Origin of the sequence: Sporolactobacillus sp. KGMB 08714, assembly GCF_036598985.1 — a bacterium.
Classification (GTDB): Bacteria; Bacillota; Bacilli; order Bacillales; family Sporolactobacillaceae; genus Sporolactobacillus.
Map to the genome: position 1 here is coordinate 1 of NZ_JAUUBW010000032.1, position 40,691 is coordinate 40,691.

A 40,691-nucleotide genomic window follows, 5' to 3' on the forward strand; every position below is an offset into this window, starting at 1 on the left:
AACCAAGCGAAGCGCGGTAAGCTTTTAGATAAACTCAGTTTCAATTTTTTGTGTCCACTTTCTTGACAGAACTCCAGACGCCCGGGCTTTCGGTCAATGCCGTGAGTTTATCGGTCTGCGTGTCCGATTTATCGGTCAATACCGCGATTTTATCGGTCGCCGAATCCGGTTTATCGGTCAATACCGCGATTTTATCGGTCGTCGAATCCGGTTTATCGGTCGGCACAGTGGATTTAACGATCGGCACCGGGCTTTCGGTCATTGCACCGGTTTTATCAGTCGCCGCGGAATTTTATGGATTGCGGAAACGTTTTTCGTCTTTCGAGAGATTGACGGTCTCAGGAAAAATCGATCATTATTGGACGGCTCAGCAGGAAAATGAGTTAAGGTGGTACTCATATTATTTTATAATACCAAAAAAGAGCGGATGAACCCGCTTTTTTTAATACGCATTCGGTTTCGTTCGATATAAGAACAATAAGCATTGGAACAAGCGTGAATCGCCGCAACGGGATCGCTTCCGCACGGAACCTTTTGACGGCCGCACATGCTTTAATCCGGCAGAACGGAAAACAGGCAGGGACGGCATCCGCGTTTCCTGCCTGTTTTCCGTTTATTTAAGTCCCGTATAAATGAGAACCGCGTCGCGCAGCATTTTTGCCCCGCCCTTGCCGAGCCGGCTGTCATAGTGTTCTGTAAAGCGCGGATCATCGACGTACATCCGGACAAGTCCCGCGTGAGCTTCTTTGGTATAGGAAGTCCAGAAGTAGCCGAGCCATTGCTTGTGCAGAGCCGCTGCGCGCTGGGCCGCTGCGCCGTGCGGATCAGCGGCTTTCATGGCTGCCTCCAGTTCGGTAAACATCTCCTCCTGAATCCTGACGGTCCGATCATAGTCCTCTTTGCTCAGACTGCCGAACTTTTTGTAGGATTCCTCGACCGTCTCAGCCCCATATTTTTCCCGGATTTCTCTTCCAAATTGTTCTTCGTTCCGATCGATCAGATCTTTCTTAAATCCTTCAAATTTCTCCCGGTCGGTCATTGTGATCTCTCCTTTTTTAGCGGACAACGTTTTTTCGACTGTCGCGATCAGCCTATTCAAACGTTCTCTTTCTTTCAATAATTTGTGATACTGTTCCGCCAGAGCAGAATCGATATCAAAATCGGGTGCGGAAAGAATATGACGGATATCTTTCAGGCTGAAACCAAGCTCACGATAGAAAAGTATCTGCTGGAGAAGGTCGACCTGTTCGCGGCTGTAGATACGGTATCCCGAATCGTTGATTTTTCCCGGTTTCAACAGATCGATCTGATCATAGAAACGCAGTGTCCGTGCACTGACACCGGCCAGATCGCCAAGCTGTTTGACAGTGTAGTTCATGCAATCGCCCCCGACGTTTTTTATGCTACACCATGACGTTGCGTCAAGCTCAAGACTTTTTCATTAAATAAATTTCTGCCGTTTAAGCCGGCAATGCGGATCGTGCATTTTCCCGCTGCGAGTGCATGTCCAAACGTGCGGCAATCCTTTTGTCTTCCGATTTTTTCCGGCACGGACAAAAGCTGTCTGCGCCACGTCCGGTTTAAGGCGGGATGTTTGCTATTTTTCGGCTCGTTCCATAAAATAAAGATGGAGTCAGAAAGGCAAATTCGCTTCATTGGGCGGGAGGACCTGCCTGCGGGAGCCGGCGGAACATATTGGCCGGCAACGGGCGAGTCCGCATTCCAGCTACAATTAAGGAGGATTTCTCTATGGCAAAAAAAGTTGCTGCAGTACTTGCAAATGACTTTGAAGATGTGGAATTCACCGCTCCGGCCGATGCTTATAAGAAAGCCGGACATACTGTCACGGTCATCGGAACGGAAAAAGGTGCGACGATCATCGGAAAACATGGGACGAAGGTGACGGCGGATGCGTCGATCGACGACGTCAGGCCGGAAGATTTCGACGCATTGCTGATCGCCGGCGGCTACTCGCCGGACAATCTGAGAGGCGACAGCCGTTTTGTTGCTTTTGCGAAGGCGTTTATGGATGCCGACAAGAGCGTCTTTGCAATCTGCCACGGGCCGCAGCTGCTGATCACCGCGGAAACGCTGAAGGACCGCAATGTGACCGGCTACAAATCGATTGCCGTGGATCTGAAAAACGCCGGTGCCAAGTATCATGACGAAGAAGTTGTTGTTTGTCACAATCTGGTGACAAGCCGTACACCTGATGATATTCCGGCCTTTAATCGTGAAAGTCTGAAAGCTCTCGCCTGAAGATCCGGATCGATAGCAGGCCGAAGCCGCTGTTCGCGAAGAACGGCGGTTTTTTTTAGAAAAAATCCGGTCTGAAACTTTTGCAGCTGTATCGATATCGAAACTGTGCCCGTCCGCCGAAGAGACGTCCTTTCCGCAGGCTGTCGTTTCCCAGCTTCAGCCATCGGAATGGGTGCGCAATGCCTCTGTCCGATTTTGCGGATGGCTGTTCAATGACTGAAGAAAAATCCGGGCTATGTCCAGATTGCATTGTTCGTTTATCTGCAGCCGCCGCAGGGTTGTCCGATTGAGATGCTCATGCGGTTTTATCGGCCATTCACCGCAGACGTCGATCTCTTCGACTTCTTTTATTGATAAGAGCTCTTTAATAGATTGACAAAGTTGGCCAATGGAAAGCTTTCCCTGGTCCCAGTTTGTTTTTACAAAGCGGGGAGAAAGAATATCTTTGTCGATGCTGATCTGAACGGCTTTCGTCGGAATAACGGAAGCGATCCGCTCTCCCGGCGGAATCCGATTTTCGGGGAAAACAATCACTTTCCGCCTGATCATTGAAGAAGCGGATCGGACGGAAAGCGGATCGGGGCCGATTATAATGACTTTTTTCAGGCGGGGAACAGCGGCCAGAGCATGATAAACCCATGAACCGCAGGAAAGAAGCGGCCCGATCTGTCCCTTGCTGAGATCGGTATGGTGATCAAAGAGCACCAGAGTAAACGGATGGACGATTTCCCGCATCAGAGCCAGTGCGGCATAATGATAGTTGCCGCTGCCGAGAAACGCGAGCCCCTTATCAGGGATGAGTGCGAGCCTGTCGCAGATGATCCGGAAGGCGCGCGGGGAACAATAAAGGCTTGTTTCGCGCAGATTGCTGAAATCGATCCACTGATGATGAATAGATGCTGTCAGTTCTTTCTGATGCTCGTAAGATCCGTCAAAGTTGAGAAATACGACTTGATCGTGCAGCATGACCATCCTGTTCACCTCCTGCCCGGTTCAGTCCCGCAGGTTTCTGTCATGGGGAATGAATTCGTTTACACTGAATATTTTAACGCTTTTCAAAATAAAGAAAAAGCGGATTCAGCAATCTCTCCTGCCGGCGCTCTGCACAGACAGGCCAGGGAAAGAATCCACGGCAAAAAAATAGATCATTTTATCAGCATAGATTATGATGAAAACGTTAACAAAAAAAGGAGGGGTAAGATGTATCCTTACGGCAAACAATTTCCGAAAATTGCTCCCGATGTCTTTATAGCGCCCGGAGCGCAGGTTATCGGGCAGGTTGAGCTGGCGGCCGGTTCATCGGTCTGGTTCAATGCGGTCCTGCGGGGCGACGTGGCGGGGATCTTCATCGGCGAAGGATCAAACATCCAGGACGGTACGATTGTCCATACTGACACACACCACCCGGTGAAAGTAGGCCGGAATGTGACAATCGGCCACAATGTCACGCTGCACGGCTGCACGGTTGAGGACGGGGCGCTGATCGGCATGGGCTCGACCATCCTTAACGGCGCTGTCATCAAAAAAGGGGCCCTGGTCGCCGCCGGATCTCTTGTTCTGCAAAACCAGGTTGTCGAAGCCGGCGTGCTGGTCACCGGAGTTCCCGCTCAAAAGCGGCGCAAACTGACGGATGCCAATGTCGCCTATCTGAAGTATGATGCGGCCCATTATATAGAGCAGGCGAAACGTTATATGGACCTGGGGATCAATCAGAACCGCACCGGCGAATAAAAAAGATTTCCCGGCGTCCCATAGAGGTCGGCACGTGATCCGGCCTCCGCTCACTGCGGATGACGGTTACTTTGCATCCGGCACTTGATTTCTTTCACAATGGCGTCAATATAATCCTTGATCGGCACGTCCGCAGTACACGGGATGCTGATGTTCGGATGATGCAGAGGGAGCAGAAATTTTTTGCACGTAAGATTTGAAAAAGAACGCACCATATTTCCTGTAATTTCCCCCTGGATAGAGCCCGGCTGAATGATTCCGATCGGAGCGATGATGCAATCAATCGATTCGCGCCTGCAAAAGGAGCAGAAGCCTCTTTCGCCGCTGATGCCGATATCGGAACCGGCCCGGACCATTTTCGTTGTGGCGAAAGTATTTGTTCCCAATGCGACAATGTACAGACCATGGGGGAAGGCCTGACGCAATTTTTTTACGACGGTTTGTCCGAGTCCTGCGCCCTGACCGTCGAATACAGCTATTTTCATGTCTCGATGCTCGCCTACCTGTGCAAAAAAGCGTCATAATTTTTTAAGCTGCCGACAGCTAATTATTATATAATTAGATTATATAATAGGAAACAATTTATTTCCTGAAGGAAGTATTCTTAATAAAAAATCCATTAAGGAGTACCGGGGGTATGGAAAAATGAACACGATCAAAGTGGTTAAGCAATTGTTGGAATGGAATGAAGACTGCAGCAATGAGGTCAAAGATATCCTGAGCGGGAAAAAGATATTTGCGATTAATATCATGTCGGCTCCCGGTGCCGGAAAAACGAGCCTGATCATTAAGCTGATTGAAAAATTGCATCCCAATTACCATGTGGCCGTGATCGAAGGCGATATTGCCGGTCAGATCGATGCCGAGAAACTGGATAGTCTGGGTGTTCCCGTTGTTCAGCTGAATACCAACGGCGCTTGCCACATCGAGGCGATGTCGATGAAGAAAATGCTCGGCTATTTTGATCTTGACGACATCGATGTGCTTTTTATTGAAAACGTCGGCAATCTGGTGTGCCCGGCTGAGTTTGAGGTCGGCGAGGACGCCAAACTGGCAATGGTCAGTATTCCTGAAGGGGATGATAAAGTCGTAAAATATCCCCTGCTTTTCTCTAAAGCCGATATCGTCGTCTTGAACAAGTTCGATATGAAGCGCTTTTTCGATTTTAATGATCGGCAGCTGGAAGGGGATGTCCGCGCTCTGAACGGCGAAGCGAAAGTTTACCGGACGTCCTGCGAAGCAAATGAAGGTATCGATGCCCTCTACAAGGACATTGAAAAAAGAATTGTCGGAAAACTGGGTGAAAAAAACGCTCAGGCACGATAATCTGCTCCTAATAACAAAGCCGCGAAGACGGTTTTTATCTTTGATAAAAATCGGTTTTCGCGGCTTTGTACGTTTCCACGGCAGCCTCATTCATAATGAAATCATTTTGCCGATCGGCAGGCAGCGTGCATCTTCACCGTGGCCAAGCTGTTCCGTTTTGGCTACCGGCAGCCCGTATTTTTCCGTGATGCCGAGAACAAGCCGTTCGATAGCCGGCGCTTGTTTCCCGGCTTCCATAGCGGTGAATGTTCCGAGCAGAACTCCGGCGCATGAACGAAAGACGGAAAGCTGATCTAACTGAGCGAGCAGCGAAGCAATGCGCGCGGGTCCGCCGCCCAGCGCCTCGAGAAAAATGATCTTGCCCGCGGGATCGGGGAAATAGTCCGTACCGGCCAGTTTCAGAAAGCAGCGGATATTGCCGCCAATTGTTACGCCGGCCATTCCACTGCCGCGCAACCAGTGATAATCAAAAGCGGGTGAAGGAGCGGATGCTAAGAATGTTTCGCGGAAAATCCGTTTTTGCTGCTCGGCAAAAGGCCCGGCCAGATTCTTGATCCGGTAATGCCAGGCGGCCGCTCCGCTGCATGCGAAAACAGCGTTATTAATAACGGACAGGTCGCTGATGCCGACAAACGGCGTATCCGCCCGGCGGATTCTGGCAAAATCGAGATAGGGCAGAATCTGATTGGCACTGTCGCCGCCGGAGACGTCGAAGATCGCTCGAATTGCATTATCGGAAAAAAGACGCATAAGTTCCGAAGCACGTTCTTCGGGTGTGCCGCTGAAGGGCGTTCCTGTCCTTCGGAAAAGGGTATGCGCTCTTCTTGTCTGCAGCCCGGCAGCGCCGAGCACCCGTTCAATCTTTTCAATCTTCGCCCTCTCTTCAGGAAAAAGCCCGTCCGAGCAGGAGATCAGACCGACCGAATCTCCTTTCTGCAACAACGTCATCAATGGTCGCTCCTTATCTGTTTTCATGATTCAGCGCTCTCTGCCGCAATCCTTTCGGATAATAATTTTTTAGCAGCCCGCCTGCGGCTTTGACCCAGCCCAACGGAAAGCCGTCGATCAGTACGGCCGCCCAGCCTTTGAACCCGGCCGGGGCAGGCAATGTTTCTCCGCGCAGGTAGGCTTCCCAATCTCCGTTTTTCGAAGTCATGGCAATTGTCGATCGAAAAGCCTGAGCCGGCAGAGCCAGCGCGAGCGCGTGGTTCGGTTCAAACCGCTTCTTCTTCTGCTCGCCGAGATGCAATCCCGCGCGGATTACGTTCAGCCCGTCCAAATCCGGGCAGCCGCCGGGCAGCAGGAAAAGCTGTTTTCCCGCAAAGAAAAAAATGCCATTCAGCTTTTCGGCAAGCGCTTCGCTCTCGAACAGCCGGTAATCTTTCAGCAACGTTTCTTTGGCGGATTTCGCCGTCCGGCCTTTCTGTACCGTTTGTACGGTTTCATATTTCTGCAGTTTGGCCGCAAAATGGCCTTCTCCGGCCAGGCGATGCGGCCAAAGGCGGGCAGTCCGGCCGATCAGCGAATTCTGAGATTCCGTCCATTCCGGCCTTCCGTTCTCAATCCCGTTCTTTTTCTCGACAGGCAGGAGTTCCAGATCGGGATATTTGGCCAGCAGGCCGTCGATCATTTGTTCATTTTCTTCAGGCGAAAAAGTACAGGTTGAATAAACGAGTATACCGCCTGCTGCCAGCATCCGATACGCATAATCAAGAATCTTTGACTGCAGCGCCGCGCATTTCCGAACATGGGCGGTACTCCAGTAGTGCACAGCCTGCGGGTCTTTCCGGAACATGCCTTCCCCCGAGCAGGGCGCATCAACAAGAATTCTATTGAAATAGCCCGGGAAATAATCGGCCAGCCGTTCAGGTGTTTCGTTTGTGACGAGTGTATTCGTTATCCCCATGCGCTCGATATTTTCCGATAATGCCCGGGCCCTTTTCGGATAAACCTCATTGGCTACAAGCAATCCTTCATTATTCATGGCTGCCGCAATCTGCGCCGACTTGCCCCCCGGAGCAGCGCACAGATCGAGCACCTTTTCTCCGGGTCGCGCGCCGATCTGTTCCGCAACAAACATCGCGCTCGGTTCCTGAATGTAATAGAGACCAGCCTGATGGTACGGATGTTTTCCCGGCTTGTCTGTTTCTTCGTAGTAAAAGCCGGACGGGCAGAAGGGGATGGATTTCAAATGAAAACCGGATTGCTTCGCCAAAGTTTCCGGAGTGATTTTCAGAGAATTGACCCGCAGGCCGAATGCCCGCTGCTGCCTGTAACTCAGGAAAAAGTCGGCGGATTCGCTGCTCCCCATCAGATCGGTCATTTTTTGAATAAAAGCTTCGGGCAATGACAAAAAAGCCCACCTCCTTATCCGTTGCGCCGGTTAATCAGCCGATACGGAAATATGTCTGAACGCACGCACATCAAACAGCCCTGTGTCGGTCAGTTTCAAATCCGGAATGACAGGGAGGCTGAGAAACGATAGGGTCAGAAAAGGATTGAACGAATCCGCTGCGCCCAGCGCCGCCGCTGCCTCGCGCAGTTCTTTCTGCTTCTCTGCGACCTCTGCAGCCGGAGCGTCGGTCATCAGCCCGGCAATCGGCAGGGCCAGCTCTGCGCTCACTTTTCCGCCGTTCACGACGACCATGCCGCCCTGAATGTCCTTGAGCCGCTGCACGGCGGCGATCATGTCCTCGTCGCTGCAGCCGGCAACGACGAGATTATGTGAATCGTGCGCAATCGTCGTGGCGATGGCCCCTGTTTTTAATCCGAATCCGCTGACGATTGCAAGACCGACCGTTCCGAGCCCCTTATGACGCTCAATGACCGCGAGTTTAAGAAAATCCTTCTTTTCCGAGAAGCTGAATGCACCGTTTCGGACCGGAACCTCCTCGACACGGTCTTCAGTGACGAGACTGTTCGGGATGATGCCGATCACATGTGCCTTGCGGGACGGACCGATTTTCAAAGCGAGCCGTTCAGGCGTCAGCTCCGGTAAAATCAGCGGATGCGGCTCAGGCTGCGTCCGGGTGCCACTTTCTTCGGAGAAAATTCGTCCGCCCTCGGCAACGAGTTCTCCGCGAATATAAACCTGATTGATTGAGAACTGTTCGAGGTCGTCAAGCAGCAGAAAATCGGCTTCATAACCCGGTGCAATCGCGCCTTTCGTCGTCATTCCGTAACATTCCGCCGGATTGAGCGACGCCATTTTGATACAGGTGACCGGATCCAGACCGCTGCGGATCGCCATGCGGACATTGTGATCGACGCTGCCTTCCTTGATCAGATCGTCGCAGTATTTATCATCGGTGCAGAACAGGAAGCGCCGGCTGTTGGTCTCATTGACCAGACCGATCAGCTGAGGAAGATCCTTGGCCACGGTGCCTTGACGGATCATGATGTACATGCCGCGCGACAGGCGTTCCTTTGCTTCATCGATCGTGACACATTCATGATCGGTGCGGATTCCTGCCGCCCTGTATACATTGATTCCTCTTGCGTCGAGGCCGGCGCCGTGTCCGTCAATTCGCCATGTATGCTTCCGGGTCATCAGCAGTTTGTCGATCATGACCGGATCGGCATTGAGCACAGCCGGGAAGTCCATTACTTCCGCGAGCCCGAATACACGTTCATTTTTAAAAAGCGGCTCGAGGTCCGATGCATGAAGCGTCGCACCATTATGTTCAAACGAGGCGGCCGGTACGGACGAAGGCAGCATGACATAGATGTCGATTTGGCTGTCCGCTGCCCGCTGAAGCATGAAGCGGACGCCGTTCGTGCCGAGAACATTGGCGATTTCATGCGGATCGATAATTGCCGAAGTGACTCCGTGCGCCGCCAGTACAGCGGCAAACGCGCCCGGCGTTAAAAGCGACGATTCGATGTGCACGTGCGCATCGATCAGCGACGGGCTGATGATTTTTCCCGCCGCATCCAGTGTCTTTTTCCCCTCATATGTCCCGAGGCCGACGATCATGCCTCCGCTGACGGCGACATCCGCTTCGATCAGTCCGCCGCTGAAGACGTCAACGATTTTTCCGTTTTTGATCACGAGATCCGCCGGCTCTTTTCCGGAAGCCGTGCGGATACGTCCGATCAGATTCTTTCTTTCTGTTTCCATAACTATACCCCTCTCGGAATCCGATAACATCTATTTTTCCATTATAGATCATTATGATTATTATAGCTGAAAATCGACAATCGGGAAAAAGGGCGTCCGCTGCGGGGGACAGAGAGTTTTCCTCACAACAGACGCCTGTCTGATTCATTCAGATTTATGCCCGATTCATTATGCCGGCCGTCCGGTAAAATATTCAATGTGAGTATCTCTCTAGCTCATTTTCCTGCCGGACCGGCAGATGATAATCGACTTTCCCTGGGACCGTCAATCTCTCGATAAACGGAGAACGTGTCCGCAATTGCTAAACTTTCACAACGGTCGCTAAACTGGGTGCGATGACCGAAAACTTCCCCGTAGCGACCGAAAAGCAACGTATGCCGACCGAAAACCTGTCTACGTCGACCGATAAAACCCGTGCTGACCGATAAATTGCCTGTGCTGACCGAAAAGCAGCGTGCGCCGACCGAAAACTTCCCCGTAGCGACCGAAAACCAGCGTATGCCGACCGAAAACCTGTCTACGTCGACCGATAAAACCCGTGCCGACCGATAAACTGCACCTGCCGGTCGATAAACTAGGCGTGCCGACCGAAAACAGCTGCTAACTGGCCGAAAATCTTCTTATTCATCGATTCATACGGCGGGTCGCGTGTTTGTTGAAAATTAAAATTCCGGAAAAAAAACGCGGTTTCCGTGGGGAAACCGCGCGTGACTTTCAATTGATTCCGATTTACGCATGAAAGAACTGGCCGACCGTGTAAGTAACCACCATCGTCAGTGCGCCGACGAGGACATTCCGGGCGATCGCCGGCCAGCGCGGAGCGCCGCCCAGCTTTGCGCTGATCAATCCGGTCAGCGCCAGTGCGATCAATACGGCGATTACCGTGAACGGCACACGGAACGAGCCGGGGATCAATGCGATACAGAGAAAAGGCAGGATGGCTCCGATGGTGAATGAGATCATCGAAGAGAAGGCCGCGTGCCACGGATTGACATAATCGGCCGGATTGACGCCCAGTTCTGCATCGGCATGGGCTTTAAGGGCGTCCTTGCTCATCAGTTCGACGGCGACTTTTTTAGCCAGCTCTTCAGACAGGCCGTTATTTTCGTATATTTTCGCAAGTTCGCTGATTTCGCCTTCATAATCATCCTTGAGCTCGGCCTGCTCCCTGGCGATTACCGCCTTTTCTGAATCTTTCTGCGTGCTGACAGAAACATATTCGCCGCCGCCCATCGACAGGGCCCCGGAAACGAGACCAGCCAGGCCGGAAATAACCAGTGTCAGCGTGTTTGTCGTCGCCCCTGCGACGCCGATCACGATCCCGGCGGTCGAGACGATCCCGTCGTTCGCTCCCAGAACGCCCGCCCGAAGCACATTCAGTTTCTGATTCATTCCGCTCGTTACTTGTTCTTCCAAAATTGACAACCTCTTTTCATTTAAGTGAACAGTCTGAGAAAACGAAAATAATAAGCGCTAATTGAAAATAGTAATCATCGTCATGACCCCTAATACGCGACATGCTGCCATCCGTTGGGATGACAGCATGTTGGATAAGTTAAAATTATTATTGACTACTACTTCATTATTCTATAATCAATCGTGGCTTTTGTCCATTAACTTTGTTCAGAGCAGCATTTATTCGGTCAGTTCCAGAAATTCCCGAACATCGCGGACGCAGTAATCGAGGGCGGACCGCCAGAAATCCGGAGCAGTCAGATCGACGTTCAGATGTTTCTCCGCAAGCTGTTCGGTGGTCATCCTTCCGGTGTCACGAAGCAGAGCATCATATTTCTCGGCAAATGCCGTTCCTTCCTTCAGTGCCCGGACATAGATACCGGTGCTGAACAGGAATCCGAACGTATAAGGAAAATTGTAAAAAGGCCAGTCTGTGATATAAAAGTGAAGTTTGGATGCCCAGAATGTCGGGTGATACACATCCAGCGAATCCAGATAGGCTTCTTTCTGGGCTTCGACCATCAGCTGATTCAGCCGGCCGACACTGACGGTACCCGCTTTTCGTTCTTGATAAAAGCGTGTTTCGAACAGGAAACGGGCATGGATATTCATCAGCAGAGCCACGCAGCGTTCCAGTTTGCCGGAAAGGCGCTCAATTTTTTCCTGCCGGGTTCCGGCGGCGGATTCGGCGGCGTCGCTGACGATCATTTCTGAAAAAGTCGAGGCGGTCTCCGCGACGTTCATGGCATATTGCTGTGACAGAAAAGGCAGGCCGTTCATGACCGATTGATGGTAGGCATGTCCGAGTTCATGAGCGATCGTCGATGTATTGGTTGCTGTTCCGCTGAATGTCATGAAGATGCGGGATTGTCCGCTGATCGGAAAACTGGTACAGAATCCGCCGGGCCGCTTGCCCGGACGATCTTCTGCTTCGATCCAGCGGTTCTTCAGCGCCTGATCCGCGAAATCAGCCATTCTTGGATTGAAGGCTCTGAAATGGCTGACGACGAAATCGCCGGCTTCTTCATAGGAGACTCTTCTGCTTTCTTTTGAGAGCGGGGCGTCCACATCGAACCAGGCCAGTTTTTTCAATCCGAGCATCTCCGCCTTGCGATTCAAAAATTTCACAAGAGCCGGTTTGTATTCATCGATCGTTTTCCACATGGTGTCCAGTGTTTTCCGGGACATCCGGTTATAGTCGAGCGGTTCTTCGAGAAAATCAAACCAGCCGCGCGCTTCATAGGCGGAGAGACGGAAACCTGCGATCCGGTTCAGTGTTTCCGCAAACAGTCCGGCGTTTTCAGACCATGCTGCCTCCAGAGCCGTAAATGCGGTTTTTCGCACGGCGCGGTTCGGATCATCGAGAAGATTATTGGCCTGCCCGACCGATAACCGTTCCGATCCCTTTTCAGGATGGCTGAACGGAATGTTTATTTTTCCGACAAGGGTGTAATAAAAGCTGCCCCAGGCGTGGTAACCGTCAACCGCCAGGCTGCTGATCAGCTGTTCCTGTTCGGGCGCGAGTTTTTTCCTGGAAAGATCTCTTTTTTCCTGAAGGGCGAAACGCACCCCGTCCATCGCCTTTCCGGCCGTCAAAACCGTCCAGTCTTTATCCGTGATCCGGCGCAGCTGTGCCTCAAACAGGGCATCGCAGGCTGCAAATTTTGCGGCAATGGCCTTCAGCCGATTGCTCCGTATCAGCGCCGTTTCATCCTTTATGTTCTGCGCTGTGATGCATTCTACGAAAGCGGAGGCCTCGTCAAGCCGCTTTAGCAGTTCCTCATATGTATGCACGATTTTTTGAAAAAGTATCGTATCGGCCGAGGCAAATGTCCCGGATCCAACATTGATAGCGGTTTCAAAAAAGGAAATATCACTTTCAAGCTGCTCGAGAAAAGCCGTGAATTCGGGCGATCCGCTTCCGCCTGGGAAAATCGGATCCAGATCCCACTTCTGATTCAGTTTTTGCATTATGTTTCCCCCTTTTCTTATTCTTTCACCAATTGTAGCATAATCCGTTTCGTTTGCCGCTTTTCAGGTTTGTCCGCTTTCTTCTTTAAAGAAATAGCGGTTATTGTTATCATAATAGAGGATATTCGTATGTACCGGAAAGAGGCCGAGCGGCGGCCCGTTTTCATCGGGCCCGTGACGGCTGTAATGGTTCATCCGGAGAAGAGGGGTTATCGTGATTCGTATACTGTTCGTCTGTCTCGGCAATATCTGCCGTTCGCCGATGGCGGAGGCCGTGCTGCGCGACAAAATAATAAAGGCAGGTGCCGGCGATCGGATTGTGGTCGATTCGGCGGGAACGGGAAACTGGCACATGGGCAGCATTCCGCATCCCGGAACAAGAAAAATTTTATCGAGGAAGGGCATATCTTTTGCGAAAATTAGAGCCAGGCAAGTCATCCCGGAGGATTTTCAGCGCTTTGACCGGATCATTGCCATGGACAGATCCAATGAGCGGGATCTTTACAGGCTGGCGGCGCCGAGTGAGCGGGACGGGCAAAAGATATTCCGCTTTATGCGGCTTTTGGATGACCGCCCGTCCGCCGATGTTCCGGATCCTTATTATACCGGCCGGTTTGATGAAGTCTTCCGCCTGGTCGATCGGGGGACGGATGTACTGCTAAGGCGGCTGCTCCGTTGATTTTTTTGAAGCACGTTTCTCATTTTTCACCACTATTTAGCAGACGTCCGCCGGCTTTTCCCCTCATATTAATCAGAGACGCTGTACAGACTAATAAAGTAATCCTCAAGGATTATACACACCGCAAGGAGGCCGAGTCCGATGAGTGTTTATGGCAGAAGCAAAATGGGGAGGTTCATGCTGATCGGGGGCATGGTCGGCTGCGCTCTGTCGCTGCTTAGCCGCGAGACACGTACAGTCTGGGGACATAATCTGTCAACAGCAGCCTCCGGCAGCGGCAAGCTGATTCAAACGATTTACAGGCATCCGGATCAGGTGGGGCGTTATTTTCAGACGACGGGGACCCGTCTGAAGTCGACCGCCCGGGAATTATCGGAAGATTTTCAGCAAATGATCGACCATGCTGAAAAGGCGAGAACGAGTACGACCGACACGTATCAGTATGTCATGGAGGCCGGAGCCGAGATCACGGAAATGGCGGGGAAAATAAGACGCGCCGGACAAAGCATCACTCGTTTTCAGGAACCCGTGCTGGTGGATACGGAGCAAGATGCTTTGCAGCGGCTTGAAAATGAAACATCCGTCCCGAATCCAGGAACCATGCCACGGCGATCGTTTGAAAAGAGCAAGAAACCTGCGCAGTCGAAGCCAAAGAATGACTTTAATTTAAAAAGCGACAGTCATTCGAAATAAAAGTGCTCTACGAGAGAAATTTGCGGAGATGGGGAAAGTGGGGAAAAAAAAGAAGTTTAGAGAAATGGTCCTGTTCATTAAACTTCTCGGTAAAAGATTCGTGGAAGACAATACAGCGGATTTAGCGGCAACACTGGCCTATTACTTTCTGTTGTCGCTATTTCCGCTTGTTATTTTTTTATTTGCGGTTCTTCCCTATATGGGACTGACCCAGCAGGAATTGCTGCCCTTTCTCAGCCGTTATCTTCCGGGTGAAGTCATGTCCCTTATCCGGGAAAATCTCGGTGATGTGTTTACAAGAAGCGGCGGCCTGCTTTCGATCGGCATTATCGCGACATTCTGGGCAGCGTCAAACGCCATCAATGCACTGATACGGACGCTGAACCACGCCTACCACGTAAAAGAAACCCGTTCTTTTATCGTTATCCGGATGCTGGCAATGATCCTGACGCTGGCGATGGTTTTTGCCATTGTCCTGACGCTGGCGGTTAACGTGTTTTCTGTAGCTTTCGCCCAGAAATTTTTTCAGAAAGTCGGGATAGCGGATAATTTTGCCGATATGTGGTCGGCCGTCAGTCCGCTCTTAACCTTTGTTGTTGTTGTATTTATTCTGGCTTATCTTTACGCCCTTGGTCCCAATATGAGATTGAAACTGAAAGAAGTGAGGGTCGGTGCGCTTCTTGCCGGAAGCGGATGGCAGGCGGCGTCCTACGGATTCTCATTTTATGTCCGCTATTTCGGCCACTATTCGGCGACTTACGGTACGCTCGGCGGAATTATTATTCTGATGCTCTGGTTCTATATTACGGCCATGACGATTATTGTCGGCGGGCAGATCAATGCCATCCTTCATCATCTTCAGATCGGCAGGGGAATGTAAAAAGCGGTTTCTTCTTGTTTTGAACGAGCGAACGGATGTATGAAAGAAAACCGGCCTGTTCACAAAAGGGACTGCCGATTCTTGGGCGAAGCCGCGGTGCCGGGACGGTCCGATGATGCCGCGCTCCGCGGCGCTTATGCGGCAATCCGCTGAATTTTATATCTTCTCTGTAAATATAAATAAAAGAGGGGGGCTGGTACATGGCTGACGGGAAGCGCAGAAGAAAATTGCTTGTTATGCTGCTGTTCATCGGTTATCTGTCCCTGCTGCTGTCTGTCACTTTGTTCACGCATAATTACTATACTTACGGGCAGTCGAGCAATCTGCTGATTTTCAGCAGTGTCCGTTTAATGCTGATGAGCGGGAACAGCGGCCTGATCCTGAAGAATGTGATTGGAAATATCGTTCTTTTTATGCCGCTCGGCATTCTGCTTCCGCTGCTGATCGAGAAAAAGCAGGCCTTCCGCTGGCAGCTGCTGTTCGCCGTCCTGATCAGTCTAGTGATTGAGATTTGTCAGTTTTGGTTTGCCGCCCGTATTTTCGATATAGACGATATCATGCTGAATGTGGCCGGTGCCCTGGCCGGACGTCTTATCCTCAGTGTTTTCCGCCTCTTCGTGCGCAGGATTGTCATTTTTTACTCGGGATTCCGCTGAAACAGATAATCGATCGTTCGACTCATTCTGAGTGCGCCGAATTCGCCGAAGCGGGCCTTCAGAAGCCGCCCTTCTTTATCAAACAGATAGTATGCAGGAACGTAGCGGTTATCGAATGAGTCGGCCAGACGATGGGTATTGTCGATCAGCACGGGATGGGATATCCGATAAAGCGTACAGGTTTCGGCAACCTCCGCAACGTTCAGTTCCTCTTCAGAAAGAGGCATATGGACGGCGACGACATGAAGCAGGCCGACATATCGATCGCGGATCGTGTTGAGCAGCGGCATCGACTGTTTGCAGTAATGGCAGCCGATCGACCAGAAATGGATCAGCGATGGTTTCCCGAGCAGATCATTCCTTACAGCTTTTTGATTAATCCAATGCGTCGCCGTGTCCAGTTCCGGAAGTATCAGATTTTTAATCACCGGTCAGTCCTCCCGAATTCAGCGCCTCATTTCTGGGCGCCTCTTTTTCTGCCATTGTATGCCGGCCGGGCGCCATACGTTAATTAACCGGGTGACCGTGCCGCGCTAATCGCTTTCGGTTTGCACGCAGCGATTGATGAATGGCCGAACTGAGCGTGACAAGGATCAGCGCCAGGGAGATCCCGTAAAACAGACCGCCCTGCGGGACAAGGCCGATCAGCGTATTTCCGGCTATCGGCCCGGCCATGCTCCCAAAACTATAGCACACGCTCATCAGGATGTTCCCGAGCGGAATCAGCGATGTGTCGAGCATGTCGCTGACGTAGCCCATGCTCATTGAGTACAGCGATCCGGTCAGCATGCCCGCAGCCGACAAAGTCAACAGGAGGCCGTAGAAAGAAGAAGAGAACAGTCCGGAGAGAATGAAGACCATGGCGCCAAGCAGCGATAAAGAGGGGAGCAGCCTGGCGCGGCCGAACCGATCGCCGATGACGCCGATCGGCAGCTGCGTCAACAGTCCGCCAGCGACGAACATCGGAAGCAGTGAAGAAATGTCCTCCAGCCGGAACCCGTTCCTTAAAGCGAAGATAGGAAAACTGTTGTTTAAGGATGCCTCGAGAAAGCCGAATCCGAATGTAGCGATCAGTCCGGACCAGGCAGCAAAGACCACCTGCCCGCAGCGGTTCAGCCAGCGGTTCTGTGCACGGTCCTCGTGAGACGGAGTTTCCGGGTATTCATTTTTGAGCAATATAAGCGGTATCAGAAAGACAAGACAGGCGGCCGTACCCGCGATAAAGGGGACGGCCAGACCGAATGCGAGCAGCCGGACAAGCAGGGGACCGGCTGCAAAACCGAGGCCGAAAGACAGGCCGTAAAGAGCAATATTCCGGCCCTTTTTCCTGTGCGGACTGCCGATTGTAATCCATGTCTGTGCAGCAAAGTGAAGCATGCTGTCTCCGATTCCGACCGCGAGGCGCAGGATGAACCAGAACCAAAGATTAATGTAAAGCGGAAAAAGAGCAAGCGATAGCGTGATCAGCATTAGCCCAATGAACAGAAAAGGCTTATATCCAAGACGCTGCATCGGCTTCTCCATAAAAGGAGCGGGAGCAAGCATACCGATGTAAAGCGCGGTTGTTCCGATTCCGTTAACGATCGGCGATACGCCCCGTTCATCGAGCAGTGCGGAGATCAGGGGGAGCAGCATTCCTTCGGCGACGCCGCAGACAAATACCGATCCGATTAATAATGAGAAACGAAATAAATGATACGAGCGAAAAGGCATGATCCAATCCTTTCCCGGCGGAAAAAGATGATTCGACGATGATCCGGAAGCGTCGAATCAGTTCTTAAAAAGGCCGGCAGAGTATAAAGCAGCGTTGTCTCAATCAATTCCGGCTTTTTTTTTCGGAATATTGACTTTGTCAAACCGGATCTGAGCGCGGACGCGGGTGGCAATATCCATGCAGATCCGTCATTCTCCGTTCAATAAAGTTCCGGACGGCGGTCTTCGAACACGGGAATACGTGAGCGGACGGCGGCGATGGCGGAAAGATCGAGATCGGCGGTCAGCAGGCATTCTTCTTCTCCCGCTTCCGCGAGAATTTCACCCCACGGGCCGATGATCATCGAATGTCCGGCGAACATATTGTCCGGATCGCTTCCGGCCCGGTTGCAGGCAATGACAAATGCCTGATTTTCAATGGCCCGGCATGCGAGCAGGGTCCTCCAATGATCAAGCCGGGGTTTCGGCCATTCGGCGGGAATAAACAGAAGCCGTGCTCCGGAGAGAACGTGCCTTCTGATCCATTCGGGGAAACGGATATCGTAGCAAATGAAACCTGCGGACGGAATGCCGTCAAGGTCAAAGAGGCCGTCGCTGTCTCCCGCGTGCAAAAATTTGTCCTCATTCATCAGACGAAAGAGATGAATCTTGCTGTATTCCTTGACGCATTCACCTGCACGATTGAAGACAAGCATGGTATTGGTCACCCGGGACGCAGAGCGTTTGGCAACGGATCCGGCAATGATCGCGACATGATTTGCTTTTGCCAGACGTCCGGCAAACCGTTTGGTCCGCTCAGCCTCGCTGTCGGCAGTCTCGGAAAGCCGTCCGAGGTCATAACCCGTTGTCCACAATTCGGGCAGCATGATCGCATCGGGTTTTTCTTTTAAGGCGCGCTGAATAAAATTTTCCGCGCGCAGATAATTTTTTTCCGGATCGCCGAAGGCAATGTTCAGCTGAATCAACGTGATCTTCATAATATAATGTCCCCCTTTATTATTCGGGCAAGCCCGCCGCCCCTCCCGAGGCTCCGGCCCGTTTCCCCCCGGCCTGATATTTAAAGAGCATTTTTTTAATACACGGTATCCTGATAAGGATACTCTTTACAAATCGATTTATTTCTCCGACAATAAAGGAAGCTATCTTCATTCATTATAAAGGTTCTTGCATGTGATTGAACAGGGCCAATTTCTAAGAAGCGGAAGTGAAAATTGATGGTTTACTATCCGAAATCCGATGCGCTTGATCGGCTGCCGAAACAATTCTTTGCCGATCTTGTCGTCAAGACAAATGCTGAAATAGCCAAGGGATTCGATGTGATTAATCTTGGACAGGGCAACCCGGATCAGCCGACGCCGCCGCACATTGTTAAGGCGCTGCAGGAGGCTGCCGGGAATCCTCTTTATCACAAATATTCGCCCTTTCGCGGCTATGATTTTCTGAAAGAAGCGATCGCCGCTTTTTACAAGCGCGAGTACAGCGTCGATCTTGATCCGAAGACGGAAGTCGCCATCTTGTTCGGTTCGAAGACCGGGCTGGTGGAAATCGGCGAATGTTTGCTGAACAGCGGAGACACGGTACTGATGCCGGATCCGGGCTATCCCGATTATTTGTCCGGTTTCGCGCTTGCCAACCTGCACATGGAAAAGATGCCGCTCCGCAAAGAAAACGCCTTTCTTCCGGATTATGGATCCCTGCCTGAAGCCGTGCTGGACCGAGCCAAGCTGATGTTCCTCAATTATCCGAACAATCCGACGGCCGTGACGGCACCTGCCGATTTCTTCGAACAGACGGTTGAAACGGCAGCGAAATACAATATCTGCGTTGTGCACGACTTCGCATACGGAGCGCTCGGCTTCGACGGTGAAAAGCCGCTCAGTTTCCTGCAGACGACGGGGGCAAAAGACGTCGGTATTGAGATGTACACCCTTTCGAAGACCTATAACATGGCCGGATGGCGTGTCGGCTTTGCGCTCGGGAACCGAAGCGTAATCGAAGCGATTGAGCTGATTCAGGATCACTATTACGTCAGCCTGTTCGGCGCCATTCAGGAGGCAAGTGCCAAGGCGCTGCTCGGAGCGCAGGATTGTGTCCGGGATCTGGTCCGGCGTTATGAATCGCGCCGGGATGCATTCTTCAGCGCTGCCCGCAGTATAGGCTGGGATGCAGTTCCTTCCAAAGGTTCCTTCTTCGGCTGGCTGCCCGTTCCGAAAGGATTCACTTCCCAATCATTCTTTGATCATGCCCTAAAGGAAGCTCACGTCGTTGTCGCTCCGGGAATCGGCTTCGGCGGTGAGGGCGAAGATTACATCCGCGTGGGGCTGCTGACCGAACCGGAACGGCTGACCGAAGCCGTGAGGCGGATCGGGGAGCTTCACCTGTTCTGAGGATAAACCGATTAGCCGCCGGGCGGGACGCAAGTTCTTTTGCGTTCCGCTTTTCTTTTTAAGGATGGCAGAAGAGCGGGGCGGATAATTTTTCTTCGGAGAGAAAAGAATAGGAGAAAAAGGAGCTGTCCGCCCATGAAAAAATTTCTGTCAATTCTCTGCTGCGCGGCTGCCGTTTTCTGCTTCTCAACGGCCTCTGCTGCAAAAGAGCCGCTTCCGGCAAAAGTGCCCGATTATGTTGCCGATATTTCAAAAGAAAATACTTACCCCAATCCGTCGCATGATCAATCGGAGCTTGTACCAAGCGGATATACAAAATCGCTGCTGCAGTCATCGAAAGTCGCAATCGACAATCCGGCGCTGATCAAATTGCTCAACGAATCGTCTCTTCATCCGTCGAAGTGGTCGATCGCTTATTCTGCACGGATTTATTTGGGCGAATGGCCGCTCAGTTATACATCAAAAGAAACGACGGTAAACTGGGAGTATAAGAAAATCAGCGATAATGCTGCGGATGCAAGAGGAAGCACAGGGGGACAGAAACTCAGTTACACTCAGGAGAATGAGGCCAAAGTAACCGGCGGACTGACGGCGAATGTGCCGAAAAAGGAGGAAGTCAGTCAGTTGATTATGGCTAAGGCAATGAAAAAGACGCGGCTTCCGATTTCCTTTTCCACAGTTGTCGGCCGCGGGACGAAGGCAGACCGCCCCTATCAGGTGGATGCGAAGCATATCGGCCATTTATACGGCTATGTTCCGGCAGTTAATGAAAAAGGGAAGATCACCTACGGAGAAGTCTTTCTTGTCCTTAAAGGAGGAAAAGCCTTTCTTGAAGTCAAAAATGTTATGGAACAGGGAATCGGGGCGTGGATGCCGATCCAGGACCACGTATCGCTTCGTTATCTTGCTAAATAGGCGGAGATACGTCGTCTGAAAACGCAGCTGCTTCTCTTCCTGAGAAAAACCGCTGCCGCCGAAAAATTTCAGCGGGCTGGCGGCCAACTTTTTGTCCCCGTATGTGCTAAAGTAGAACCGGTACGAAAAAGTGCAGAAAGCGGGGATGAAGAATGGGCAGAGCGGCCATATCAAAGTCTGAACAGGTCGGCTATTTAAAAAAGCGGATCAAACTGCTGTCTTACGTGATCAATGCTCTGGACGATGAAACGGCGGGTCCCGAAGATCTGAACCACATCTTAGGAATGATCGGGGATCTTGAAATCAAAATCCGCCGTTTCCGCGATGATTGGACGGAGGGGCAAATACCGAACCGCACATAAAAAGAATGAATACGGTCACCCTATATAGAAACGGAGGGTGATTTTATTTGAAAAAGATGATTATAGCGATGCTTGTTGCGCTCATTGGACTGGCCGGGCATCCTCTAGCAGGCGAGGCGAAGGATTGGTATTTTAAGCCGGCGAAAAACAATCAGCCGGCAACGACGGAGCCGGAGTATGAAATGCTTCTGAAAAAATACGACGGCATTTATATCGGAGACACGTCGAAAAAAGATATCTATTTTACATTTGACAACGGTTATGAAGCGGGGTATACGGCCAGTATTCTCGATACGCTGAAAAAAGAAAAGGTTCCCGCCGCCTTTTTCATTACCGGCCATTATATCACCGATCAGCCTGGGCTTGTGAAAAGAATGGCCAGAGAAGGTCATATCATCGGGAATCATTCCTGGGGCCATCCTGACCTGTCCGCGATCGGCGATGAAAAATATAAGCAGGAGCTGCAAAAACTGAAAACGGCCTATACAAAACTGACGGGACAGACCCGGATGCTTTATCTGCGTCCGCCGCGCGGAACATTCAGCGAACGCTCTCTGAAGCTGGCCAGAGATCAGGGGTACATCAGCGTTTTCTGGTCTGCCGCCTACAAAGACTGGGTGCGGGATCAGCAGAACGGTGCGGATTATGCCTACCAGCACATTATGAAGCGGATTCATCCCGGTGCCATTTTGCTGCTGCACACCGTTTCCAGAGATAACACCGAAGCATTGCCGCGTGTTATTCATGATCTGAAGAAACAGGGATACCATTTCCGCAGCCTTGATCAACTGGTGGCGAAAAAGCATCTGCCCACCCATGATCGATAAATTTATCCGTTTATTTCTCTTCGGCGAGCCGGGTCCCGCATGAACGAAGAGATTTTTTTTTCAGGCGGCCCGGTCCGGCCGCTTATCTTATATTGTAAATTGTAAAGAAATAAAGCGATTTTAGTCAATTTTTGTTGAAAAAAGTTAGTAACACAATCCACAGAGTTATCCACACCCTTGACAAATATGCGGGTGCATTTCAGCGGATTTATACAAGGTTATTCACATTATCCACAGCGATTGGGAAAGTTATCTACAAAAACAGTCACAATTCGACTGTAAGCACAGCAAGGGATGAACAGAGTTATCCACTTATCCACAAAGTTATTGACATTTTCGGATGTGTTGACCTTGCAAATTCAGAAAAATAGATTTTATCCACTTTCTTTCCGTCTATTTTCCGATACTGTTTTTTAACAAAATTCATAAACGATTAACTTTTCGGGGACAGAATGAGACGGCCTGGCTTTGCCGGGCTTTTGGGCGCAGACGGACGGCTGCATGCTGAAAGGCTGCGAGGCCCGCTGTTTCCGTTCGCTATAATCTCCCTCTTATTTTGCTAAAAAAAAGGAAGCTCCCGGCCTGATAGAATATCCTTGTGAGGCCGGCCCGGCATGGGAAGATACGTTTTTTTATGACTTTCGGACATCCCTTTTTAAGAGCGGTATGATAAAATAATGAATAAAAGGGGAGGGATGAGATCGATGCCCGTAATAGCCCGAATCAGTACAGACGGCAAAAATGACGGCTTTTTTGAAATTGATATTCAATTGGATGACGGCAGGACTGAGACGCTTCATGTACATGAAGACATCCTTGTGCAGGATGAATTGCGCAAGGGGCTTCACCTTACAGAGCATCGTCTTGCCGTTCTTCATTTTGAAGCTGAGGGCATCAAAGCCTATCTTGCCGGCATCCGCTATCTTTCTTACCGGATGCGCAGTTCTCATGAAATGAAAGCTTATCTGGAGAAAAAGGGGTACAGTAAAAGCCAGATTGAATATGCGCTCGGACGTCTGCAGAAGGAACAAAAACTGGATGACCGGGCTTTTGCTGTAGCGTTCACACGCACGAGAATCGAACTGTCGACGAAGGGGCCCCAGTTGATCTATCGGGAACTGCTGCAGGCAGGCATTGCTCAGTCTATCGCAGCGGGAGCGGAATCCCTTTATCCTATGGAGGAGCAGCTGGCCCACGCCCGAAAATATTTGGCGAAGAAAACGGCGTCGGTCAAGAATACGAAGTCTTCTGCCGAAGCGAAACAAATTCTTTCCCGGCTGCTGATGCAAAGAGGCTATTCGCGGGAAATTACGGATCAGGTCATCGGCGAGATCGGCGGTTTTCTGGCGGACAATGAGAAAAACGCACTGGCCTGCCAGGCGGAAAAGGCGATGCAGAAGTATAAAAAATACAGCGGGAATGAGTTTTTGCAGAAGGTTAAAGCTTTTTTGTATCGAAAAGGTTTTCCCGCCGACGACATTACTTCGTTTTTACAGAAACGGATAAACATTAATAATTAAAAAAACGTCGCCTGTGTCGAAAATTGTGAAGGCGGCGGAAATGAAAGGGAGATGGATCATATGGAGCAGCGGTTCAGCGAAATGACGCCCTATGAGCTTACGCAGAAAATTGGCGAGTTTACGGACAAGGCGAGAAAAGCGGAGCAGATGGGCATGATCAATGAGCTTGCGGTTTACGAACGAAAGATCGACATGGCCAGGGCTTATTTGATGGATCCGGAAAGTTTCCGGCCGGGCCAACTATATTATGTCGACGACCGGGCTTTCAGGATTGATTATATGAAAGGAAACTTCGCCTGGGGGAGATTTGAAGACAGTGAAAAAATGCACGGTGTTCCCATTTCTCTTTTGAAAAAGGCGAAACGGCAAAGAGTGGAATAAAGACGGCCCCTGAATATCTCCTGCAGGACGTTGTTATCGGCATCAGGTCAAGTGTCAGGGGATTGTTGATATAGAGCGGCAGGGCGTCTCATCATCGAAAATCGACGAATAAGACGCCCTGCCGCTTTTAAAAATCGTTTGGAAATGATCTGCATGCCGTCTCTGAAACCGACGGCTAAGCCGCTCTTATTTATTTTGACTGTGCAAGCACGAGTTTTTTACGCAGTTTCTTTTCACTGTAAACCCACCCGGTATAGGAACTTTCCACAACAAGATTTTTGTTAACCCAGACCGTAGCCGTGAAAGGATACATGCCCTTTGCAAAGTAGCGCAAATCGACAAACTGCATGACGAAGCGGCCGTTCTGTTCGCGGATTTCCCAGCGGTATATAGGCGAAAACGAGAGAAATGCGCGGACGTTTTTATCGCACATCGCCGACTGAATAATTTCATTGTCCGCGTCGATCGGCCGCCGTTCGAAGGTATCGATCAGCTTCAGCTTCCGGCCGTCGGTTTTTCCGACATAGAACCGGTCGGCGCTTTCGGCCGCCACATGATAATGCGACCAGCGCAAGGTCGGCGACAGATAGATGTTTTTCAGGCCGGGCAGCCGGTGCCTGATAAAGCGGACGGTTCTTCGATGCTGCAAGGTGCGCAGGATATAATAGCCGGCCAGCACCGCATAGATGGTAGCGAATGTCTCGCCGGGATAGCCGGTCGCCTGCCAGATCGCGAATCCCATCAGATGAAGGCTGAAAATAAAAGGGTCGAAAATATTAATGATTCCGAGCGCGATCCATTTTTCTTTGATGGGCCGGGCAGCCTGTGTTCCGTATGCGTTGAATATATCGACAAACACATGCAGCGAAACAGCGAGGAGCGTCCAGAACAGAAACGCATCGACATCCGCCCCCGGGAACAGCGGCAAAAGACATGCAGCGATAATAAACGGCCAAAGTGCGACCGCCGGCAGGGAATGAGTCCTTCCCCGGTGATTGCGGATGTAGGCGGCGTTGTTTTTTAATTTCAGGACCGTGTCAATATCCGGTATAACGGAACCGGCCACGGCACCAAGCATGACAGCGTGAAAAGTCAGGGGATCTGCGGCAACAGCCGGGTCAAGAGTTGCGAGACCTGCCAAACCAAACCCCATCACAACATGAGTGGCTGTATCCATCTAATTTGAATGCCCTCCTTGTGGCAAATCACTCACGATAAGTAAGATAAAGGAAACAAATTTACGCGCTTCCATTGTCACACAAAATGAACTATATTGAAAGGGGTAATTATGTCAATTTTAAATAAATATTGATCAGAGAAAAATGCTGGAGTGAAATATGTGAATGCAAAGCAAATCAGACAATTCGACGACGATCTCCTGACCTGGTTCCGCGAGAACGGCCGCCGCCTTCCCTGGCGCGGAACCGACAATCCATATTATACCTGGGTTTCCGAAGTCATGCTGCAGCAGACTCAGGTGGATACGGTCATTCCTTATTATAACAGATTTATCAGCCGTTTTCCGACGATAGAAGCTCTGGCGGAAGCGCCGGATCAGACGGTACTGAAATACTGGGAAGGTCTCGGTTATTATTCGCGTGCGCGCAACCTGCACCGGGGGGTGCGCGAGGTGGCCGAGAAATACGGCGGAAAAGTGCCCGAAGATAAGGCCGGCCTGCTTTCGATCCAAGGAATCGGTCCCTATACCGCAGGAGCGCTGCTCAGCATTGCATTCAGCGAACCGGAACCCGCTGTCGACGGCAATGTGATGCGGGTGATGTCCCGAGTATTCCTGATCGACGACGATATTGCAAAAGCGAAAACGAAGAAAAAATTTGAAAATATTGTCGGCGCCCTGATCGCCGAAGCAGACCCTTCCGCTTTCAATCAGAGTCTGATGGATCTCGGCGCGCTGGTCTGCCGCCCCCAAAATCCGAAATGCGATGAATGCCCTCTGAAGGCGCACTGCCTCGCCCGCGAAGAAGGGGTGCAGCTTGAATATCCGGTCAAAAGCGGCAAGGCAAAACCGCGATCGATTGATTATGCTGTCCTGCTGCTCAGCAATGCGAAACGGCAATACCTGATTGAGCAGAGGCCGGACGTCGGGCTGCTTGCCGGTATGTGGCAGTTCCCGATGGTGGCGCACGATCCCGCCGGGAATGATGAAAAAGCGCTGGAGGCCGCCTGCAGGAAATACGGCCGGAAAGCCCGGCTTGTCAGGACAGCTTTCTCCTATACCCATCGTTTTTCCCATCTGATCTGGAATCTGTCGCTTTACGAGGGAACGGCCGAAGAAACAGCCGATCCCGGGGCAAGAACGGCCTGGGAATCTCTGGATGAGCTGCTGCGCCGCCCTTTTCCGGTACCCCATCAGAAAATCATTGAATGGATCAAAAAAAATCGACAGAATCATACATAAAATGAAAGGAAGTTGGCTAAGTTATAAGTCGTGGAGGTGATACTCAATGGCTAAGAAGACAAATGTGGGCACGGATGTAGAACAGGTTAAGAAACAGAATGCCCAGGTCGGCAGCAGCGGACAGTACGGCAGCGAATTCGCCAGCGAAACGAATGCTCAGGAAGTTCGCCAGCAGAACAAAAAGTCGCAAGCAAATAAACAGTAATCACCTACATGACGGGAAGCTCCCTGCCTGGAAACGGGCAGGGAGCTTTTTCAGATGCGCTTTATTTCCTGCGCTTTTCAGAAATAAATGTGCCGCCTCCTGCGCCTTCCGTATTCTGTTCCGGTCCGGCTCTGCTGGAGCGAGAAACGGTCCGGCCGCGATCCGATCGCTTTAACCATAATTTAATGTATTGACATCCCTTGATTTTAATTGTAAAGTTTGTTCAGTCTTTAAATGTTATAATAAGTGACATGAGGAGGTGAAGAGGTTGAATCAGCCGATTCTTGAAGTTAAAGGGTTAAAGACCTCTTTTTTTACTGACGACGGCGAACTGCCGGCAGTTGACGGGATTGATTTTTCCGTCGGCGAGGGAGAAATTCTGGGGATCGTCGGCGAATCGGGCTGCGGGAAAAGCGTTACTTCGCTGTCGATCATGGGTCTTCTGCCTTCTCCTCCGGGGAAAATCGTTGGAGGAGGCATTTATTTTAAAGGCGAAGACATCAGCCATGCGAAAGAATCCAAGATGAGGAAACTGCGCGGGAATGAAATCGCCATGATTTTCCAGGAACCGATGACATCGCTCAATCCGGTTTTTACAATAGGCGATCAGTTAATGGAAGCCATTCGCCTGCATAATCGTCTTTCAAAAAAAGAGCTGATCGAACGGGCCGTCGAATTATTAAAAATGGTCGGCCTTCCGAGAGCCAAAGAACTGCTGAAGGAATATCCTCATGAATTGTCCGGGGGAATGCGGCAGCGGGTGATGATTGCCATGGCCATGTCGTGCAATCCGAAAGTTCTGATTGCGGACGAACCGACGACCGCCCTCGATGTCACGATTCAAGCTCAGATTCTCGATCTGATGATCAAACTCAATCGTGAGACGCACACGGCTATTATCCTGATCACGCATGATCTCGGGGTCGTCGCCCAGGTATGCAAACGTGTTGTCGTGATGTACGCCGGGAAAGTCGTTGAAGAAGGAAACGTCAAAGACATTTTTAATCACCCGAAGCATCCTTATACCGAAGGGCTTATTCGCTCCATTCCCGGTCTGCACTCAAAAAAGGATACGCTCTATACGATCAAGGGCAGCGTTCCCAGGCCCGGATCAATCAAGAAGGGCTGTCTTTTCGCACCGCGCTGCGAGTATGTCATGGACAAATGCCGGACGGATTCTCCCGAACTCGTCGGCGACAGCCATAAATCACGTTGCTTTCTTCATCAGGCGCAAGCGTAGAAAGGAGTTCCATCCATGAGTGAGCCGCTCTTGAAAGTTGAAAATCTAAAAAAATATTATCCTATTAAAAACGGCATTTTCGGCCGCGTTTCGGAAACGGTACGGGCTGTGGATGGTGTCAGCTTTTCTGTAAACGAAGGGGAGACGCTCGGTATTGTCGGTGAATCGGGCTGCGGAAAGTCGACAACGGGACGCATGATCATGCGCCTGATCGAACCGACCGAGGGGAAGGTTGTTTTTCAGGGAAAAGATATCCTCAATCTGTCAGGAAGCGGTCTTCGGCGGATCAGAAAAGATATCCAGATGATCTTTCAGGATCCTTTTGCCTCGCTGAACCCCCGCCATACCGTCGGGAAGATCATCGAAGAACCGATGATTGTTCACGGAATGGGCAATCGCAAGGAACGGAAACAGCGCGTCGAAGAGTTGCTTGAACTGGTCGGGCTCAGCGCGTACCATGCTAAGCGCTACCCGCATCAGTTCAGCGGAGGCCAGAGGCAGAGAATCGGCATTGCCAGGGCTCTGGCGGTCCGCCCCAAGCTGATTATCGCCGACGAACCGGTATCGGCCCTCGATGTTTCCGTGCAGTCGCAGGTGCTGAATCTGCTCCTGGACCTTCAGAAGAAGTTTCATCTGACCTATATTTTCATTGCACACGACCTCAGTGTCGTCCGCCATATCAGCGACCGGGTCGGCGTGATGTATCTCGGCAAAATCGTTGAATTATCGGACAGCGAAAAACTGTACGATCATCCGAAGCATCCTTACACAAAAGCGCTGCTTTCGGCTGTCCCGATTCCCGATCCGGACAGCCGGACGGATCGGATTATTTTGTCCGGCGACGTGCCGAGTCCCGCCCATCCGCCCTCCGGCTGTACTTTCCATGACCGCTGCCCTGCGGCTATGGACATATGCGCCAGAGAAAAACCCGTCATGAAAAAGATGGAAGACGGAAGGCTCGTTTCCTGCCACCTGTACGACTGATTGAATCTGTTCTGAAAGAGGTGAACTTTGGTGCTTTCGTACTGCATAAAACGTGTGCTGATGCTGATTCCGGTGCTTCTCGGAATGACTCTGATCGTTTTTGCGATTATCCACGCCATACCCGGCAATCCGGCATTAACGATATTAGGAACAAAAGCAACGCCCGAAGCCATACACAGTTTGAACCGATCGCTTGGGCTGGATCAACCTTGGTATATTCAATATTTTACATATCTAAAGAATATTCTGAGCGGAAATCTCGGAACGTCTATTCAGACCAATACGCCGATTGCCAGTCAGATCTGGCCGCATCTGGCAGCGACGATCGAACTGTCTTTTGTGGCCATGATCATCGCGGTCCTGGTGGGAATAAATGCAGGTATCATCAGCGCATGGAAGAAAAATTCTGTTTTAGACTATACGGCGATGATCGTGGCTCTGGTCGGCGTATCGATGCCGATTTTCTGGCTGGGCCTTCTGGAACAATGGGCATTTTCTGTAAAACTGAACTGGCTGCCGTCAATCGGACGTGTTGATATCATCAGCAACGTACAGCCGATCACAAATCTCTATTTAATCGATGCTTTGCTTGAAGGACACGCCGATCAGTTATGGATGGTGATCCGGCATCTGATTCTGCCGTCCATTGCCCTGGCGACTATACCGACGGCGATTATTGCACGAATGACCCGGTCAAGCATGCTTGAGGTGCTGAAATCGGATTACATCCGGACGGCAAAAGCGAAGGGGCAGCGCATGTTCTGGATCGTCTATAAATATGCGCTGAAAAACGCTTTTATTCCCATTCTGACCGTCATCGGACTGCAGACCGGCCTGCTGCTCGGCGGAGCCATTCTGACAGAAACCATCTTCGGGTGGCCCGGAATCGGCCTTTATATTTATAATGCCATTCAATATCGGGATTATCCGGTCATTCAGTCCGGCATTCTCGTCATTGCTTTCATTTTTGTCATGGTGAATTTTATTGTCGACCTTTTATACGCCCTGATCGATCCCCGTATTAAATATCGTTAAGGAAGGAAGGGTGAAAGATGTCTCAAACTGCGCAGAGTCAGACGCCGGCCGCCTTAAAGGAAAGAAGCCCGTTCATCGCGGCTCTGGCCGACTTTTGGAAAGCTTTTCGCAAAAACAAACCGGCGATCATCGGGACAGCCATCGTTGTTTTCTTTATTTTACTTGCCCTGTTTGCCAACTTCATCGCGCCGCAGGGAGTTAACAATCAGAACATCAACATTCGTCTGGAACCGCCCTCCGCTCAGCACTGGCTGGGAACGGATGACTTCGGCAGGGATATTTTCAGCCGAATTGTTTTCGGAGCCAGACTTTCGCTCAGGGTCGGATTCTTTGCCGTCGTCGGCTCGATTGTCTGCGGAACGTTTCTCGGTGTGATCGCCGGTTATTTCGGAAAAGCGATTGATGCCGTGATTTCACGTTTCTTCGATATCCTGCTCGCTTTTCCGAGCATTCTGCTTTCGATCGCGATTGTTTCCATTCTGGGACCGTCGCTGAATAATGCGCTGGTCGCTATTGCAATCGTCAATGTCCCTGTTTTCGGACGGTTGGTGCGGTCGCGTGTCCTGACGGTGAAGGAAGAAGAGTATATTATGGCCGCCCGCTCGATCGGTATGGGAAATACGCGGATTATTTTTAATCATATTCTTCCTAATAGTTTTACTCCGATCATTGTTCAAGGAACACTGAATATTGCAACGGCGATCCTCGACGCGGCCGGTCTTGGTTTCCTCGGTATGGGGGCACAGCCTCCCCAACCCGAATGGGGAACCATGCTTTCCGATTCCAGGCAGTACATCACCGATGCGCCGTGGACCGTTCTATTTCCGGGCCTTGCTATCATTCTCGTTGTGATTGGCTTTAACCTGATGGGCGACGGTCTGCGTGATGCACTCGATCCGCGGATGAAAAACTAAAGTGATTGAAAATTGCTAGTTTTTATCGAATTTTATATTATATTTAATTGTTCATTTTTTAGAATTGGGGTACAATAATTAAGAATTTCTAAGAAATCAGAAAAACAGGGGGATAGTCATGAGAAAAAAGTATTTGGTTCTGACACTTGCTTTAGTTCTTGCGCTGGCTGTGGCGCTGACCGGATGCGGTTCCGGAAGCTCTTCGTCAAACGCGGCGGGCAAAACACTGATATTCGGGCGGGGCGCCGATACAACGTCGCTGGATCCGGCGACGGTGACCGACGGTGAATCGTTCCGCGTGACACAGAATATTTTTGATACGCTTGTTTCCTATGATTATAGCAAGCAAAGCACGAACGTCATTCCCAGTCTTGCGACAAGCTGGGCGATTACGAATGGCGGAAAGACTTATACCTTTAAGCTGAGAAAAGGGGTTAAATTCCAGGACGGAACCGATTTCAATGCACAGGCCGTTGTCTATAACTTTGATCGCTGGATGAACGGCAAAGCATCGGGCAAGTTTGCCTATTTCCCGTCGATGTTCGGCGGCTATAAGGGAGATGCCGGCCTCGTTATCCAGAGCGTGACGGCTCCCGATGCCAATACGGTCGTCTTTAATCTGACAAGGCCTTCCGCACCGTTCCTGAAAAATCTGGCTATGTCGCCTTTCGCTATTTCCAGCCCTGCCGCCATTAAGAAATACGGCAAGAACTACGGTACGACTGCTGCGGTAGGCACAGGTGCCTATGTATTCAAATCCTGGAAAAGAAACGATACGATCACTCTTGCAAAGAATAAAAACTACTGGAAAAAAGGACTTCCGAAACTGGACACGATCGTCTTTAAAGTCATTCCGGATAATAGCTCTCGTCTGAATGCGTTGAAAAACGGCGAGATTGACCTGATGGACGGTGTCAATCCGAGCGATGTCAGCGGGCTTAAGGGCAACAGCCAGCTGCAGGTTTACTCCCGTCCGCCGATGAATGTGGCTTATCTCGGCTTTAATGTGACCGTTAAGCCGTTTGATAATCCGAAAGTGCGCCAGGCTCTCAATATGGCTGTCGACAAACAGGGGATCATCAAAGCCTTCTACAACGGTGAGGGACAGGCTGCCACGAATCCTATGCCTCCGAGCCTGCTCGGATACGACAAGAGCATCAAACCTTATTCATATGATTTGACGGCGGCTAAGAAGCTGCTTGCCGAGGCCGGCTATCCGAACGGTTTCTCGACAACACTCTATACAATGTCGAACCCGCGTGATTATATGCCTGAGCCTCAGAATGTTGCTCAGTCCATTCAGTCAACATTCGGCAAGATCGGTGTAAAAGTAAACATCGTCACCGTTGAATGGTCATCCTATATCGATAAGCTGATGAAGGGCGGCATTCCGATGTACTTGATGGGCTGGATCGGCGACAACGGAGATCCGGACAACTTCCTTTATACATTGCTCGACAAAGACAGCATCGGCTCCAACAACCTTTCGTTCTATTCCAACGATCAGCTCCATAATGTTCTGATTGCCGCACAGTCGCAGACCAACGACGCGCAGCGGGTAGCACTCTACAATCAGGCTCAGGTGATCATTCACAACGATGCACCTTGGGTTCCGCTCGTCTATGCGAAACCGGTGCTCGTAGGGAAAAGCACCATTACCGGTTATAAACCCAGTCCGACGGGTTCAGAACCGCTTGAAAATGTCTCGATCAAATAAATGGAAAACAATCAATAGAATCCAAAAAGGAAGCTCCCGAAGACAGCGTGACGGGAGCTTCCTTTTCCGTGCTTTAGCGACAAAAGTTTTTCGGGATTACGGCGTAGGCAGCCGGCTATAAGCACTGCGTCCCCCGGTATGTTCGGCATGATGACGTCCCGGCCGCGGCACCGAAGGTCCGTTTTTTTAACATGAAAAGCGGAATTCGATTTTTCATTTTGTCAGGTTGTGCTGGAAGGCATAAATAACGGCCTGGGTACGATCCTGAACTTCGAGTTTGCTGAGAATGTTGCTGACATGAACTTTCACCGTCTTCAGAGCAATAAACAGCCTGTCGGCGATTTCCTGATTGCTTTTCCCTTCGGTCATTAGCAGCAGCACTTCCATCTCGCGCTTCGTCAGCGTTTCATGCGGCGGCCGCGACTGTTTCTGCTGCATCCGTTCCATCACTTTTTCCGTCACTTCGGGTTCAAGAACGGATTGTCCATTATAAGTGCTGCGGATTGCCTCGGCAATGTCACTTGCCCGGGACGTTTTCAGGAGGTAGCTTGTCGCTCCGGCCTCGATTGCCGGATAGACTTTATCGTCGTCGAGAAAACTGGTCACGACGATGATTTTTGCCTCAGGCCATTCGGCAATAATCCGCCGCGTGGCCTCGATTCCGTCCATCTGATCCATGACCAGATCCATCAGGATGACGTCCGGCCGGAGCTTCAGCACAAGATCCACGGCTTCTCTTCCATTGCTCGCTTCGCCGACAACGCGGATGTCGGGCTGTGCGGAAAGATAGGCGGACACGCCGATACGCACCATTTCATGATCATCCACAAAGACAACGTTAATCATTGCTTTCATCCCCTTCCAGGATCGGAACTTTGATTTCAAGACTGGTTCCCTTATTCGGAAGACTGACCAGTTTCAGCTGTCCGCCGATCTGCGCTGCTCTTTCTCTTATATTCAGTAGGCCGTAAGAGCCCGGTTTTGCCGTTTCCGGATTGAAGCCGACGCCGTCGTCGGTGACACGCATAATCACCAGTTTTTCACGCCTGATCAGCAGGACATCCAGGGTGCTTGCTTTCGCGTGGCGCAATGTATTGGAGACGGACTCCTGTAGAATTCTGAAAAGCTGGTCTTCAATGCCTTTATCCAGGCTGACGGGTTCCACGGTCCAGCTAATTTTCATCGGTACTTTCTGTTTTAATTCGTTAAGCAATTCCTGTACGCCGTCCTTCAGCGATTTGCCGTGCAGCTGAACAGGCCGGAGATGGAGGAATAAGGCGCGCATTTCAAGCTGCGACTGATGAATGGTTCGTTCGACGAGCCTGAGCCGCCGTGTTTCTGTATCATTCGCCTGCGGCCGTGTTTCATTAATGGTCGACAGCAGCATCGATGCGGCGAAAAGCTGCTGGCTGACGGAATCGTGCAGTTCACGGGCCAGCCTGTTGCGCTCTTCCGAAACGATTTTCTGCATCGCCTTTTCTTCGATGTCTGCCTTTTCGTTTGCCATTTTCTGCGCAAGCTGCGTCTGCATGGCGATCTGCCGCCCGAGCCGCTCGATACGCTGCAGAACGGCCTCGCTTTCTTCAACGGAAGCGTGTACGGGAAGCGGTCCTTTCCCCTGTTCCAGGAGCTCGAGCGTATCGTCAATCGTCAGCAGGACTTTTCGCCAATAGATCCCCGAGATGAAACCGGCAATGCCGCCTGCAAAAAGCGCAATGATCGGGATGATAAAAACAAACGGCAGATGCCAGATTTGCCGTTCCCAAAGAAGAGCCCAGTCGCCGATTGGAAAAGTAAGAAAGAAAAACACGGCAAAAATCACAAGGAGGAGCAGAGAAAAAAGGGCACCGGTAATGACCTGCCTCTTGATCGCTGTCATATGTGCCGTACCTCCAGGTTTCCGGCGATTGCAGAAACGATTATTTTGACCTTTTGGACCGCCTGATCATAGCCGTCTGTCTGGAAGGCAACGGATTCATTAATAAGTCTTGGCTCCCGGTGCTCGAAAAAATCAGCCTGTCCGGCAACGACGGAATAACGCAGAGCGACTTCGACGCCGTAAGGAACGAAGACGCGCACCCGGCCGGCAAAATGGCGAATGAAAATCACCGACTCTTTTTTCGGAAGAATCGTATGGCTGAGATCGATCAGCGTATCGCCGACGCCGGTCTGTATGTCGATATCCTGCCACGCGTAGTTCTGATGGGGCGTTTCCTGATTGCCGAACCATTTGTTTTTCAGCAGGACAGGAGCCGCTTCGACCTTCGTGCCGTCGCCGTCATCGTTCGTCTGGCTGCTGAAATCCGGAATGATGCGGTTCGGGCGTCTCTTTGATCGAACAAAATAAATAATGAACAGAATAAACAGGGCAAGGACAATGAACCTAAAGACAATCAGATTCAGGACAGTAAAGCCCAGCCCGACCACACCGAGCCAGAAAAGCAGTTTTCCCTTGCCGGCCTTGCGGCGCTTTCTCCCATAGTGGACCATGGCTCCGAAAAGAATGCAGGGGAAAAGGAAGCCCCATCCGCCGAAGGAGGTCTGTATGACAATCAGAAAAAGGCCAACGATGAGTATCCAGCTGTATTTATCGGTTTTGAATGAAGCAAACATGAGGATATCAGCTGCCTTTCTCAAATTGCCGGCAATCTGTATGTAGCGGGAAAGGTGCATAAAACACACCTTTCCCATTGTAGCACCGTTTATTTGGACTTGCTATAGATTATGAAATACAAGGAATTTCCGCGTAGCACGGGATTCCCGGGATTATCCCTGTTTTTTTTCCAGCTCGCGTTCCAGCCGGCTGATGCGGGCATCAATCGTGCTGTGATTGTAATCTGCGTTAATCTTCTGTTCCAGTCTGCCCAGATACATTTCGCTTTCTTCAAAACTTGAGAATGATTGTCCGAAGACATTTTCAGGGCGGAGAACGCGTTCCATCCGAAGGTTGGCATTAGCGATATTTTCCCTGCTCATCAATTCCATTCTTTTCAGATACATATCTTTCAGTTTCCGCTTCATTTCGGCATATTTCTGTTCCAGCTGTTCCAGCTGCCTGAGCGTCGATTCATAGGAAGCTTTCAGACGCTCCGCTTTCCGGGCGTAGTCTTCCTGCTCCCGCAATGCAAATTCATACAGCTCGGTTTCCGAAGCCCGTTCGGCTATTTCGGCCTGATGCTTCCGCTTTTCGGACATTTCGGCGGCGTGATGATATTCTCTGATGAACGTATCTTTCAGCACATACTGGCGGTTGAGCAATTCGCGTACCCGTTCGGTTTCTTTTTCACAGCGGCGCAGATATTGATTGAGCATGGCAATCGGATTTTTCTGTTCTTTCTGGTCAAGCAGTTCATTGAGATCGGAGGCAATGGAATCCTTGATTCTTGTAAGTAAGTGGCTCATTTTTTTCGCTCCTTTAAAATTGTTTTTCCTGTTTCGTCGTGCATGCCCCGGCTTTGGATCTGTAACCGGCTCAAACCGGTCACATCATTTCTTTCCACTGTTTTTCAAAATTGTCGAAAGGATCGTCCGGTTCGGGTTTGCTGGTTTTATTCTTTTTCCATGATTTGTACACGAAGTAAATAGCTGCAAGCGCAACGGCAGCGATGATCGCCGGTATATTGCCGATCGAGAAGAATAAAGCGATGATCCCGATCAGTGCCCAGAAAATTTTACTTCCGGCGGATCTTGCCCGGATGAATTTTCTGAAAGCGAAGTAAAGAATCGCCAGACTGATTAAAAGGGCGATCAGCGAACCGATATGCGCCATGAAAACGATAACGGCTATGACTCCAAGTACAATGAGTCCGAATTTTTTCATGATTGTTGTCCTCCCTTCCCTGATTCAATCATACAAAACGATGAAGGAACAGATAATGAGCCGAAGCTGTATTTTTATCTAGGGCTGAAGGCTTAAAGCATGGTTCCCTGCTGCGGATGGAGATCGTTCCGGGCTGAGCGCTGTCCGGCCGAATGAAAGGATTTACGGAAGAAAAAATGCCGGGGGTTCAACGGTATACCGCGATCAATCCGGAAATCCTGTTTGTCCTTTTAAGTTAAAAATGGTCTCTTGATGGAGGGAAAACAGAAGGCACTGATCCTTTGCGGACGGCGGTCTATGCGCCTGGACGCCGGCGATTCATGCGGACGGAAGTACCTTCGATGGAACCCCGGTGTTTTTCTGCGCCGATACCGTCGAAGTTCCATTTTTTTATGTTCCGCAGCTGCCCATGCAGAGTTAAACCCCCTGAGTTTGGAACAGAGTTGTCCAAACTCAGGGGGTCCGTTCAGAATCGTGCCTTTAGGAGATTTTTAAGAAGGTTTGGAAAAAGTCCGGCCAAACAAAAGTCTTTATTCGGCAAGCTTTGAAAATGCATAATCGACGGCGTCGAGTGTATCGTCAATGTCTTTCTCCGTATGCTCGGTTGTCAGAAACCAGGCTTCGTATTTCGAAGGAGCAAGATTGATTCCCTTTTCAAGCATGAGCTTGAAAAAACGGCCGAACATTTCGCTGTCCGTTGCTTTTGCTTCCTCATAGTTGGTCACTTTATGATCTGAGAAATACAGCGTCATCGCACCGACAATCCGGTTGATCGCAATCGGAAGATGATAATTTTCGTTAATCGAGAAAATGCCGTCCTCCAGCTTCTTTCCGAGGCGGTCCATTTCTTCATAGATTCCCGGGGTCTGCAGCACCTCAAGGCAGGCAATGCCGCTTGCCATCGAAAGCGGATTGCCGGCCATGGTTCCTGCCTGATAAGCCGGGCCAAGCGGAGCCACTTCGTCCATGATTTCCTTTTTGCCGCCGTATGCACCGATCGGCAGGCCGCCGCCGATGATTTTGCCCATAGCCGTCAGGTCGGGAATGACGCCGAGGTAATTCTGTGCGCCGCCGTACATGAAACGGAAGCCTGTGATCACTTCGTCAAAGATGACGACCGATCCGGCCTTGTGAGCGATTCGTTTAATTGCTTCGAGAAAACCGGGTTCCGGCATCACCATGCCGAAATTGCCGACAATCGGTTCGACAAGGACACCCGCAATATCGTCGCCCCATTTGTCAAAGGCCTGCTGAAGGGTATCGACATTATTATAAGGAACTGTTATGACTTCGAGCGCCGTGCTTTCCGTGACGCCGGCAGAATCAGGAGAACCGAGAGTGGAAGGCCCTGAACCGGCGGCAACAAGCACGAGATCAAAATGTCCATGGTAGCAGCCGGCAAACTTCAGAATCTTATTGCGGCCGGTATAGGCGCGTGCAACGCGCACGGTTGTCATCACAGATTCGGTTCCTGAGTTCGTAAAACGGACTTTATCCAAAGAAGGAATGGCTTTTTTGAGCATAACTGCAAGTTCTGTTTCCAGTTTTGTCGGCGTTCCGTAAAGGACGCCGAGTTCTGCCTGCTTCTTGATCGCTTCTGTGATGTGCGGATGGGCAAAACCGGTAATGATCGGCCCGTAAGCCGCAAGATAGTCGATATAGCGATTATCGTCTTCGTCCCAGAAATAGGCGCCCTTTCCTTTTTTCATAAAAACCGGAGCGCCTCCGCCTACCGCGGCAAAAGAACGCGACGGGCTGTTAACACCTCCGACGATATTTTCCAAAGCTTCGTCGTAAAGCTTTTCAGATGTTTTGATGTTCATGAATCCTGTCGCTCCTTTGAAATGAATGACTATTTCAGCTGTGCACTTATTTCGGGGGTCTCCCTCAGAGCGCCGGCCAGAATCAGTATCTAACACCCGGAGCAATTTTACAAGCCGTTCGGATTATTTCTGCTGGAAACGGTCTCCAAAACAGCGGCTTTTACTCAAACATCCGATGATTCATTAACGACACAAAGTGTTCAAGAATGCGCGCGGTCAATCCCCAAATGGTCCGTCCTTTATAATCATAGAAAGTTTCGAGCATTTTCCGGCCCCTGAAGGAATAATGATGCCCGGCAACGATTCGTTCAAAAGGAAAATCCTGATCGATATCTGCTGAGAGGCTCAGCGTGTATTTTTCGGGCATCTGTTTCATCAGCCAAGGGAGCGGGATGGTAAAAATTTTCTCCACTTCCTCAGGATTGGGAACGGGAACGGTACCCGACTCGATCACGCCGACGAACGGATAGATGAATAATTCGGATGTTGCGATACACGTTCCCATTCTTCCGATGATTTTGATCGATTCTCTGGGGACGCCGAGCTCCTCGCAGGTTTCCCGGATTGCCGTTTCCCGCAAAGTAGCATCTCTTTTTTCACTCCGCCCGCCGGGGAAGCACACATCCCCCGGTTGTCTGCTTAGCCGTTTCGAACGGACCTCAAGCAGGATATCCCAGGTATCATCTTTCGGAATGAGAGGAATTAAGACCGATGACTTCATTGCCATGTCTTCGCCCATAATGGTGCCGTCATTTTCGATTCTTCTCTGAATGCTGTTTAAATCCATTTGATCACCCGCCGTCCAACTATTCTTTCCCATTTTAGCACATTCTCCCACAACCGATGCGGTCTATCGTTTGAGTAATTGTGTAACTTTTGAGAGAATAAGGGAAGAGGTGATTTTAATGCAGGCAGTTGTTCATCAGGGCCATGCAGGTTTCGAGGGATTAAGCTACCGCACAGATTTTCCCGATCCTTCCGTAAAAGCGGGAGAGGTCAAAGTCGCGCTTAAATCAGCCGGGCTGAATCATCGCGATCTGTTTATCGTTCAGAAACGTCACCAGGCAGATGATCCGGCGGTGATTATCGGTTCAGACGGCGCCGGTATTGTTTCCGAGATCGGGGAAAACGTTACCGCTGTCCGCGTCGGCGACGAGGTGCTGATCATACCCAGCCTTCGCTGGGAGAAGAAATCTCCCGCTCCGCCTGATGACTTTGATATTCTTGGCTTCCCGGATCACGGCACTCTTGCGGAGAGCATCGTGGTTTCTGAGAAGCAGGTCGCAGCAAAACCCGGCTATCTGACCTGGGAAGAGGCCGGAGTGCTTCCGCTTTCCGCCTTGACCGGATATCGTGCCCTTTTCACAAGAGGCGGATTGAAACCGGGCGATACGGTTTTCATCCCGGGTATCGGCAGCGGCGTCGCGACGTATATGCTGCAGATGGCCAAAGCGGTCGGTGCCAGGGCCATTGTCTCTTCAAGAAGCCCGGAAAAACTGGACCGGGCCCAAACGCTTGGCGCGGATGTTTTGCTTGATAATGATCAGAACTGGACGGAAGCAGTCGGAGAAGGCTCCGTCGATCTGGTGATTGAGAGCGTCGGTGCCGCCACGTTCAACCGTTCGCTCGAATTGCTGAAACCGGGCGGGACAATCGTTGCTTTCGGCGCATCGGCCGGTGATGAAGTTTCGATTAATCTGCGCCAGTTTTTCTATCATCAGTGGAATCTGCACGGGTCGACGATGGGCAGTATCGAAGAATTTCAAGAAATGCTGAATGTATTTAATAAATATCAGATTCATCCGGTTATTGACAGGTCTTTTGAACTGAAAGAAGCCGGAGAAGCTTTGAAAAGACTGGATAAAAGCGTCCAGTTCGGGAAAATCGCGATTCTGATCGACTGACGGACCGGGAAAAGAAACGACCCGCTCATTACGGCCCCTGCCGTCGGACTCTTGTCCGACGTCTTCGGGGACCGATCATATAGATTCGGCTGCTCGAATCGGGATACCCGTGGAGAGTCGGCCGCAAAGGTTCTATAAACTCATTCTAAGGAGATTTTGATAATGCTTAAAGCGGAGGAAACGGCACCTGATTTCACGTTGAAATCAACTGAAGGGAAGGATGTCTCTCTATCCGGTTTCAGAGGGAAAAACGTTGTGCTTTACTTTTATCCGAAAGATATGACGCCTGGCTGCACAACGGAGGCATGCGATTTTCGTGATCAGAACAGCCTTTTTGAAAATCTGAATACGAAGGTGATCGGAATCAGTCCCGATCCTGTCGAAAAACATCAGAAATTTGTAGAAAAGCACGGACTTTCTTTTACCCTGCTTTCGGATTCGGATCATCAAGTTTCGGAAGCGTACGGAAGCTGGCAAAAGAAGAAAAATTTCGGCAAGGAATACATGGGTATCGTCCGGTCAACCTTTATCATTGATAAAGAGGGAAAGATCGCCAAGGTTTGGCCTAAGGTAAAGGTCAACGGACATGTCGAGGAAGTTTTTCAATTCGTTAAAGAACATCTGAGCTGACTTCGGTAGGGTAGAAAACCGGGACTTTCCCGGCTTTTTTTATTCCATACTAAAACTTGAAAGTTAAAAAAGTGCCCTAACACCTTGCCGGTTCTACGTTTTCCACAAGTAAATTAGTTCAAGCT

Annotated in this window: 42 protein-coding genes; 23 read left to right on the forward strand and 19 right to left on the reverse strand. The window is 50.6% G+C overall.

From position 1 onward, the window contains the following. Window positions 1–62 precede the first annotated feature (62 nt). On the forward strand, window positions 63–431 hold the full coding sequence (locus Q6A92_RS13790) for a hypothetical protein (RefSeq protein WP_332238445.1): 369 nt from the start codon (window positions 63–65) through the stop codon (window positions 429–431). Window positions 432–613: 182 nt separating this feature from the next. On the opposite strand, the gene Q6A92_RS13795 is transcribed toward Q6A92_RS13790, so the two are convergent. Continuing rightward, complete coding sequence (locus Q6A92_RS13795) at window positions 614–1,378, reverse strand: MerR family transcriptional regulator (RefSeq protein ID WP_274401682.1); 765 nt, start codon at window positions 1,376–1,378, stop codon at window positions 614–616. A gap of 371 nt (window positions 1,379–1,749) precedes the next feature. Between Q6A92_RS13795 and Q6A92_RS13800 the strand changes: the two genes are divergently transcribed. Beyond that, entirely contained in the window at window positions 1,750–2,259 is a 510-nt protein-coding gene (locus Q6A92_RS13800; protein WP_274401683.1) for a type 1 glutamine amidotransferase domain-containing protein, read from the forward strand. 156 nt (window positions 2,260–2,415) lie between these two features. Here Q6A92_RS13800 and Q6A92_RS13805 read toward each other — a convergent pair whose 3' ends face one another. Then, the gene (locus Q6A92_RS13805) at window positions 2,416–3,231 is read right to left on the reverse strand and encodes an arginase (protein ID WP_332238446.1); all 816 of its coding nucleotides are present in this window, start codon (window positions 3,229–3,231) and stop codon (window positions 2,416–2,418) included. Between the two features lie 42 nt (window positions 3,232–3,273). On the opposite strand from Q6A92_RS13805, the gene Q6A92_RS13810 reads away from it, so the two are divergent. Then, window positions 3,274–3,990, forward strand: coding sequence for a gamma carbonic anhydrase family protein (locus Q6A92_RS13810; RefSeq protein ID WP_332238447.1), 717 nt, complete (start codon window positions 3,274–3,276; stop codon window positions 3,988–3,990). 50 nt (window positions 3,991–4,040) lie between these two features. Here the strand turns inward: Q6A92_RS13810 and Q6A92_RS13815 are convergent, their stop codons facing one another. Beyond that, window positions 4,041–4,475, reverse strand: coding sequence for a DUF3842 family protein (locus tag Q6A92_RS13815; RefSeq protein WP_274401686.1), 435 nt, complete (start codon window positions 4,473–4,475; stop codon window positions 4,041–4,043). 160 nt (window positions 4,476–4,635) lie between these two features. Here Q6A92_RS13815 and hypB point away from each other — a divergent pair, with 160 nt between their 5' ends. Then, entirely contained in the window at window positions 4,636–5,316 is a 681-nt protein-coding gene (hypB, locus tag Q6A92_RS13820) for a hydrogenase nickel incorporation protein HypB (protein WP_332238448.1), read from the forward strand. A gap of 90 nt (window positions 5,317–5,406) precedes the next feature. Here the strand turns inward: hypB and Q6A92_RS13825 are convergent, their stop codons facing one another. From Q6A92_RS13825 to Q6A92_RS13845, 5 genes are all read right to left on the reverse strand, one after another. Beyond that, window positions 5,407–6,264, reverse strand: coding sequence for a S66 peptidase family protein (locus tag Q6A92_RS13825; protein ID WP_332238449.1), 858 nt, complete (start codon window positions 6,262–6,264; stop codon window positions 5,407–5,409). A 13-nt stretch (window positions 6,265–6,277) separates the two neighbouring features. Next, entirely contained in the window at window positions 6,278–7,669 is a 1,392-nt protein-coding gene (locus Q6A92_RS13830; RefSeq protein WP_274401689.1) for an RsmB/NOP family class I SAM-dependent RNA methyltransferase, read from the reverse strand. A 30-nt stretch (window positions 7,670–7,699) separates the two neighbouring features. Further along, the gene (gene ade / locus Q6A92_RS13835; protein WP_332238450.1) at window positions 7,700–9,436 is read right to left on the reverse strand and encodes an adenine deaminase; all 1,737 of its coding nucleotides are present in this window, start codon (window positions 9,434–9,436) and stop codon (window positions 7,700–7,702) included. 729 nt (window positions 9,437–10,165) lie between these two features. Continuing rightward, the gene (locus tag Q6A92_RS13840) at window positions 10,166–10,852 is read right to left on the reverse strand and encodes a VIT1/CCC1 transporter family protein (RefSeq protein ID WP_274401691.1); all 687 of its coding nucleotides are present in this window, start codon (window positions 10,850–10,852) and stop codon (window positions 10,166–10,168) included. Window positions 10,853–11,071: 219 nt separating this feature from the next. Then, window positions 11,072–12,862 carry a M3 family oligoendopeptidase gene (locus Q6A92_RS13845; RefSeq protein WP_332238451.1) on the reverse strand — a complete coding sequence of 597 codons (1,791 nt, stop codon included), beginning with the start codon at window positions 12,860–12,862 and terminating at the stop codon, window positions 11,072–11,074. Window positions 12,863–13,076: 214 nt separating this feature from the next. Here Q6A92_RS13845 and Q6A92_RS13850 point away from each other — a divergent pair, with 214 nt between their 5' ends. The 4 genes from Q6A92_RS13850 to Q6A92_RS13865 all read left to right on the forward strand — a co-directional run bounded on the left by Q6A92_RS13850 (window position 13,077) and on the right by Q6A92_RS13865 (window position 15,770). Beyond that, window positions 13,077–13,541 carry a low molecular weight protein-tyrosine-phosphatase gene (locus Q6A92_RS13850; RefSeq protein WP_332238452.1) on the forward strand — a complete coding sequence of 155 codons (465 nt, stop codon included), beginning with the start codon at window positions 13,077–13,079 and terminating at the stop codon, window positions 13,539–13,541. A 141-nt stretch (window positions 13,542–13,682) separates the two neighbouring features. Next, entirely contained in the window at window positions 13,683–14,234 is a 552-nt protein-coding gene (locus Q6A92_RS13855) for a hypothetical protein (RefSeq protein ID WP_274401694.1), read from the forward strand. A 28-nt stretch (window positions 14,235–14,262) separates the two neighbouring features. Beyond that, entirely contained in the window at window positions 14,263–15,114 is an 852-nt protein-coding gene (locus Q6A92_RS13860) for a YihY/virulence factor BrkB family protein (protein WP_332238453.1), read from the forward strand. A 200-nt stretch (window positions 15,115–15,314) separates the two neighbouring features. Further along, window positions 15,315–15,770: a VanZ family protein gene (locus tag Q6A92_RS13865; RefSeq protein ID WP_274401696.1), complete on the forward strand. Its 456-nt coding sequence runs from the start codon at window positions 15,315–15,317 to the stop codon at window positions 15,768–15,770. Here Q6A92_RS13865 and Q6A92_RS13870 read toward each other — a convergent pair. The 3 genes from Q6A92_RS13870 to Q6A92_RS13880 all read right to left on the reverse strand — a co-directional run bounded on the left by Q6A92_RS13870 (window position 15,752) and on the right by Q6A92_RS13880 (window position 18,460). Further along, window positions 15,752–16,198: a TlpA family protein disulfide reductase gene (locus Q6A92_RS13870; RefSeq protein WP_332238454.1), complete on the reverse strand. Its 447-nt coding sequence runs from the start codon at window positions 16,196–16,198 to the stop codon at window positions 15,752–15,754. The genes Q6A92_RS13865 and Q6A92_RS13870 overlap by 19 nt on opposite strands. Window positions 16,199–16,277: 79 nt before the next feature. Next, a complete protein-coding gene (locus Q6A92_RS13875) occupies window positions 16,278–17,483 on the reverse strand; it encodes an MFS transporter (protein WP_274401698.1) in 1,206 nt (401 codons plus the stop codon). A gap of 200 nt (window positions 17,484–17,683) precedes the next feature. Further along, window positions 17,684–18,460, reverse strand: a complete 777-nt coding sequence (locus Q6A92_RS13880; protein ID WP_332238455.1) for a carbon-nitrogen family hydrolase — start codon at window positions 18,458–18,460, stop codon at window positions 17,684–17,686. A 237-nt stretch (window positions 18,461–18,697) separates the two neighbouring features. Between Q6A92_RS13880 and Q6A92_RS13885 the strand changes: the two genes are divergently transcribed. From Q6A92_RS13885 to Q6A92_RS13910, 6 genes are all read left to right on the forward strand, one after another. Next, window positions 18,698–19,870 carry a pyridoxal phosphate-dependent aminotransferase gene (locus Q6A92_RS13885; RefSeq protein WP_332238456.1) on the forward strand — a complete coding sequence of 391 codons (1,173 nt, stop codon included), beginning with the start codon at window positions 18,698–18,700 and terminating at the stop codon, window positions 19,868–19,870. Between the two features lie 135 nt (window positions 19,871–20,005). Next, window positions 20,006–20,785 carry a YfkD family protein gene (locus Q6A92_RS13890; protein WP_274401701.1) on the forward strand — a complete coding sequence of 260 codons (780 nt, stop codon included), beginning with the start codon at window positions 20,006–20,008 and terminating at the stop codon, window positions 20,783–20,785. Between the two features lie 152 nt (window positions 20,786–20,937). Next, on the forward strand, window positions 20,938–21,147 hold the full coding sequence (locus Q6A92_RS13895) for an SE1561 family protein (RefSeq protein ID WP_274401702.1): 210 nt from the start codon (window positions 20,938–20,940) through the stop codon (window positions 21,145–21,147). A 68-nt stretch (window positions 21,148–21,215) separates the two neighbouring features. Further along, window positions 21,216–21,974 (forward strand): delta-lactam-biosynthetic de-N-acetylase, encoded by a 759-nt coding sequence (pdaA, locus tag Q6A92_RS13900; protein ID WP_332238465.1) that lies wholly within the window; start codon window positions 21,216–21,218, stop codon window positions 21,972–21,974. Between the two features lie 704 nt (window positions 21,975–22,678). Next, a complete protein-coding gene (locus tag Q6A92_RS13905) occupies window positions 22,679–23,494 on the forward strand; it encodes a RecX family transcriptional regulator (RefSeq protein ID WP_274401703.1) in 816 nt (271 codons plus the stop codon). 60 nt (window positions 23,495–23,554) lie between these two features. Next, window positions 23,555–23,875, forward strand: coding sequence for a YfhH family protein (locus Q6A92_RS13910; protein WP_274401704.1), 321 nt, complete (start codon window positions 23,555–23,557; stop codon window positions 23,873–23,875). Window positions 23,876–24,065: 190 nt separating this feature from the next. Here Q6A92_RS13910 and Q6A92_RS13915 read toward each other — a convergent pair whose 3' ends face one another. Continuing rightward, window positions 24,066–25,052 (reverse strand): metal-dependent hydrolase, encoded by a 987-nt coding sequence (locus tag Q6A92_RS13915; RefSeq protein WP_332238457.1) that lies wholly within the window; start codon window positions 25,050–25,052, stop codon window positions 24,066–24,068. A 162-nt stretch (window positions 25,053–25,214) separates the two neighbouring features. Here Q6A92_RS13915 and mutY point away from each other — a divergent pair, with 162 nt between their 5' ends. The 7 genes from mutY to Q6A92_RS13950 all read left to right on the forward strand — a co-directional run bounded on the left by mutY (window position 25,215) and on the right by Q6A92_RS13950 (window position 32,389). Further along, a complete protein-coding gene (gene mutY / locus Q6A92_RS13920) occupies window positions 25,215–26,294 on the forward strand; it encodes an A/G-specific adenine glycosylase (RefSeq protein WP_332238458.1) in 1,080 nt (359 codons plus the stop codon). Window positions 26,295–26,340: 46 nt separating this feature from the next. Beyond that, the gene (locus Q6A92_RS13925) at window positions 26,341–26,499 is read left to right on the forward strand and encodes a gamma-type small acid-soluble spore protein (RefSeq protein WP_274401707.1); all 159 of its coding nucleotides are present in this window, start codon (window positions 26,341–26,343) and stop codon (window positions 26,497–26,499) included. Window positions 26,500–26,767: 268 nt separating this feature from the next. Beyond that, the gene (locus Q6A92_RS13930) at window positions 26,768–27,739 is read left to right on the forward strand and encodes an ABC transporter ATP-binding protein (RefSeq protein ID WP_274401708.1); all 972 of its coding nucleotides are present in this window, start codon (window positions 26,768–26,770) and stop codon (window positions 27,737–27,739) included. Between the two features lie 15 nt (window positions 27,740–27,754). Then, entirely contained in the window at window positions 27,755–28,723 is a 969-nt protein-coding gene (locus tag Q6A92_RS13935; RefSeq protein ID WP_274401709.1) for an ABC transporter ATP-binding protein, read from the forward strand. Window positions 28,724–28,753: 30 nt separating this feature from the next. Then, window positions 28,754–29,758: an ABC transporter permease gene (locus tag Q6A92_RS13940; RefSeq protein WP_274401710.1), complete on the forward strand. Its 1,005-nt coding sequence runs from the start codon at window positions 28,754–28,756 to the stop codon at window positions 29,756–29,758. Window positions 29,759–29,775: 17 nt separating this feature from the next. Further along, the gene (locus Q6A92_RS13945) at window positions 29,776–30,672 is read left to right on the forward strand and encodes an ABC transporter permease (RefSeq protein WP_274401711.1); all 897 of its coding nucleotides are present in this window, start codon (window positions 29,776–29,778) and stop codon (window positions 30,670–30,672) included. A 118-nt stretch (window positions 30,673–30,790) separates the two neighbouring features. Further along, window positions 30,791–32,389, forward strand: a complete 1,599-nt coding sequence (locus Q6A92_RS13950; RefSeq protein WP_274401712.1) for an ABC transporter substrate-binding protein — start codon at window positions 30,791–30,793, stop codon at window positions 32,387–32,389. Between the two features lie 213 nt (window positions 32,390–32,602). Here the strand turns inward: Q6A92_RS13950 and Q6A92_RS13955 are convergent, their stop codons facing one another. The 7 genes from Q6A92_RS13955 to Q6A92_RS13985 all read right to left on the reverse strand — a co-directional run bounded on the left by Q6A92_RS13955 (window position 32,603) and on the right by Q6A92_RS13985 (window position 38,852). Then, window positions 32,603–33,235, reverse strand: a complete 633-nt coding sequence (locus tag Q6A92_RS13955) for a response regulator transcription factor (protein WP_274401713.1) — start codon at window positions 33,233–33,235, stop codon at window positions 32,603–32,605. Next, on the reverse strand, window positions 33,228–34,268 hold the full coding sequence (locus Q6A92_RS13960; protein WP_332238459.1) for a sensor histidine kinase: 1,041 nt from the start codon (window positions 34,266–34,268) through the stop codon (window positions 33,228–33,230). The genes Q6A92_RS13955 and Q6A92_RS13960 overlap by 8 nt, the downstream gene beginning before the upstream one ends. Continuing rightward, window positions 34,265–35,080: a cell wall-active antibiotics response protein LiaF gene (liaF, locus tag Q6A92_RS13965; RefSeq protein WP_332238460.1), complete on the reverse strand. Its 816-nt coding sequence runs from the start codon at window positions 35,078–35,080 to the stop codon at window positions 34,265–34,267. The genes Q6A92_RS13960 and liaF overlap by 4 nt, the downstream gene beginning before the upstream one ends. A 75-nt stretch (window positions 35,081–35,155) precedes the next feature. Next, complete coding sequence (locus tag Q6A92_RS13970) at window positions 35,156–35,791, reverse strand: PspA/IM30 family protein (RefSeq protein WP_332238461.1); 636 nt, start codon at window positions 35,789–35,791, stop codon at window positions 35,156–35,158. A 79-nt stretch (window positions 35,792–35,870) separates the two neighbouring features. Further along, window positions 35,871–36,209: a lmo0954 family membrane protein gene (locus Q6A92_RS13975; RefSeq protein WP_274401717.1), complete on the reverse strand. Its 339-nt coding sequence runs from the start codon at window positions 36,207–36,209 to the stop codon at window positions 35,871–35,873. 530 nt (window positions 36,210–36,739) lie between these two features. Then, entirely contained in the window at window positions 36,740–38,032 is a 1,293-nt protein-coding gene (locus Q6A92_RS13980) for a glutamate-1-semialdehyde 2,1-aminomutase (RefSeq protein WP_332238462.1), read from the reverse strand. A gap of 160 nt (window positions 38,033–38,192) precedes the next feature. Continuing rightward, window positions 38,193–38,852, reverse strand: coding sequence for an NUDIX hydrolase (locus Q6A92_RS13985; RefSeq protein WP_274401719.1), 660 nt, complete (start codon window positions 38,850–38,852; stop codon window positions 38,193–38,195). An 85-nt stretch (window positions 38,853–38,937) separates the two neighbouring features. Here Q6A92_RS13985 and Q6A92_RS13990 point away from each other — a divergent pair, with 85 nt between their 5' ends. Continuing rightward, complete coding sequence (locus tag Q6A92_RS13990) at window positions 38,938–39,936, forward strand: zinc-binding dehydrogenase (protein ID WP_332238463.1); 999 nt, start codon at window positions 38,938–38,940, stop codon at window positions 39,934–39,936. A 162-nt stretch (window positions 39,937–40,098) separates the two neighbouring features. Further along, window positions 40,099–40,566 carry a thioredoxin-dependent thiol peroxidase gene (gene bcp / locus Q6A92_RS13995; protein WP_332238464.1) on the forward strand — a complete coding sequence of 156 codons (468 nt, stop codon included), beginning with the start codon at window positions 40,099–40,101 and terminating at the stop codon, window positions 40,564–40,566. Window positions 40,567–40,691 lie beyond the last annotated feature (125 nt).

Coding starts and splice junctions, on each gene's coding strand:
- pdaA (WP_332238465.1), top strand. CDS start 21,216: ATGCTTGTTGCGCTCATTGGACTGGCCGGGCATCCTCTAGCAGGCGAG.
- Q6A92_RS13915 (WP_332238457.1), bottom strand. CDS start 25,052: ATGGATACAGCCACTCATGTTGTGATGGGGTTTGGTTTGGCAGGTCTC.
- Q6A92_RS13845 (WP_332238451.1), bottom strand. CDS start 12,862: ATGCAAAAACTGAATCAGAAGTGGGATCTGGATCCGATTTTCCCAGGC.
- Q6A92_RS13795 (WP_274401682.1), bottom strand. CDS start 1,378: ATGAACTACACTGTCAAACAGCTTGGCGATCTGGCCGGTGTCAGTGCA.
- Q6A92_RS13955 (WP_274401713.1), bottom strand. CDS start 33,235: ATGATTAACGTTGTCTTTGTGGATGATCATGAAATGGTGCGTATCGGC.
- Q6A92_RS13925 (WP_274401707.1), top strand. CDS start 26,341: ATGGCTAAGAAGACAAATGTGGGCACGGATGTAGAACAGGTTAAGAAA.
- ade (WP_332238450.1), bottom strand. CDS start 9,436: ATGGAAACAGAAAGAAAGAATCTGATCGGACGTATCCGCACGGCTTCC.
- Q6A92_RS13935 (WP_274401709.1), top strand. CDS start 27,755: ATGAGTGAGCCGCTCTTGAAAGTTGAAAATCTAAAAAAATATTATCCT.
- Q6A92_RS13815 (WP_274401686.1), bottom strand. CDS start 4,475: ATGAAAATAGCTGTATTCGACGGTCAGGGCGCAGGACTCGGACAAACC.
- Q6A92_RS13825 (WP_332238449.1), bottom strand. CDS start 6,264: ATGACGTTGTTGCAGAAAGGAGATTCGGTCGGTCTGATCTCCTGCTCG.
- Q6A92_RS13855 (WP_274401694.1), top strand. CDS start 13,683: ATGAGTGTTTATGGCAGAAGCAAAATGGGGAGGTTCATGCTGATCGGG.
- Q6A92_RS13950 (WP_274401712.1), top strand. CDS start 30,791: ATGAGAAAAAAGTATTTGGTTCTGACACTTGCTTTAGTTCTTGCGCTG.
- Q6A92_RS13970 (WP_332238461.1), bottom strand. CDS start 35,791: ATGAGCCACTTACTTACAAGAATCAAGGATTCCATTGCCTCCGATCTC.
- Q6A92_RS13880 (WP_332238455.1), bottom strand. CDS start 18,460: ATGAAGATCACGTTGATTCAGCTGAACATTGCCTTCGGCGATCCGGAA.
- bcp (WP_332238464.1), top strand. CDS start 40,099: ATGCTTAAAGCGGAGGAAACGGCACCTGATTTCACGTTGAAATCAACT.
- Q6A92_RS13800 (WP_274401683.1), top strand. CDS start 1,750: ATGGCAAAAAAAGTTGCTGCAGTACTTGCAAATGACTTTGAAGATGTG.
- Q6A92_RS13865 (WP_274401696.1), top strand. CDS start 15,315: ATGGCTGACGGGAAGCGCAGAAGAAAATTGCTTGTTATGCTGCTGTTC.
- Q6A92_RS13805 (WP_332238446.1), bottom strand. CDS start 3,231: ATGGTCATGCTGCACGATCAAGTCGTATTTCTCAACTTTGACGGATCT.
- Q6A92_RS13885 (WP_332238456.1), top strand. CDS start 18,698: ATGGTTTACTATCCGAAATCCGATGCGCTTGATCGGCTGCCGAAACAA.
- Q6A92_RS13960 (WP_332238459.1), bottom strand. CDS start 34,268: ATGACAGCGATCAAGAGGCAGGTCATTACCGGTGCCCTTTTTTCTCTG.
- Q6A92_RS13875 (WP_274401698.1), bottom strand. CDS start 17,483: ATGCCTTTTCGCTCGTATCATTTATTTCGTTTCTCATTATTAATCGGA.
- liaF (WP_332238460.1), bottom strand. CDS start 35,080: ATGGGAAAGGTGTGTTTTATGCACCTTTCCCGCTACATACAGATTGCC.
- Q6A92_RS13985 (WP_274401719.1), bottom strand. CDS start 38,852: ATGGGAAAGAATAGTTGGACGGCGGGTGATCAAATGGATTTAAACAGC.
- Q6A92_RS13990 (WP_332238463.1), top strand. CDS start 38,938: ATGCAGGCAGTTGTTCATCAGGGCCATGCAGGTTTCGAGGGATTAAGC.
- Q6A92_RS13860 (WP_332238453.1), top strand. CDS start 14,263: ATGGGGAAAGTGGGGAAAAAAAAGAAGTTTAGAGAAATGGTCCTGTTC.
- Q6A92_RS13945 (WP_274401711.1), top strand. CDS start 29,776: ATGTCTCAAACTGCGCAGAGTCAGACGCCGGCCGCCTTAAAGGAAAGA.
- hypB (WP_332238448.1), top strand. CDS start 4,636: ATGAACACGATCAAAGTGGTTAAGCAATTGTTGGAATGGAATGAAGAC.
- Q6A92_RS13905 (WP_274401703.1), top strand. CDS start 22,679: ATGCCCGTAATAGCCCGAATCAGTACAGACGGCAAAAATGACGGCTTT.
- Q6A92_RS13890 (WP_274401701.1), top strand. CDS start 20,006: ATGAAAAAATTTCTGTCAATTCTCTGCTGCGCGGCTGCCGTTTTCTGC.
- Q6A92_RS13975 (WP_274401717.1), bottom strand. CDS start 36,209: ATGAAAAAATTCGGACTCATTGTACTTGGAGTCATAGCCGTTATCGTT.
- Q6A92_RS13810 (WP_332238447.1), top strand. CDS start 3,274: ATGGGGAATGAATTCGTTTACACTGAATATTTTAACGCTTTTCAAAAT.
- Q6A92_RS13895 (WP_274401702.1), top strand. CDS start 20,938: ATGGGCAGAGCGGCCATATCAAAGTCTGAACAGGTCGGCTATTTAAAA.
- Q6A92_RS13910 (WP_274401704.1), top strand. CDS start 23,555: ATGGAGCAGCGGTTCAGCGAAATGACGCCCTATGAGCTTACGCAGAAA.
- Q6A92_RS13980 (WP_332238462.1), bottom strand. CDS start 38,032: ATGAACATCAAAACATCTGAAAAGCTTTACGACGAAGCTTTGGAAAAT.